The sequence below is a fragment of the Arthrobacter sp. BB-1 genome (genome assembly GCF_006151685.1).
GTDB lineage: Bacteria > Actinomycetota > Actinomycetes > Actinomycetales > Micrococcaceae > Arthrobacter.
Genome location: NZ_VDEV01000033.1, coordinates 1 through 57,671, shown reverse-complemented (window position 1 = coordinate 57,671; position 57,671 = coordinate 1). Strand labels below are relative to the sequence as shown.

At 63.5% G+C, this 57,671-nt stretch carries 45 protein-coding genes (1 of these 45 running past the window's edge); 27 read left to right on the top strand and 18 right to left on the bottom strand.

What is annotated here, in order from left to right:
* Together FHJ30_RS17885 and FHJ30_RS17880 are read right to left on the bottom strand one after the other, a co-directional pair.
* Positions 1 to 108, bottom strand: the beginning of a protein-coding gene (locus tag FHJ30_RS17885; protein ID WP_139030602.1) for a LacI family DNA-binding transcriptional regulator. Its footprint begins 882 nt before the window's first position; the window shows 108 of its 990 coding nt (coding positions 1-108); it begins with the start codon at positions 106 to 108; its stop codon lies off the left edge, out of view.
* A 140-nt stretch (positions 109 to 248) separates the two neighbouring features.
* Positions 249 to 1,601, bottom strand: a complete 1,353-nt coding sequence (locus tag FHJ30_RS17880) for an MFS transporter (protein WP_205677058.1) — start codon at positions 1,599 to 1,601, stop codon at positions 249 to 251.
* 205 nt (positions 1,602 to 1,806) lie between these two features.
* On the opposite strand from FHJ30_RS17880, the gene hisD reads away from it, so the two are divergent.
* From hisD to FHJ30_RS17865, 3 genes are read left to right on the top strand one after another with little or no spacing between them, the layout of a single operon-like run.
* Entirely contained in the window at positions 1,807 to 3,153 is a 1,347-nt protein-coding gene (hisD, locus tag FHJ30_RS17875) for a histidinol dehydrogenase (RefSeq protein WP_139030600.1), read from the top strand.
* Between the two features lie 9 nt (positions 3,154 to 3,162).
* Entirely contained in the window at positions 3,163 to 3,909 is a 747-nt protein-coding gene (locus FHJ30_RS17870; RefSeq protein WP_139030599.1) for an SDR family NAD(P)-dependent oxidoreductase, read from the top strand.
* A 53-nt stretch (positions 3,910 to 3,962) separates the two neighbouring features.
* A complete protein-coding gene (locus FHJ30_RS17865) occupies positions 3,963 to 4,928 on the top strand; it encodes a 3-hydroxyacyl-CoA dehydrogenase family protein (protein WP_139030598.1) in 966 nt (321 codons plus the stop codon).
* 72 nt (positions 4,929 to 5,000) lie between these two features.
* Here the strand turns inward: FHJ30_RS17865 and katG are convergent, their stop codons facing one another.
* Positions 5,001 to 7,295, bottom strand: coding sequence for a catalase/peroxidase HPI (gene katG, locus FHJ30_RS17860; RefSeq protein WP_139030597.1), 2,295 nt, complete (start codon positions 7,293 to 7,295; stop codon positions 5,001 to 5,003).
* A gap of 282 nt (positions 7,296 to 7,577) precedes the next feature.
* On the opposite strand from katG, the gene FHJ30_RS17855 reads away from it, so the two are divergent.
* The 6 genes from FHJ30_RS17855 (at position 7,578) to FHJ30_RS17830 (ending at position 14,884) form a co-directional block, all read left to right on the top strand.
* Complete coding sequence (locus FHJ30_RS17855; RefSeq protein WP_139030596.1) at positions 7,578 to 8,858, top strand: ABC transporter substrate-binding protein; 1,281 nt, start codon at positions 7,578 to 7,580, stop codon at positions 8,856 to 8,858.
* Positions 8,859 to 8,938: 80 nt separating this feature from the next.
* Positions 8,939 to 9,826, top strand: coding sequence for a carbohydrate ABC transporter permease (locus FHJ30_RS17850; RefSeq protein ID WP_139030595.1), 888 nt, complete (start codon positions 8,939 to 8,941; stop codon positions 9,824 to 9,826).
* A complete protein-coding gene (locus tag FHJ30_RS17845) occupies positions 9,826 to 10,776 on the top strand; it encodes a carbohydrate ABC transporter permease (RefSeq protein ID WP_139030594.1) in 951 nt (316 codons plus the stop codon). The genes FHJ30_RS17850 and FHJ30_RS17845 overlap by 1 nt, the downstream gene beginning before the upstream one ends.
* Before the next feature lie 70 nt (positions 10,777 to 10,846).
* Positions 10,847 to 11,899 (top strand): LacI family DNA-binding transcriptional regulator, encoded by a 1,053-nt coding sequence (locus tag FHJ30_RS17840; protein WP_139030593.1) that lies wholly within the window; start codon positions 10,847 to 10,849, stop codon positions 11,897 to 11,899.
* 36 nt (positions 11,900 to 11,935) lie between these two features.
* Positions 11,936 to 13,519 carry a glycoside hydrolase family 32 protein gene (locus tag FHJ30_RS17835; RefSeq protein ID WP_139030592.1) on the top strand — a complete coding sequence of 528 codons (1,584 nt, stop codon included), beginning with the start codon at positions 11,936 to 11,938 and terminating at the stop codon, positions 13,517 to 13,519.
* Between the two features lie 24 nt (positions 13,520 to 13,543).
* Positions 13,544 to 14,884, top strand: a complete 1,341-nt coding sequence (locus tag FHJ30_RS17830) for a NosD domain-containing protein (RefSeq protein ID WP_139030591.1) — start codon at positions 13,544 to 13,546, stop codon at positions 14,882 to 14,884.
* 172 nt (positions 14,885 to 15,056) lie between these two features.
* On the opposite strand, the gene FHJ30_RS17825 is transcribed toward FHJ30_RS17830, so the two are convergent.
* From FHJ30_RS17825 to FHJ30_RS17800, 6 genes are read right to left on the bottom strand one after another with little or no spacing between them, the layout of a single operon-like run.
* On the bottom strand, positions 15,057 to 16,178 hold the full coding sequence (locus FHJ30_RS17825; RefSeq protein WP_171059122.1) for an amidohydrolase: 1,122 nt from the start codon (positions 16,176 to 16,178) through the stop codon (positions 15,057 to 15,059).
* Complete coding sequence (locus FHJ30_RS17820; protein ID WP_205677057.1) at positions 16,175 to 17,299, bottom strand: mandelate racemase/muconate lactonizing enzyme family protein; 1,125 nt, start codon at positions 17,297 to 17,299, stop codon at positions 16,175 to 16,177. The genes FHJ30_RS17825 and FHJ30_RS17820 overlap by 4 nt, the downstream gene beginning before the upstream one ends.
* Positions 17,300 to 17,343: 44 nt before the next feature.
* Positions 17,344 to 18,153, bottom strand: coding sequence for an amino acid ABC transporter ATP-binding protein (locus FHJ30_RS17815; RefSeq protein ID WP_139030589.1), 810 nt, complete (start codon positions 18,151 to 18,153; stop codon positions 17,344 to 17,346).
* Positions 18,150 to 19,166 carry an amino acid ABC transporter permease gene (locus tag FHJ30_RS17810; RefSeq protein ID WP_139030588.1) on the bottom strand — a complete coding sequence of 339 codons (1,017 nt, stop codon included), beginning with the start codon at positions 19,164 to 19,166 and terminating at the stop codon, positions 18,150 to 18,152. The genes FHJ30_RS17815 and FHJ30_RS17810 overlap by 4 nt, the downstream gene beginning before the upstream one ends.
* Positions 19,163 to 20,101: an ABC transporter substrate-binding protein gene (locus tag FHJ30_RS17805; RefSeq protein WP_139030587.1), complete on the bottom strand. Its 939-nt coding sequence runs from the start codon at positions 20,099 to 20,101 to the stop codon at positions 19,163 to 19,165. Before FHJ30_RS17805 ends, FHJ30_RS17810 begins: the two co-directional genes overlap by 4 nt.
* A 21-nt stretch (positions 20,102 to 20,122) precedes the next feature.
* Entirely contained in the window at positions 20,123 to 20,989 is an 867-nt protein-coding gene (locus FHJ30_RS17800) for a hypothetical protein (RefSeq protein ID WP_139030586.1), read from the bottom strand.
* A gap of 103 nt (positions 20,990 to 21,092) precedes the next feature.
* On the opposite strand from FHJ30_RS17800, the gene FHJ30_RS17795 reads away from it, so the two are divergent.
* Positions 21,093 to 22,691, top strand: a complete 1,599-nt coding sequence (locus FHJ30_RS17795) for a CdaR family transcriptional regulator (RefSeq protein ID WP_139030585.1) — start codon at positions 21,093 to 21,095, stop codon at positions 22,689 to 22,691.
* A 25-nt stretch (positions 22,692 to 22,716) separates the two neighbouring features.
* On the opposite strand, the gene FHJ30_RS17790 is transcribed toward FHJ30_RS17795, so the two are convergent.
* From FHJ30_RS17790 to FHJ30_RS17780, 3 genes are all read right to left on the bottom strand, one after another.
* Complete coding sequence (locus FHJ30_RS17790) at positions 22,717 to 24,222, bottom strand: NAD-dependent succinate-semialdehyde dehydrogenase (protein WP_139030584.1); 1,506 nt, start codon at positions 24,220 to 24,222, stop codon at positions 22,717 to 22,719.
* A 99-nt stretch (positions 24,223 to 24,321) separates the two neighbouring features.
* Positions 24,322 to 26,001, bottom strand: a complete 1,680-nt coding sequence (locus FHJ30_RS17785) for a BCCT family transporter (protein WP_139030583.1) — start codon at positions 25,999 to 26,001, stop codon at positions 24,322 to 24,324.
* A 121-nt stretch (positions 26,002 to 26,122) separates the two neighbouring features.
* Positions 26,123 to 27,073, bottom strand: a complete 951-nt coding sequence (locus tag FHJ30_RS17780) for a flavin reductase (RefSeq protein WP_139030582.1) — start codon at positions 27,071 to 27,073, stop codon at positions 26,123 to 26,125.
* A gap of 118 nt (positions 27,074 to 27,191) precedes the next feature.
* On the opposite strand from FHJ30_RS17780, the gene FHJ30_RS17775 reads away from it, so the two are divergent.
* The 10 genes from FHJ30_RS17775 to FHJ30_RS17730 all read left to right on the top strand — a co-directional run bounded on the left by FHJ30_RS17775 (position 27,192) and on the right by FHJ30_RS17730 (position 39,435).
* The gene (locus tag FHJ30_RS17775) at positions 27,192 to 27,884 is read left to right on the top strand and encodes a GntR family transcriptional regulator (RefSeq protein WP_139030581.1); all 693 of its coding nucleotides are present in this window, start codon (positions 27,192 to 27,194) and stop codon (positions 27,882 to 27,884) included.
* A gap of 149 nt (positions 27,885 to 28,033) precedes the next feature.
* Positions 28,034 to 28,711 (top strand): amino acid synthesis family protein, encoded by a 678-nt coding sequence (locus FHJ30_RS17770; RefSeq protein WP_228404411.1) that lies wholly within the window; start codon positions 28,034 to 28,036, stop codon positions 28,709 to 28,711.
* Positions 28,708 to 29,259, top strand: a complete 552-nt coding sequence (locus tag FHJ30_RS17765; protein WP_139030580.1) for an amino acid synthesis family protein — start codon at positions 28,708 to 28,710, stop codon at positions 29,257 to 29,259. The genes FHJ30_RS17770 and FHJ30_RS17765 overlap by 4 nt, the downstream gene beginning before the upstream one ends.
* Positions 29,256 to 29,996, top strand: a complete 741-nt coding sequence (locus tag FHJ30_RS17760; protein WP_139030579.1) for an alpha/beta fold hydrolase — start codon at positions 29,256 to 29,258, stop codon at positions 29,994 to 29,996. The genes FHJ30_RS17765 and FHJ30_RS17760 overlap by 4 nt, the downstream gene beginning before the upstream one ends.
* Entirely contained in the window at positions 29,993 to 31,474 is a 1,482-nt protein-coding gene (locus FHJ30_RS17755) for an aldehyde dehydrogenase (protein WP_139030578.1), read from the top strand. The genes FHJ30_RS17760 and FHJ30_RS17755 overlap by 4 nt, the downstream gene beginning before the upstream one ends.
* Positions 31,475 to 31,486: 12 nt before the next feature.
* Positions 31,487 to 31,738, top strand: a complete 252-nt coding sequence (locus tag FHJ30_RS17750) for a tautomerase family protein (RefSeq protein ID WP_139030577.1) — start codon at positions 31,487 to 31,489, stop codon at positions 31,736 to 31,738.
* The gene (locus tag FHJ30_RS17745) at positions 31,738 to 32,805 is read left to right on the top strand and encodes an LLM class flavin-dependent oxidoreductase (protein ID WP_139030576.1); all 1,068 of its coding nucleotides are present in this window, start codon (positions 31,738 to 31,740) and stop codon (positions 32,803 to 32,805) included. The genes FHJ30_RS17750 and FHJ30_RS17745 overlap by 1 nt, the downstream gene beginning before the upstream one ends.
* A gap of 468 nt (positions 32,806 to 33,273) precedes the next feature.
* Entirely contained in the window at positions 33,274 to 35,022 is a 1,749-nt protein-coding gene (locus FHJ30_RS17740) for an ABC transporter ATP-binding protein (RefSeq protein ID WP_139030575.1), read from the top strand.
* Positions 35,019 to 37,037 (top strand): ABC transporter ATP-binding protein, encoded by a 2,019-nt coding sequence (locus FHJ30_RS17735; RefSeq protein ID WP_139030574.1) that lies wholly within the window; start codon positions 35,019 to 35,021, stop codon positions 37,035 to 37,037. The genes FHJ30_RS17740 and FHJ30_RS17735 overlap by 4 nt, the downstream gene beginning before the upstream one ends.
* 208 nt (positions 37,038 to 37,245) lie before the next feature.
* On the top strand, positions 37,246 to 39,435 hold the full coding sequence (locus FHJ30_RS17730) for an AAA family ATPase (RefSeq protein ID WP_228406176.1): 2,190 nt from the start codon (positions 37,246 to 37,248) through the stop codon (positions 39,433 to 39,435).
* Between the two features lie 202 nt (positions 39,436 to 39,637).
* Here the strand turns inward: FHJ30_RS17730 and FHJ30_RS17725 are convergent, their stop codons facing one another.
* Together FHJ30_RS17725 and FHJ30_RS17720 are read right to left on the bottom strand one after the other, a co-directional pair.
* Positions 39,638 to 40,561 (bottom strand): hypothetical protein, encoded by a 924-nt coding sequence (locus FHJ30_RS17725; protein ID WP_139030572.1) that lies wholly within the window; start codon positions 40,559 to 40,561, stop codon positions 39,638 to 39,640.
* A 394-nt stretch (positions 40,562 to 40,955) separates the two neighbouring features.
* Positions 40,956 to 41,585, bottom strand: a complete 630-nt coding sequence (locus FHJ30_RS17720) for a hypothetical protein (RefSeq protein WP_139030571.1) — start codon at positions 41,583 to 41,585, stop codon at positions 40,956 to 40,958.
* Between the two features lie 172 nt (positions 41,586 to 41,757).
* Here FHJ30_RS17720 and FHJ30_RS17715 point away from each other — a divergent pair, with 172 nt between their 5' ends.
* The 3 genes from FHJ30_RS17715 to FHJ30_RS17705 all read left to right on the top strand — a co-directional run bounded on the left by FHJ30_RS17715 (position 41,758) and on the right by FHJ30_RS17705 (position 47,352).
* Positions 41,758 to 42,603, top strand: coding sequence for a hypothetical protein (locus FHJ30_RS17715; protein ID WP_139030570.1), 846 nt, complete (start codon positions 41,758 to 41,760; stop codon positions 42,601 to 42,603).
* Positions 42,604 to 42,829: 226 nt separating this feature from the next.
* Entirely contained in the window at positions 42,830 to 46,468 is a 3,639-nt protein-coding gene (metH, locus tag FHJ30_RS17710) for a methionine synthase (RefSeq protein ID WP_139030569.1), read from the top strand.
* A 344-nt stretch (positions 46,469 to 46,812) separates the two neighbouring features.
* Positions 46,813 to 47,352, top strand: a complete 540-nt coding sequence (locus tag FHJ30_RS17705) for a hypothetical protein (RefSeq protein WP_139030568.1) — start codon at positions 46,813 to 46,815, stop codon at positions 47,350 to 47,352.
* A gap of 131 nt (positions 47,353 to 47,483) precedes the next feature.
* Here FHJ30_RS17705 and FHJ30_RS17700 read toward each other — a convergent pair whose 3' ends face one another.
* The 4 genes from FHJ30_RS17700 to FHJ30_RS17685 all read right to left on the bottom strand — a co-directional run bounded on the left by FHJ30_RS17700 (position 47,484) and on the right by FHJ30_RS17685 (position 53,049).
* Complete coding sequence (locus FHJ30_RS17700; RefSeq protein ID WP_139030567.1) at positions 47,484 to 49,493, bottom strand: alpha/beta hydrolase; 2,010 nt, start codon at positions 49,491 to 49,493, stop codon at positions 47,484 to 47,486.
* A gap of 366 nt (positions 49,494 to 49,859) precedes the next feature.
* Entirely contained in the window at positions 49,860 to 50,747 is an 888-nt protein-coding gene (locus tag FHJ30_RS17695; RefSeq protein ID WP_139030566.1) for a carbohydrate ABC transporter permease, read from the bottom strand.
* Entirely contained in the window at positions 50,744 to 51,721 is a 978-nt protein-coding gene (locus FHJ30_RS17690; protein WP_139030565.1) for a carbohydrate ABC transporter permease, read from the bottom strand. Before FHJ30_RS17690 ends, FHJ30_RS17695 begins: the two co-directional genes overlap by 4 nt.
* Positions 51,722 to 51,729: 8 nt before the next feature.
* Positions 51,730 to 53,049, bottom strand: coding sequence for an ABC transporter substrate-binding protein (locus tag FHJ30_RS17685; RefSeq protein ID WP_171059120.1), 1,320 nt, complete (start codon positions 53,047 to 53,049; stop codon positions 51,730 to 51,732).
* A 386-nt stretch (positions 53,050 to 53,435) separates the two neighbouring features.
* Between FHJ30_RS17685 and FHJ30_RS17680 the strand changes: the two genes are divergently transcribed.
* The 4 genes from FHJ30_RS17680 to FHJ30_RS17665 all read left to right on the top strand — a co-directional run.
* Positions 53,436 to 54,449, top strand: coding sequence for a LacI family DNA-binding transcriptional regulator (locus FHJ30_RS17680; RefSeq protein ID WP_139030563.1), 1,014 nt, complete (start codon positions 53,436 to 53,438; stop codon positions 54,447 to 54,449).
* A gap of 104 nt (positions 54,450 to 54,553) precedes the next feature.
* Positions 54,554 to 56,401, top strand: a complete 1,848-nt coding sequence (locus FHJ30_RS17675) for a glycoside hydrolase family 2 protein (RefSeq protein ID WP_139030562.1) — start codon at positions 54,554 to 54,556, stop codon at positions 56,399 to 56,401.
* The gene (locus FHJ30_RS17670) at positions 56,392 to 57,354 is read left to right on the top strand and encodes an aldose 1-epimerase family protein (protein ID WP_306669393.1); all 963 of its coding nucleotides are present in this window, start codon (positions 56,392 to 56,394) and stop codon (positions 57,352 to 57,354) included. Before FHJ30_RS17675 ends, FHJ30_RS17670 begins: the two co-directional genes overlap by 10 nt.
* A 98-nt stretch (positions 57,355 to 57,452) precedes the next feature.
* The coding region (locus tag FHJ30_RS17665) for an SDR family NAD(P)-dependent oxidoreductase (RefSeq protein WP_139030767.1) at positions 57,453 to 57,671 on the top strand (219 nt) is incomplete at its 3' end.

Sequence of the window (57,671 nt, the reverse complement as noted above, 5' to 3'; positions counted from 1 at the left end):
CACGCGGGCCTTGGTGGCAGCGGAGAGTTTCGGGGACGAGGACATGACCCGTGAGACGGTGGCCTGCGAGACCCCGGCCAGTTCTGCGACGTCGCGGCTCGTCACCATCTGATCCGTCCTCTTTCCTTCTTGGCGGCCTTAATGCGGGTTTCCGCCATTGTGCGGGCTTTCAGACTAGCCAATCACGGCTGCCGGTACCCTCCGGCATCCGGCTCGGTGCCGGGTGCCGGAGGGTGCTGGGGCAGTGGCTAGCGGGTTGTTGTGGGATCGTGCTCTGGGCTGAGCCCCTTCCGGAGCCGCACCTGGGGTGCGGTTTCAGGTGACCAGAGAGCGCCAATAATGGTGATGATCGACGTGACAATCATGTACAGGGCGACCAGCCAGTAGCGGTCGAACTCCGGACCGATCAGCGCGGTGGCGATCAGCGGAGCGAATCCGCCGGCGAAGACGGCTGCCACCTGCGGACCGACTGATGCCCCCGAGTAGCGGAGCTTGGGCTCGAAGAGTTCGGTGAAGTAGGCCGGTTCCACGGAGTAGCAGAGGTCGCGGCCCACGTTGCAGGTCAGGATCAGGACGAGCAGGACCATAAAGAAGTCACCGGTCTGGACGGCCCAGAAGAAGGGGAACGCCATGAGGAGCATCGTGACGGCGCCGGCGATGACCGTGTAGCGGCGGCCCCAGCGGTCTGACACCCAGCCCCAGAACGGGATGGAGAAGACGCCCAGGCCGGCCATGATCATGGTTGCCAGCAGGATGGTGTTCTTTTCCAGCAGAACCGCGGGACCGTAGGCGAGCAGGAAGGTTGTGTAGATGTAGTAGTTCGCGTTTTCGGCGAAGCGCATCATGATGACCTTGAGGATGGTCAGCGGCCGGGTCTTGATGACCTTGACCACCGGCATCTTCTCGATCTCGCCCTTGCGCTTGATTTCCTCAAACGCGGGGGATTCGTCCACCTTGCTGCGGATGTAGAAGGAGAGCACTACCAGCAGGATCGATACGAGGAACGGGATGCGCCATCCCCACGCCGTAAAGGCCTCCGGTGAGATCAGGTAACCCATGACGTAGAAGGCTCCGTTGGCCAGCAGGGTTCCTGCGGGCACGCCGATCTGCGGCCAGGAGCCAAAGAAGCCCCGGCGCTTCGCCGGAGCGAATTCGGTGGCCATGAGCGCCGCTCCGCCCCATTCGCCTCCGACGCCGATGCCCTGGACGATCCGCAGGAGCACCAGCAGGATCGGTGCGGCGATGCCGATGGTGGCGAAGTTGGGCAGGCAGCCAATGAGGAAGGTGCCGCCGCCCATCAGGCCCAGGGTCATCATGAGCATCTTTTTCCGGCCCAGGCGGTCACCATAGTGGGCGAAAACGAAGCCGCCGATGGGGCGGGCAGCGAAGCCGATGGCGTAGGTGCTGAAGGAGAGCAGGATGCCCACGAAGGGGCTCGCGTTGGGGAAGAACTGGCTGTTCAGGATGATGGCGGCGGCGACGCCGTAAACGTAAAAGTCGTACCACTCGATGCAGCTGCCCAGGACTGATGAAACCAGGGCCTTGCGGCGCATCTTCGGATCAATAACGGGTGGCGCTGCGGTTGTCGTGGGGGTGCTCACTATGAGACTCCTTTGTCTTCGACCGGACAGTGACGGCAGCCACATCAGCTACCTCGTGACAAGGAGTGTATACGTAAACATTCGCCAGATACAACGTCTTGCGGTGAAAAATGTATACGTATACACTCTTTCAACATGCAGGCCAGCTGGCCTGGTCCGGGGCGCTCCATAAGTCGCCCATCGATGAAGATGGAAGGTATTGCTCATGACCGTTACAACAGCAACCAGCTCGGCCGTGAACTCCGTGTTGTTGAAAGAGCCGGCCCAGAACAGCGTTAACCGCGGCAGCACCCCCGAGGTTCGCGCCACAGTGGAAGGCGTTATCGCGGACATCCGGGAACGCGGCGACGCGGCAGTTCGCGAATACTCCGAGAAGTTCGACAAGTACGCCCCCGAGTCCTTCCTGCTCACCAAGGAGCAGCTGGAGGAAATCGTGGCCCGCGTTCCCGAGCAGACCATCGAGGACATCAAGTTTGTCCAGGAACAGGTCCGGGTCATGGCGCAGAAGCAGCTCGAGTCGCTCAGCGACTTCGAAATCGAAACCCTCCCGGGCGTGTTCCTCGGCCAGAAGAACGTACCCATCCAGGCTGCCGGTGCCTACATTCCCGGCGGAAAGTACCCGCTGCTGGCAAGCGCGCACATGACCATCGTCACTGCCAAGGTTGCCGGCGTCGAACGCGTGGCTGCCTGCACCCCTCTGATCCAGGGCGAAGTCCCCGACGCCACTGTCGCCGCCATGTACCTGGCCGGCGCCGACGAGATCTACCTCCTCGGCGGCATCCAGGCTGTCGCGGCCCTCGCCATCGGAACCGAGACCATCAAGCCGGTCAACATGCTGGCCGGACCGGGCAACGCCTTCGTCGCAGAAGCCAAGCGCCAGCTCTTCGGCGAAGTCGGCATCGACCTCTTCGCCGGGCCCACCGAAGTCCTGATTGTTGCCGACGAGCACGCAGACCCGTTCATCGTCGCCGTCGACCTGCTCTCCCAGGCGGAACACGGCCCCGATTCACCCGCAGTCCTGATCACCACCAGCGAAGAACTGGGCCGGAAGGTCATCGAGCACATCGACACGATCCTGGTGGACATGCCCACGCGGGACTACGCAGGTGCGGCATGGCGCGACTGGGGCGCAGTCCACGTTGTTGAAACCCTCGACGACGCCTATGTCCTGGCGGACGAGTACGCCTACGAGCACGTACAGATCCTCACCGAGAACCCCCGTGAAGCGCTGGAGAAGATGCACGACTACGGCGCACTGTTCCTGGGCGAAGGAACCTGCGTCTCCTACGGAGACAAGGTCATCGGCACCAACCATGTGCTGCCCACCCGCGGCGCTGCGCGCTACACGGGCGGCCTCTGGGTCGGCAAGTACCTGCGCACCGTCACCTACCAGGAAGTGACCAACACCGAATCCAGCGCCTTCTTCGGCGAGCTCTGCGGACGCGCTTCCCGCGTGGAACGGTTCGAAGGGCATGCGCGGTCCGGCGACGTCCGTGCGGCGAAGTACCGCGGCACCACCCTGCCCTGGTCGGACCACACCTTCGACAACTAGGAATAACCGGTGCCTGACTTCCGCCTGGACGGCAAGAAAGCACTGGTCACCGGAGCAGCCCGCGGACTCGGCAAGGCCATCGCCGATGGCCTTGCCGAGTCCGGCGCGACTGTCTACGGAACCAGCCGGGATGCCGAAAGCGCACGCCTCATCACCGAACGCTACGGGACCCCCGCCTTTCCCGTTGACATCACGGAACCCACCCAAATACTTCAATTCGCCGAGGACCTGATGCAGGAAAGCGGCGGCATCGACCTGCTCGTCAACAACGCCGGCGTCAACGTGCCCAAACCCGCGCTCGAACTGACGGTGGAAGACTGGGACACCGTCTTTGACACCAATCTCAAAGGCAGCTTTTTCCTGACCACCGCGCTCGCCCGGCAGTGGATAAAGGCCGGAACCCAGGGGGCGGTCGTCAATGTCGCATCGCAGGCAGGAATCGTCGGAATCGAGGAACGCGCCGCCTACGGCACCAGCAAGGCCGGCCTGATCCACCTCACCAAGATCCTGGCCCTGGAATGGGCCCGGTCCGGAATCCGGGTCAACGCCGTGGCACCCACCTTCGTACGCACGGAACTGACCGCTTCAACCCTCAGCCGCCCCGACTGGGCCGCCGAGCTGTTGTCCAGGATCCCCATCGGCCGCTTCGGCGAACCCGAGGACATCGCCGGGGCTGTGGCGTTCCTCCTCAGCGATGCCGCTTCACTGATCACGGGACACACTTTGGCCATCGACGGCGGCTACACCATCCGCTGACGGGCCCACCCTGCGTTCCGCCGCCCCAGAAAACATTTCCGAGGAGCACGTTCATGACCATCAAAGACACCATTTCAACCGCCGCCGTCGTCGGGTCCGGATACATGGGCGGCGGAATTGCCCAGGTGCTGGCCCTGCACGGCTACAAAGTCATGCTGGGAGACGTCGACGGCGAAACAGCAGAAAGTGCCCGCATGCGGCTTGTGCAGCAGGCCAAGGGATTTGAGGCCCAGAGGCTCCTGCCCGAGGGCGCCGCGAAAACCATCGAGGGGAACCTCGTGGCGGCCGCAAGCATCGAGGAAGCCGTCGCGGCTGCGGACTACATCGCTGAAGCAGTCCCGGAAAAGCCGGACCTGAAAGCCGCGATCCTCCGGAGGGTGTCGGCCGCCGCGCCGTCCCACGCGATTATCGGAACGAACACCTCCGCCATCCCCATCAGTGAACTGGCCGCGTCCGTGACCGGCCCGGAGCGGTTCCTGGGCGTCCACTGGATGAATCCCGCCCCGTTCATCCCCGGCGTCGAACTCATCCCCGGCGAGGACACCGACCCGTCCGTCCTCGACCGTGCCGAGGAGCTCATCCGCAGCCTGGGCAAGACACCGGCCAGGGTGGCGGACACTCCGGGGTTCGTGGCGAACAGGCTTCAGTTCGCGCTGTACAAGGAAGCTGCCCGGATTGTTGAAGAGGGCGTGGCTACGCCGGACCAGATCGACGCGGTGGTGAGCAACACGTTCGGATTCCGCCTGGCCCTGTTCGGCCCCTTCGCCATCGGCGACATGGCGGGGCTGGACGTGTATGAATCCGCATACCGCACCCTTGAGAAGGCATACGGTGAACGGTTTGCCGCCCCGGAGGCCCTTGCCGCCACCGTTAGAGAAGGCAACATCGGGCTCAAGAGCGGACACGGCTTCCTGGACATCGATCCCGCACAAAAGGATGCCCTCCTCGCGTACCGGGACAACGCCTACGCCCGGCTTTCGCAGCTGCGTGCGGAGCTTGGCCACGCGCCGGGGCTGTAGGCGACGCCCCTTGCGACGAAGGTCAGGCCCGGCTGCAACTGCAGCCGGGCCTGACACGTCAATACGCGGGGGTTACTTCAGATCGAAGCGGTCAAGCTCCATGACTTTCACCCAGGCGGCCACGAAGTCGTTGACGAACTTCTCCTTGCCGTCCTGGCTCGCGTAGACCTCGGACAGGGCGCGGAGCTGGGAGTTGGAGCCGAACACCAGGTCAACGGGTGTGGCGGTCCACTTCAGTTCGCCGGTGGCGACGTCCGTGATCTCATAGACGTTCTCCTCGTTCTCGGACGCCTTCCACTTGGTGCCGGGGGAGAGCAGGTTGACGAAGAAGTCGTTTGTCAGGACACCCGGCTTGTCAGTGAGGACGCCGTGGGCGGCACCCCCCGTGTTCGTGCCGAGGGCGCGCATGCCGCCCACCAGCGCTGTCATCTCCGGCGCGGAAAGGTCCAGCAGGTAGGCCTTGTCCAGCAGGAGCGTCTCGGGCTGGAGCTTCTCCCCGGGGCGCACGTAGTTGCGGAACCCGTCCGCCCGCGGCTGCAGGTACCGGAAGGAGTCGACGTCGGTCTGCTCCTGGGTGGCGTCGGTGCGTCCCGGACGGAACGGCACAGTGACGGCGAAGCCGGCATCCTGCGCGGCCTTCTCGACGGCCGCGGAGCCGCCGAGGACGATCAGGTCCGCGAGCGAGACCTTCTTGCCGTTGGCCTGGGCCGCGTTGAACTGCTGCTGCACGCGCTCAATCGCCTGCACCGCCGTCGTCAGCTGCTCAGGTTCGTTGACCTCCCAGCTCCGCTGCGGCTCCAGCCGGATCCGCGCACCGTTGGCGCCGCCACGCCTGTCGGTCTTGCGGAAGGTGGACGCCGCGGCCCACGCCGTGCCCGCAAGCTGCGGGACGGTCAGGCCGGAGTCCAGGAGCTGGGCCTTCAGTGCGGCGATGTCCTCCTCGCCGATCAGCTCGTGGTCGACTTCCGGAACCGGATCCTGCCAGAGCTGGGCCTCCGGGACCCACGGCCCCAGCATGTGAGGGCCCACGGGTCCCATGTCGCGGTGCAGCAGCTTGTACCAGGCCTTGGCGAAGGCGAGCTGGAACTCGTCCGGGTTCTCCAGGAAGCGCCGCCCGATCGCCTCATAGGCCGGGTCGAAGCGCAGCGACAGGTCCGTGGTCAGCATGGTGGGGCGGTGCTTCTTGTTGGGATCGTGCGCGTCCGGGATGATTTCCGGGGCATCCTTGGCGACCCACTGGTGCGCGCCGCCGGGGCTCTTGACCAGTTCCCACTCGTATTCGAACAGGATCTCCAGGAAGCGCTTGCTCCACTGGGTGGGCCGGTCCGTCCAGGTGACTTCGAGGCCGGAGGTGATGGTGTCGCCGCCCTTGCCGCTGCCGTAGGTGCTGAGCCAGCCAAGGCCCTGCGCCTCAAGGTCCGCGCCCTCCGGCTCGGGGCCCACGTGCGCATCCGCGGGGCCCGCGCCATGGGTCTTGCCGAACGTGTGGCCGCCAGCGATCAGCGCGAAAGTCTCTTCGTCATTCATCGCCATCCGCTTGAACGTCTCGCGGATGAACGCCGCGGCGAGCTTGGGATCGGGGTTGCCCATCGGCCCCTCGGGGTTGACGTAGATCAGGCCCATTTCCGTGGAACCGACCTCCTCCGACATCTGGCCTTCGCCGATGTAGCGTTCGTCGCCGAGCCAGGTGTCTTCCGGGCCCCAGAAGATCTCCTCGGGCTCCCACACGTCCTCGCGGCCGAAGGCGAAGCCGAACGTCTTGAAGCCCATGGACTCGAGGGCCACATTGCCGGCCAGGACCAGCAGGTCTGCCCAGGAAAGCTTCTGGCCGTACTTCTGCTTGACCGGCCACAGCAGCCGCCGGGCCTTGTCCAGGTTGGCGTTGTCCGGCCAGCTGTTCAGCGGCGCGAACCGCTGGCTGCCGTCGCCTGCACCGCCGCGGCCGTCGTGGACGCGGTAGGTGCCGGCTGCGTGCCAGCTCAGGCGGATCATCAGGCCGCCATAGTGGCCGAAGTCCGCGGGCCACCAGTCCTGGGAGGTGGTGAGGACCTCGGTGATGTCCTGCTTGAGGGCCTCGACGTCGAGCTTCTGGAACTCTTCCCGGTAGCTGAAGCCGGGGCCAAGCGGGTTGCCCTTCGGGTGGTTGGCGTGGAGCACGGAGAGGTCCAGCTGGTTGGGCCACCAGTCAGCAACGGTCCGGGGCCGGTGCCCCTTGGGCTGCGGCGAATCGATGGCCGGGTTTTCGCTCTCGCTGCCGTGCGACGTCACGCTGCCGTGGTCCACCGGGCATCCGCCTGCAACCTTGAAGTCCAGGCCTTGGGCGCTTCCGGGCGTGGGGACCGGGGGGTGTTCCTGGGGATCGGTCATCTGCTTCCTTCCATGTGGCCGAGGCCGTGGAGCGGACTCGGGCGGCCGGTTCAACCCTCCTATGTAACCACGTGCGGAGTGCCCGTAGAGGCTCGCCCTAGGGCTGCCCGTGATGGCCCTTGCCCTTGGTGCCGGGGCACAGGAGGGGGCGTCGCGCCTCGGAATGTGATGCTTGACACCTTGCAGCGGCCATCATATCTTTGGGCCAAGTCGTTTTAGCAAAACGATTTTTCACCCCGACCGTCTCGCCATTTCCGTTCGAGAGAAAGTGAGTCGACAGCGATGTCCACTCGAAAGACCATCACAAGGTTCGCCACCATCGGCGGCATCTGCACCGCCGTCGCACTGGCCGCAACAGCGTGCGGCGCAGGGGGCCCGTCCACCACGGGTAGCGCCGGCACCAGCACCGTCAACGTCCTGGTCGAGGCCGGCGGCCACGCGGAACTGACCGGCGTCGCCGAGCAATGCAAAAAGGACGCCGGAGTCGACGTGAACTTCGTCGAACTGCCTTACGACGGCATGTTCAACCGCCTCTCCAGCGAATTCTCGTCCGGCAACGTCTCGTTCGACGTCGCCGCACTGGACTCCGTGTGGCTGCCAAGCTTCAAGGACGCCCTGCAGCCGATCGACGAAATCTTCACGGCCGAGGCCAAGAAGGACATCTTCCCCTCCCTCGTCAAGGAAGCGAACGTGGACGGGCACTTCATAGGCCTGCCCGCCTGGACCAACGCAGAGATCATCCTCTACCGCAAGGACCTGTTCGAGGACGCCAAGAACAAGGCGGACTTCCAGGCCAAGTACGGCTACGAACTCGCCGCGCCCACCACGTGGAAGCAGTACCAGGACATTTCCGAGTTCTTTACGAGGAACGGTATGTACGGCACGGACGTCAAGGGCGGCGTGGAAACCGAGTGGCTGGCCCACGTCCTTCAGGCAGGCTCACCCATGATCCTGGACGACAACAACAACGTGGTCGTCGACAACGCCGCGCACAAGGAAGCCCTGGACTTCTACGTCAGCCTCACCAAGTCAGCTCCACCAGGCGCCGCACAGGTTGACTGGGCCGCCGCCCAGAACCTGTTCAACCAGGGCAAGACCGCCATGACCCGCTTCTGGGCCCACGCGTACCGGCAGATCCCCAAGGACTCCCCGGTGGCCGGCAAGGTGGGCACCGCTCCCATGGTCGCCGGATCCGCCGGCATCGGTGGCGTCCCCGGCCCGTGGTACCTCACGGTCCCGAAGGCCACCAAGAACACGGAGGCGGCTAAGAAATTCGTCCAGTGCGCCTATGACCACAACGGCCTGGGCATTGAATCCAGCCTGGGCCTGGCGTCCCGGATTTCGGCATTCGAGAAGTACCAGGACAAGGAAGGCTATGAGAGCTTCGGGCCACTGATCGAGACCCTCAACGGCAAGGCCACCGCCACCCGGCCGGCTACCGAAAAGTGGCAGCAGATCGTGGATACCGTCCTGGTCCCCATGCTGCAAAAAGCCGTGGCCGGCGGTGACTCCGCCACCCTCCTCACTGAGGCCAAGAAGCAGATCGAGGACCTCATCAAGTAGCACCTCCGTGGCCGGCACCAGCCGGTGAGGCATTGCACCTCCGGTGCCGGCCGCGGCCCCTACCAGCGGAAGAGAAAACCGTGCGTATCTCCGATCGCCGCTTCGCATTGTTCCTGATGGCACCAGCGGCGCTGTTCCTGGCAGTATTTGTCGCCTTCCCGCTGTTCCGCCTGGTGGCGGACAGCTTCTTCAAGATCTCACCGATCGCAGGCGGTCCCCGCGACTTCGTGGGCTTGGATAACTATTTCCGGGCCTTCGCCTCGGAAGCCTTCACAGGTGCCGGCTGGCGGACCCTGGCCTACACCCTGATCGTGGTCACGCTCGAATTCGCCCTTGGCCTGGGCATGGCGCTGCTCTTCACCACCCTGGGAAAAAGCTCCCAGATCTGGCGTACGGTGTTTATGTATCCCCTGATGATCGCGCCGATCGTGGCGGGCCTCCTCTGGAAGTTCCTGATGATCGACAACTTCGGCCTCATCGGGACCCTCCTGCACCAGGCCGGCATCCTGTCCAACCCCAACCAGGTCGGCTGGCTCTCGGACCCGGGAATTGTCCTCTATTCCGTGGCCATTCCGGACATCTGGCTGACCACCTCGTTTATGTGCCTGGTGCTCTTCGCCGGGCTGCAGAACATCCCGGGGGACCTGATCGAGGCCGCACGCCTGGACGGTGCCCGTGCGCCGGCCCTGCTGTTCCGCATCATCCTGCCCCTCCTGCGCCCGGTCATCGCCGTCGCGCTGGTGGTCCGCGGCATTGATGCCGCCCGGGCCTTTGACACCATCCTTATCCAGACCAATGGCGGCCCGCAGTCCGCCTCGGAAACCATGAGCCTGCTGATCTACCGCACCATGATCCGCTTCGGCGATCCCGGCCTGGCAAGCGCCATGGGCACCCTCTACCTGCTGGCCATGCTCGCCGTCGCGTTTGTTGCGGTGTCCACCATCTGGCGGCCAGGAAAGGACAGCTGATGCGCGTCGCAGAAAAGACAACGTACGACGGCGGGACGCGGCCTGGCGCGGCCGCGGCACCTTCCGTGCCGCCCGCCGTCGTCCCTCCCCGCAAGCGCCGAGGCGTCAACCGCGAAGGCCTGGAAGCGGGCCGGCGGAGCACCAGGACGCTGCTGTGGATCCTCTTGGCAGTTGCCATGGTGCTCTACGGTTTCCCGTTCCTGTACCTGCTCTTCACTTCCTTCAAGACGCCGATCGATACCATCGCGGTGCCGCCCACCATCCTGCCCCGGGAATGGACGCTGGAGAACTACACCAACGCGCTGGGCCGCAACGGAGTCGCGGCCTCCTTCATCAACAGCATCCAGACGGCCATCATCAGCACCGTGCTTTCGCTGGTGCTGGCAGTGCCGGCGGCCTACGGCATCACCAGGTACAAGACCCTCAGCGGCCGGATCTTCATCATGGCCGCCCTGGTTACCCGCATGGTGCCGCCCGTGGCGATCGGGATTCCGCTGGCCTCGATGATGGCATCCATGGGACTGTCCGATACGCCGATTGCACTGTCCATCGCCCACACCACCATCTCGCTGCCGCTCTCGATCTGGCTGATGTCCAGCTTCTTCGAAGCGGTGCCGAAGGACCTGGAGGAAGCTGCGACCGTGGATGGCTGCAGCAGGCTCGGAGCCCTGTGGCGAGTGGTGATCCCGGTGGTTTCAGGCGGCATAGCCGTCACCGCGATCTTCGCCTTCCTGGCGTCCTGGAACGAGTTCCTCTTCGCCCTCCTGATGACCGCCATCCGGTCCCAGACGACGCCCGTGGTGATTGCGAACTTCCAGACCCAGTTCGGCCTGGACTGGGGATCCATGACGGCACTGGCCGCCGTCTACTCGATCCCGGTCATCATCCTGACCCTCCTCTTGCAGCGCAAGATCGTGGCAGGGATGACGCTCGGCGCCGTCAAGGGCTAGGCGCCAGCAACGAGAGTAGCCTACTGGTAACCCCCAGGGGCATCACCAACCATAAGGACGTGGGAGACAGATGAGCAACAAGAACATCGGCATCAAGGATGTGGCCGTCGCCGCTGGGGTCTCAGTGACAACCGTCTCCCACGTGCTCAACGATGTTTCATACGCCCGGATCAGTTCCGAGACCCGGAACAAGGTCCGGTCCGTGGCGGAGCAACTGGGTTATGGTCCCAACCGCCTCGCCCAGGCCCTCCGCACCCAACGGACCGGCATGCTGGGCTTGGTGAGCGAGGATATCGCCACCACGCCGCACGCCGGCCGGATCATCCTCGGCGCTGACGAGGCCGCCAAAGCCCGCGGATACGGACTCATGATCATCAACACCTCCGGCTCGGCGAGCCTCGAATCCCGGCAGGCTGACGTCGAGGCCCTCCTGGAGCGCCGGGTGGACGGCATCCTCTACGCCACCATGTACCACCGCAACGTGGAGCTGCCGGCCAACCTCGGCAGCGTGCCCTCTGTCCTGGTGGACTCGGTGGCCATCGGCGGAAACATCACTGCCGTGATTCCGGACGAGGAAGGTGGTGCGCGCGCCGCCGTGGGGGCGCTCCTCGAAGCGGGCCACACCCGGGTGGGGTTCCTCAACAACACCGACGACGTGCCCGCAACCACCCAGCGGCTGCGGGCCTTCCGGGCAACGCTGAACGAAGCAGGGCTCGACGGCGACGCGGCGCCTGTGGAGTCTGAGCCGTCCGAGGTGCAGGGCGGCTACGAGGCTGCCCGGCGGATGCTGTCCCGCAGCGACCGCGCCGATATGCCTACGGCCTTGTTCTGCTACAACGACCGGATGGCGATGGGAGCCTACCGCGCCGCTGCCGAACTAGGGCTCAGCATCCCCGCTGACCTTTCGGTCGTCGGTTTCGATGACCAGGAACTGATCGCCGCCAACCTTCACCCGGGCCTCACCACTGTTGCCCTGCCCCACTACGAGATGGGTGCCTGGGCCACTGAGCACCTGATTGACGCCGTTGAGGGGAAAACCGACCTTTCCCTCATGGCACTCCACCCGACCATTCTGGGCTGTCCGCTGGTCCGCCGCGATTCCATCGCGGCTCCCCGGCATTAGCAGCCAGCCCCCTCCACTCCCTAAGGAACGCCAGACATGTCCAGTTGCCTTGATGCCGCACGCCCGGAAACACCTCCGGCGGAAACCTCCAGGTTCCGGCCGGCCATCCACTTCACGGCAAGGGACACCTGGCTGAACGACCCCAACGGCCTGGTGTTCCATAACGGGATGTACCACCTCTTCTTCCAGAACAACCCGTACGGCAACGTCTGGGGCAACATGTCCTGGGGCCACGCCACCTCGGCCGATCTGCTGCATTGGTCGGAACACCCTGTTGCCATTGCCTGTGACGAGGCAGAGGACATCTTCTCGGGAAGCGTCGTTGTGGACCACGGCAACACGGCCGGATTCGGCACTGCGGACGAACCGGCCCTCGTAGCCATCTATACCAGTGCCTACAAGGCGGCGTCCGAACACCACGGCACGCAGGCCCAGTCCCTGGCGTACAGCACAGATGCGGGAATGACCTGGCGCAAATACGGCGGAAACCCCGTCCTCACCCGGAACTCCGCGCATTTCCGCGATCCCAAAGTCTTCAAGTACCAGGGGGACCAGGGCGCCTGCTGGATCATGGTCGCCGTCGAGGCGCAGCACCAGAAGGTGGTGTTCTACCGCTCGGACGACCTGAAATCCTGGGACTTCCTGAGCGACTTCGGCCCGGCCAACGCGGACCAGGGCGAATGGGAGTGCCCGGACCTGTTTCCCCTGGCGGTGGACGGGGACCCGGAGAACGTCAGATGGGTACTGATCGTGAACGTCAACCCCGGTGCCGTCGCCGGAGGTTCCGGCGGCCAGTACTTTGTAGGGACGTTCGACGGCGTCCGCTTCGCTCCGGACGCCGGTTCAGTTGTGGCGCCTGCAGGGGTCAGTGCCGGCGGTGAGCCCGCCGCAGTCGCTGGAGCCCTGCAGCACTGCCTGTGGCTGGACTGGGGCCGTGATTGCTACGCCTCCGTGTCCTTCAGCAATGCCCCCGACGGCCGGCGCATCATCATCGGCTGGATGAACAACTGGGACTACGCCAATGAACTGCCCACCGCGCCTTGGCGGTCCTCGATGACCCTCGCCCGCGAACTGCGGCTCACGGCAGTGGACTGCTCCGCGCGTCTGGTCCAGAAGCCGGTGCTTGCCCAGCCCTCCGGAGGAGAGAACGTGCCTGCTGCTGCGGAGCAGATGAACGCAGGCACCCTTGAGCTGCGGAATTCAGCTTTCCGGTTGCCGGATGCGGTACCCGGCAGCGCCCAGGTCATCGAGGCGGAGATCCTGGCCGGGAGCGCCGACCACGTGGCCTTCCGGCTCCTTGGTAACGATGAAGGAACCGCGGGGACTGTCCTGAGCTACAACACCGCCACTGCCCAACTCGTCCTGGACCGCACGCGGTCAGGCGACACCGGATTCCACAAGAAGTTTTCCTCGGTGGAGTCAGCCCCGCTGGCACTGGAAGACGGCGTGCTCAAGCTGCAGATCGTCGTCGACCACTGCTCGGTGGAGGTCTTCGCGCAGGGCGGCAAGGTGGTCCTCACGGACCTCGTCTTCCCCGGGGCCGGAAACCAGGAGAACTGGCTGTCGGCCGCGGGAGGCCCAGCAACAATCCTGAAACTCGCCGTCTCAACACTCAAATAACCGCAACTCGACCGGGAAGAACCCATGCCAAGCAACAACTACTACGACGTGACGACGTGGCCCGTGGGCAATCCGTCCAAGGACGTCGGCGAAGTGATCAACAGCATCATTGCCGACATCAAGGAACGGCAGAACGCCAATGATGTGAACAATGGCGGAAAGCCGGGCGCGGTGATCTACCTTCCGCCGGGGGACTACCACCTCCGCACGCAGGTGGTGATCGACGTCAGCTTCCTTCGCATCGAGGGCTCAGGACACGGGTTTACGTCGTCGAGCATCCGGTTCAACGTTCCCGAGGACGAATGGCCGGACCTGCATGAGCTGTGGCCCGGCGGGAGCCGGATTATCGTTGACCTTCCGGCCTCCGGCGACGGGGAGGAATCCAAGGGCGCCGCCTTCTACATTGAACGAAGCGGGAGCCCGCGGATCAGCTCGGTGGAGTTCTCCAACTTCTGCATCGACGGGCTGCACTTCACCCCGGACGGCTCGGGGCTGCCTGCCGAGAACACCTACGTCAACGGCAAGACCGGCATCTATGTCGCCAGCGCCAACGACTCCTTCCGCGTCAATGGCATGGGCTTTGTTTACCTCGAAAATGCCCTCACCATCCACAACGCGGACGCGCTTTCGATTCACGACAACTTCATCGCCGAATGCGGAAGCTGCATCGAGTTGCGGGGGTGGGGACAGGCATCCAAGATCACCGACAACCTGATCGGAGCAGGGCCCAAAGGCCACTCGATCTACGCCGAGAACCATGGCGGGCTCCTGGTCACGGCCAACAACGTCTTTCCCCGTGGTGCAAGCAGCGTCCATTTCAACGGCGTCACGCGTTCAAGCGTCACCAGTAACCGTTTGCATTCCTTCTACCCCGGGATGCTGGTTCTCGAGGGCAACAGTTCGGAAAACCTTGTGGCAACGAACCACTTCCTGCGGGACCACGAGCCCTGGACGCCCTTCGTGGGAGTGGACAACGGACTGGACGACCTCCACGGATTGCTCTCCGTGAGCGGCAGCAACAACTCCGTCATCGGCAACCACTTCTCTGATGTCATCGACTCGCAGGGCATCCGGCCGGCCGGCGCGACGCCCGTCATCATTCGGCTAAGGGCGGGAGCGGGCAACTTCGTCTCCAACAACCATGTGGTGGCGATGGACGTCCACGCCAAATCGAGCGAATCGTGCTTCTCCGCCCAGGTGGACGCCCTGTTGACCACTGAAGCCTCGGATGTCCTCCGCGTTACGGCCGTGATGGTCGATGCCGGGTCAGTACGGAACACGATCCTGGATTCAGGAAGCGACGCACAGGTTGCCGCAGACAGGGCTGTTAATGCTGTCAGGGCCACACCCACGGTGGGTTCCTAGGCTGCACATGCACTTGCCGTAGAAGGGCGGCCGGTGTATCCGATCGCCCTTCTGCGCGCTGACTGCTATTTCTTGTTCAGCATGTTCCAGAGAATCAAGTCATGTGCGTGCTTGGCTTTAGCCGCCCTTCCCGGCAGGCCCAATCACCTCCCCGCATGACTCGACCTGCCTTCTATCCGCTCCGGGCCAGCAACTGCCGGCAGGACGCCAGAAGGACATCCACGGCGCGTTCCATCGCGCCGCCGTCGAACGTCATGGCCGGGTGGTGGAGTCCGGGTTGGACGTTGGCCCCGACGGCCAGCATGGCCGCCTGAAGCGCAGGGTTCCGCCGGGTGTAGAAGTGGAAGTCGTCCGAGCCGGACGTGACGATCCTGGGACGCAGGTGCTCCCTGCCTAATGTCGCCGTGACCGACGAAGCCAGGACGTCCTCGGCCTTTTGCCCTATCACTGCAGCAGGCACCTCATCCCGGAAGTCGAGGCGGATCTCCGCCCCGCTGTTCGCCGCCACCGATCGGCACACCTCCACCAGCCCCGTCCGCAGCGTGGCCATGGCTTCGTTGGTTTGGGCGCGCAGGTCTACCCCGAAGCATCCGCTGCCGGGGATGACGTTGAGGTTGCTTCCGCCGGCGTGCAGCATCGTCATTTTCCCGGAACTCGGGATTTGCGGATCGACCTTGATGCGCTGCAGCCCTGCCGAGATTTCAAGCGCAAGTTCGACGGCGTTCGCCCCGAGGTGGGGCCGTGCCCCGTGGTGGTCCTCACCTGTGATGGTGCCGCTGGCGAAGAGGCAGGCCCCGTGGGAGATAGCGGGTGCCATGCAGGGAGCGGGGAGTTCCTGCTGCGGGCGCAGGTGCACGCCAAAGAGATACTCAAGCCCGTCCGCGACACCAAGTGACGCCACCAGTTCCGCCCCGTTGCCCGCCTCCTCCGCGGGTTGGAAGATGGCACGGACGGCTCCGTTGACCGGCTCCGGCTGCTCCGCAAGTTCGAGCATGACGGAAGCGACTATCGCCATGTTGGCATCATGGCCGCACGAATGCACGGCAATCCGTTTCCCGTCCACCTCCTGCACCAGGGCATCCATGTCAGCCCTGAGCCCTATCCTGGGAATTCCCTTCCCGGCATCCACGGTGAAACCGGGAAAGTCAGAAAATTTCCGTGGTTCGAGGCCCGCTTCCGCGAGCAGGCCGGCAAGGTACGCGGAGGTGGCAAACTCCTCCATGCTCGGTTCCGGGTGATCGTGCAGGTGGTTCCAAATGTCATGAAGACGTTGGCGCGCTGCCTCATTGATCACGCAGTGACCCCGCACTCACTGACAGTTAGATCGGCCAGGACATCGAGGTCCACGTCTACCCCCAGCCCCGGGCCCTCGCCGATCTGCACTTCAGGCAGGACGTAGGGAAGGTTTCCGGGTTCCCGGGCGAACTTCACCGGTCCGGAGAGCTCGGTGGACACAATGTTTGGATGGGACAGGGCCAAGTGGAATCCGGCGGCCGAGGCGATGCTGGTTTCCAGCATGGAACCGATCTGGACCTTGAGGCCGCCGAGTTCGGCTTGGGTGGCCAGGCGGTTGCAGGGTGTGATTCCGCCGCTCTTCATGAGCTTGAGGTTGACCATGTCCACCGAACGGTCCCGGACAAACCGGACCAGGTCGGCGGCGTCCACCACTGATTCGTCGGCCATGAGGCGGGCGCCGGTGGCCTGGCGCAGCAGCTTGAAACCGTCGATATCGTCCGCGTGGAGCGGCTGTTCCACCCAGTCGATTCTGTAGGGTTCCAAGGCTGCAATCATCTCTCTTGCCGTTGCGGGATCGGCCCACCCCTGGTTTGCGTCCACCCGGATGGCGAGGTCCGTACCGATTGCTGCGCGGACAGCCCGGACGCGTTCAATATCCAGGCCGTCGCCGCCGCCGAGCTTCATCTTGAGGTGGCGGTAACCCTGGCTCCGCGCCTGGACTGCCTGTTCAGCCAGGATCTCCGGGGCAAGAATGCTCATGACGCGGGCGATGGTGGGCTGCTCGGGCCGGCGCCCGCCGAGCAGGCCGTAGATGGGGCGGTTGGCCGCCTTTCCGGCCAGGTCCCAGCAGGCAATGTCGACGGCGGCCTTCGCGGCTCCGCAGCCTTTCAGCGCCTTGTTGAGGTGCTGGTGGACGGCTGTGGTGTCGCGGGGGTCAAGCCCCAGCACTGCGGGAATCAGTTCCGTCCGCAGTGCCTCAACCGTCCCGGTGGGCGTCTCTCCGGTGATGTGCCCGTCCGGGACGCTTTCGCCGTACCCGGTCAGGCCGTCGTCGGTCTCCAGGGTGAGGATGACGCTCGGCATGGAGGCGTAGCTGTCGTAGGAAACCACGAACGGTTCCAGCAGCGGGAGGTCGATAAGGGTGATGGTGGCGCGGGAGATCTTCAATGCTTGGCTCACAGTTCAAGGAGGGGGACGGTTCGGCGGTGACAGGTGAAGCTGGACTACATCACGCTTTCCAGGAAGGAGATGGTCCGGGGATTTTGCGGATTGTCCAGCACCTCTTCCGGCGTGCCGGACTCCACCACCACGCCGCCGTCCATGAACACCACGCTGTCACCGGCCCCGCGGGCGAATCCGATCTCGTGGGTCACAACGATCATGGTCATCCCCTCCGCAGCCAGGGTGCGCATGACATCCAGGACATCTCCCACCAGTTCCGGGTCAAGGGCGCTGGTTGGCTCGTCGAACAGGAGCAGCTGCGGATCCATGGCAAGTGCGCGGGCGATGGCGACGCGCTGCTGCTGCCCGCCCGAGAGCTGTGCCGGGTAGGCCTTGGCCAGGTGGGCCAGGCCCACCCGGTCCAGCAGTTCCATCCCGCGCTTGACTGCCGCTGCCTTGGGGATCCTTTTTACGCCGACCGGCGCGGCCCAGATGTTCTCCAGTGCGGTCATGTGCGGAAAGAGGTTGAAGCGCTGGAACACCATTCCGATGCCGCGGCGCTGTTTTGCCACCTCGCGGGGGCTCATCTCGAAGATCCTGTCCTGGCGTTGCGCGTAACCGATCAGGTCGCCCGCAACGGAGATCCGCCCGCCGTCGATCCTTTCCAGGTGGTTGATGCACCGGAGGAAGGTGGACTTGCCGGAACCGGAGGGGCCCAGCAGGCACATGACCTCGCCGCTGTTGACTCTCAGGGAGATGCCTTTGAGGACCTCGACGCCGCCGTAGTGCTTCCGTACGTTGCTGGCCACCAGGAGCGGCTGCGCTGTCGGGCCGTGGCCAGAAGGCCTTGGGGAGGCCAATGCCTGGGTCATGACTGGTGTCCTTTCGATGCTTTCGGGGCCGAACCGGGGGACGTTGCGGTACCGGGGGCCCGCTGTTTGCCGAGTATTGCCCTGATCCTGGCCAGGGGAGTGGGAGCCTGCTGCCGGGCGTTGCCCCTGCCGTAGTGGCGCTCCAGGTAGTACTGGGGCACGGACAGGACGGAAGTGAGGAAGAGGTACCAGCAGCTGACAACGATGAGGAGTTCCACTTGGCGCAGGTTCTGGGAAGAGATCTGCGTGGCCACGGTGTAGAGCTCAAGCACCGCGATGACGGAGAGCAGGGACGTGTTCTTCAGCATCGAGATCGTCTCATTGCCCATTGGCGGGATGATGACCCGCATGGCCTGGGGCAGGACAACCCTGAAGAGGGTGAAAGCGGGGGACATTCCCAGGGAAGAGGCGGCTTCGTGCTGACCGGCGTCGACGGACAGCATCCCGCCGCGGATGATTTCCGCTGAATAGGCGGCCTGGTTCAGGGTCAGGGCCAACAGCCCGGCGGTGAAGGCCGGGACCAGGGTGTTCGTATCCACGGAGAAGACGGTGAAGTCCGTGAAGGGAATGCCCAGCGATATCTGTGAATAGAGCAGGCCCAGGTAGCCCCAAAAGACCACCTGGATCAGCAGTGGGGTGCCCCGGAAGATCCAGACGTAGAACCAGGCGAAGGCGTTCATGACGGGGTTCCGGGAAAGCCGCATCACTGCGAGGAAAACGCCCAGGACCGTGGACACCACCATGGAGACGACGGTGAGGACGATCGTCAGGCCGATGCCCCCGAGGACCCGGGGGTGGAACAGATACGCCGCGATGGTGGCATGGTCGATGTTCGGGTTGGTCCACAGCGACGACGCCAGCGCGGCGGCGCCCAGGGCAAGGAGGGCGGCTCCCACCCAGCGCCAGGGGTGCCGGAGGGGGACGGCTACGACGTCGTCCTGGCCGCCTCCACGGGCAGGCCCGGTTCCGGGGGCAGCAGGCTGCTGGCGGGGGGTTGCGACGGCGGGGGTCATGGCTTACCGCCCAGGTTCAGTCCTGCCTCCTTGACGGTGTAGTCCGAGAGGTTGTATTTGGCCAGGATCTCCCCGTAGGTGCCGTCGGCGACGAGCGACTGGAGCGCGGCCAGCAATGCCTTCGAAAGCTCCGCGTCCTGCTTGAGCACACCAATGCCGGTATACACGGGGTTGTATCCGGCCGGGTTGGCAGGGTCTTTGACCAGATCGAAGATCTTCCCGCCACCGGCGGTGCTGGCGGCATAGGCCGCTACCGCCGAGTCGACGACGTCGGCTGCGGCTTTGCCGGAACGGACGGCTGTCTGGACGTCCGTCTCCAGCGGGAGCTCGGAGATCCTGACAGGTTTCGATCCCTTGTCCAGGCACTGCTGGTCGTACGTGCGCAGGATTTCGGCCTGGACGGTGGCCTTCTGCACGGCGACATCTTTGTCGCACAGGTCAAGGACGGTGGTGATGTTTCCCGGGTTTCCTTCCGGGACCAGGATGGAGAATCCTGCGTGCAGGTAGTCCACGAAATCCAGGGTTTCCTGGCGCTCGGGCGTATCGTTCATCCCCGACATGATGATGTCGTTCTTGCCCGACTGCAGTGAGGGAATGATGCTGTCGAACGCCTGGGTCTGGAGTTCCAACCGCACACCGAGCTTGGCTCCGAGGGCCTGGGCGAGGTCGTAGTCCAGGCCTGTGAGCTGCTGGTTCTCGTCGAACATCTCCATCGGCGGGTAGGGGATGTCGGAGGCGACGTTGATGACGCCCGCGCTCTTGAAGCGTTCGGGCAGGGCAGCGGCGGCGGCTGGGTCCGCGGCGCCTGCCGAAAAAGTGCTGGAATTGCTGGCAGGTGTTGAGCCTGCCGAGCAAGCGGCCAGGCCTGTCGCCAGTGCGAGGCCGGCGGCCAGGGCGGCCGCCCGGACCGTTACTTCACGGGATGTGATGCTCATGTGTACTCCTCTTGGGTGGGGTTAGGCCTGGTCAGGGGCGGTCAGCTTGTACCAGCCGCCGCGGGTGACGCCTGATGCTTGGCGTCCCGAGGCGAAGGCAGGCTCGAGGATCTCCCGCACGAGCACACGCCACCGGGCAGCGGCGTCGGGGTTCGAGCCGCGGAGTGCCACGATGTCCCGCGGTGCGCGGCACCACAGCGTTCCGCCCGATTCCAGGAGGACAGGCAGCGAATCGGGGCCGTATTCGAGGACGCCAGCCAAGTGGTCAGGTGGAAGTTCGATCTCCGCGTGGATTCCGCGGCCGGCATCCATGCTCCGCTGGGAGGCCAGCGGCCAGACCGCCACGAGCCGGTCGCTTTCGTCGTTGGCGTTGATCTCGTCCTGCATCTGGCCATAGAAGTTGCGGGCATACTCTGATGCGTACGCTCCCAGCTTGGTGAGGTTAAAACGGGCATTGCGGCTGACCAGCGGGTCAAAGGTCCAGGTCATGGTGTCGATGCCCCGGGCCAGTGACCATGCCCGCTGGTGTTGCTTGAGGGCGAAACCGACGCCCTTGTCGCCGGTGCCGGGAAGCACGCCGGCAATCAATGAGTAGGTGGATCGCCCTCCAGGGGAGACGATGCCCACCGCTGCTCCGCACAGTTGCCCGGCCTGGTTGTAGGCGGCGGACACGTTGCAGCCCGAATGGGAAATGCTGCGCAGAAGGTCGAAGGGGATGGGTGCTCCGTGCGGCGACATGCCCCAGATGGCAATAAGCAGTGCTTCCACGTCCCGGAGCCGGTCGCGGTCGTGTTCGTCCACCACCAGCACACCGGCCCTGGACGCTGCTGCGGTTGCTGATTCTGCGGCCTGGAGAGCGGCCGGGCCGGCATCAAGAGTAAGTGACATGCGTCAACTATCTGCTGTGCCAGCATGCGACGGCTTCAGTGCAGGCAACGAAGGTTATCCAACTTTCTTGTGCTCCGGCACTAGAGATGGGAAGCTCAGCGTTATGACCGAGGCCGCCCGTCCCAATGACAGCATCCACCTGCCCCGACTGCTGAAGATGCTCGAAGACACCGGACTGGTCCTGGGTTCAACGGCGGTGCCGCCCAAAGTGTCCTTGATGAGTCCGTCGCTCTATGACCCCTTCGTGCCGCTTGAAGGGCTGCGCGGGGGCATTTTGCTCGGGATCGGGTTGCACCCCGCAGATCCGGGCACTGCAAGCGTGATCCGGAACGCGGCGGAAGCCGGATTTGCCGCGGTGGTGGTCAAGAAGCTCCACCAGGACATCGAACACCTCGCAGCGGTGGCGGACGAGGCCGGCACCGCCCTCCTGGTGGTGGACGACGACGTGAGGTGGCGCCATCTCAACGCACTCCTGGATTCAGCCCTCAACGCCTCGGCAGATGCCGGCAGCACAATCTCACCCCTGGGAGTGGGTGATCTCTTTGCGTTGGCAAACGCCATTGCAGCGATGGTCGGCGGGGCCACGACCATCGAGAACCTGCAGGAGCAGGTGCTGGCGTACTCCACGCTGGAGGACCAGCCGATTGATGAGGACCGGCGAAGGGGAATCCTGGGCCGGCAGGTTCCATACCTGCCTGAGAACGCCAGCCAGTACGCAGCGGTGTTTCGGGCCTCGGGGGCAGTCCGGATCGAGGGTGTCCGGCCTGCCATGGACAGGTTGGCGATTGCGGTCCGGGCAGGGAAGGAGCCCCTGGGATCGATCTGGGTTGTCGATGTGCACGGCGACTTGGACAGTGACGCCGAACAGGCACTGGAACGTGCCGCGGACATCGCGGCGCTCCATATGCTTCGCGCCCGCAATAGCCATGATCTTGCGCGCCAGCAGCGGGCGGAGCTGCTGCGCAGGCTCCTCGACGGAGGGGACGACGCCGTCCTGGCTGCAGAACAGCTGGGGCTGCGGCACTCCGGTCCTTTCGCCGTCGTCGCCTTGCAGCCGGAGGCCGGGCAGGCAGCCGAGACAACGCTGGTCCGGATTGTGGATTTGGTGACCACGCAATGTGAAGCCCATGGCCGGGGCGCGCAGTGCGTTCAGGTGGGGCCCACGATCTACGCAATATTCCCGGCCGCGGCTCCGTCTTCCCTTGGCCCAATCGCTGCCCTTGCCCGCAGGCTCATCGATCGTGCCCGGGCATCGCTGGGAGTTGAGCTGCGGGCGGCGGCGGGTCCCGCCGTCGGCGCCGTCTCGGAGATCAGCCGTTCACGGCATGACGCTGACCTTGTCCTGCTGATGCTTGCCTCGGACGGCTCCTCCGGCACGTACGCCAGCGCAGCGGAGGTCCGCAGCCGCCTCACGCTCCTGGAACTGGCCGCGGCGTTCCGTGCGTCACCGCACCTTCTCTCCGCTGCCGCACGGAGGATCCAAGAGTACGACGCTGATTTCGGCACCGGATATGCGCTGACGCTGCGAACCTACCTTGACTGCTCCCGGGATTCGGCAAGGACGGCGGCGGCGTTGTCCCTGCACCAGAACACGCTCCGGTACCGGCTCAAGCGCCTGGGCGAGCTCTTCGACGTGGATCTGGACCAGCCCGAGGACACGCTGGTGCTATGGCTTAGCCTGCACGTGCTCGAGCTGAACTAACTGGGCAAGCCAGCCCTGCGTTGGTTCAGCCGGCGTAGGGGTCCGCGATGCCGATGTATTGAGTGGTGGTGTACTCGGCTATGCCCTCTGACCCGCCTTCGCGGCCAAGCCCTGATTGCTTCACTCCGCCGAATGGGGCCGCCGCGTTGGAGATGACACCGGCGTTGAACCCGACCATGCCGAACTCGATCTGCTCCGCCACCCGCAGCAGCCGATTGAAGTCGCGGCTGTAGAGGTAGGACGCGAGGCCGTATTCGCTGGCGTTGGCGAGTCGGATGGCGTCCTCCTCTGTGCTGAAAGTGGTGACGGGGGCGACGGGCCCGAAAATTTCCTGGCCGAGAATCGCGGCGTCGTTTGGCACCCCGGCGAGGACGGTGGGCTGGTAAAAGTAGCCGGGTCCGTCCGCGGGTGCGCCGCCGGTGACGGCTACTGCCCCGGCGTCGACGGCGGCGGCCACCAGGGCGTGGACGTTCTCGCGGGCCCCGGCGTCGATGAGCGGGCCGACTTGGGTGGTGGGGTCTGTGCCGCGGCCGGTGGCCAGCGCGCCCATGGCGGCTGCGAACTTGGCCGTGAATTCCTGGGCGACGGATTCGTGGACGAGGAAGCGGTTGGCGGCGGTGCAGGCTTCGCCCATGTTCCGCATTTTGGCGGCCATGGCCCCTTCAACGGCGGCATCGAGGTCGGCGTCCTCGAACACGATGAAGGGGGCGTTGCCGCCGAGTTCCATGGAGGTGCGGAGAACGTTGTGGGCGGCGTCGGCCATGAGGCGTTTGCCTACCTGCGTGGAGCCGGTGAAGGAGACCTTCCGCAGGCGTGAGTCCTTCAGCAGCGGCCCCGAAATACCAGAGGCGGATGAGGAAGAGACGACATTGAGGACGCCGGCCGGCAGGCCGGCGTCGAGCATGGTCTGTGCGAAGTACTGGGCAGTGAGCGGGGTGAGTTTGGCTGGTTTGAGGACCATGGTGCACCCTGCCGCGACGGCGGGGGCGACCTTGCGGGTGGCCATGGCGAGCGGGAAGTTCCAGGGGGTGATGAGCAGGCAGGGACCGACGGGTTTGTGCTGGACCAGGATCTTGTTCTTGCCCTCGGGGGTGGTGAGGTAGCGGCCGTAGTCGCGGACGGTTTCCTCGGAGAACCAGCGCAGGAACTCGGCGCCGTAAGTGACTTCGCCGCGGGCTTCGGCCAGCGGCTTGCCCATTTCCAGGGTCATCAGCAGGGCGAAGTCCTCGGCCCGTTCGGTCACCAGGTCGAAGGCGCGGCGGAGGATCTCCGCGCGTTCCCGGGGTGCGGTCCGTGCCCAGGACGACTGAGCGGCGTCGGCGGCGTCCAGCGCGGCCACCGCGTCGTCGCTGGTGGCCGAGGCGAGGGTGGCGAGCACCTCCCCGGTGGCGGGATCGTGCACGTCAAATGTGCCGCCGTCGGACGCGTCCCGCCATTGCCCCCCGATCAGCAGGCCGGTGGGGACGGCAGCGAGGAGGGAGGCCTCACGCTCGGAGAAAATAGCAGAAGGCACTACGGGGGAAATGGTCATTCGAAGGTCTCCTTTGAAGAAACAATTTCAAGGGCAGGAAGTTGACGCGGTGACGGCGGCGGGGTGCTCCCGCCGCCGTCACTTGTCTGTCAGTGGTGCTTAGGCCTCACGCTTGAGGATGCGGCTGAGATCGCGCTGCGTCAGCGCTCGGGTGCCCTCAAACTGGGGGTCTTTCCTCAGCTCCACCACCAGGCCGTAACCGAGGAGCGCCACGATCACGGTGAACGGCAGGGCCGACAGCATGGCCGCCTGCTGGAGCGCGCCCAGGCCTCCTACGATCAGGAGAACGACGGCGCACAGGCCGGTGAGGAGACCCCAAGTGGTCAGTACTGGCTTGGTGGGCTTGAGGGTTCCGCGGGAGGACATCATGCTGAGGACGAAGGTGTTTGCGTCAGCGCCGGAGACGAAGTACATCACCACCAGGAAGATGGCCACCACCGATGTGATGCCGGACAGCGGGAGCTCGGCGAGGGTGGCGAAGAACGCTGAGTTGACGTCCTCCAGCGCCGCGGCACCGATGAGGCCGCCGTTATCCATGTCGAACTTGATTGCCGAGCCGCCGAAGATGGTGAACCAGGCGAAGAACACGACGCTCGGAACAATCATGACGCCTGCGATGAACTGGCGCACCGTGCGTCCCCGGGAGATCTTGGCTAGGAACACCCCAACGAAGGCGCCCCAGCTCAGCCACCAGGCCATCATGAAGTAGGTCCACCACTGCATCCACTGGACGTCTTCAGGGGTGCTCGGCGTCAGAAGGCTCACGGCGAAGAAGCCGCTGAGGTATTCGCCGAGGGAGCGGAAGAACAGGTTGGAGATGAAGTTGGTGGGGCCGGTGAACAGCACGAAGAGGGCCAGGCCGGCAGAGAGGACCATTGTGCCCTGGCTGAGGTACTTGATACCGCGATGCACGCCGGAGAGCGCGGAAAGCGTAAATATCACCGTGATGACGGCGATGATCAGGATCTGGCCCACAAGGCTGGAGGGGATACCGAACACCCGGTCCACTCCCTCGCCGATCTGCGAGGCACCGAGCCCCAGGGACGTTGTGGTTCCGAAGAGGGTGGCGATGATGGCGAAGATGTCGATCATCTTGCCGAACCAGCCGTCCACCAGTTTGCCGAAGACTGGCCGCAGCATCGGCGAGACAAGGCCCGCGTTGTTCCGGCGGTGGGTGGAGTAGGCGATGGCGAGGCCGAAGACGCCAAACACGGCCCAGGCGTGTGGGCCCCAGTCGAAGTAGGAGAACTGCATGGCCCGGACCGCGGCTTCCATGGTGCCGGCCTCGGCCAGACCGTGCGGAGGTGAGGCAAAGTGCGAGATGGGCTCCGCGACGCCATAGCTGATCAGGCCGATACCCATGACTGCAGAGAGGATCATCGCAAGCCAGGACCAGGTGCTGAAGTCGGGTTTTGCGTCGTCGGCACCGAGGCGGATGGTTCCGAACCTGCTGATGCCTATGTAGATGAGGAGACCGATGCAGCCGAGGGTCACAAGCAGGTAGCTCCAACCGACGCTCTCGGCGACCCAGTTCATGGCCGCGGTCATTACGGCGCTCAGGTTCTCCGGGGCCAGTGATGCCCACGCAGTGAACGCACCGATCAGGCCAACGGATGTCCAGAAGACTGCCCCGGGCCTGTGCCGGAGGCGGTCGGCTTTGGCCATCGCGGTTTCGGTTGCCTGCTCAATGGCAGCGGGAGAGTGCGATGCCTTGCTGTTCTCGCCCATGCCGGGAGATGTTTCATCCATCAGGTCCTCGGCAATTTTGATGTGGGTCATGAGTGCTCCAGGTTGCAGTGGACTGCATAGGTTTGGGTTGGGGAGGCCTCCAAGTGGAGGAAGTTGGCGCCCGGACCAGTCCGTGGGGCCGGCAGATCCGGGCAGCCGCTCGATGCTGCGTTCAGAGTTCCTCGAGGCGTGCGCCGTCAAAGAAATGTCCTGCCTTGTAGATCATGGGGTCCACGTCGGCGACCTCGGCGTGCCGTACCCGGCCCACGAAGATTGTGTGGGTCTTCGCCTGGAAGCGTTCCTTGATCTCGGCCTCGAGGGATGCGGCCGAGCCGTCGATCAGCGGCACACCGTGAGGGCCTGCGTGCCAGTCCAGGTTGGCAAATTTGTCCGGAGTCTTTGACGCAAACGTGCGTACAGTGTCGTGCTGTTCGTTGCTGAGGATATTGATCCCGAAGTGTTCCGACTGGAACAGGGCCGGGTAGGTGGACGATGTCTTCTGGACACAGACGAGAACAAGCGGCGGGTCCAGCGAAATCGAAGCATAGGAGTTGGCCGCAAGGCCGCGGGGTTTGCCGTCTACGTCGACGGTGGTCACCACGGTGACACCAGTAATGAACTGCCGGTTGAAACCCTTCATGACTTCCAGCGGAAGGTTGCCGGTCAATTCATCCACCACCACATTCGCCGTTTCGTCCTCGAATGCCGAGTGGAGGGACGGAACGCCCAGATCGGCCAGGAGTTCGGCCGCGTCCCAGGTGACCCGTTCGTAAGCGATGCGGCCATCGCGCAGCGTGAGGGCGTTTGATCCGCGGGTCTCCACCACGCGTCCTGTGGGCGGAACTCCACCAAGCGGGTGCGTGAATGTGCCGGTGGTTGTCCAAAAGATTGCTACATCGTCGCCGTCTGCGATGACCTTGTCGATGCGTGTGGTGAGGTCCGGGAATGCCGCCCGGATTTCAAGGATTTCCTGCTGGAGCTCCTTCAGGCCTGTGATCTTTTTCGTGCCGGCGCTCTCACGCTGGTAGTCGGCGGTGACGATCGCGTCGAAAGCACCGACGTCACCCTCGTCCCAGGCTGCGGTCCAAGCTGCGGTCAAGGTGTGGTTGATTGTCTGTTGCATGCCACAACCGTAAATCCAAGTGTGATCTACGTCAACACCTCTTTATAGAATTGGCTTGCTAGCGCGGAATTAGGAAAACTTGTTGACGTTCACCTTGTATGCAACGTAGGTTTGATGCATGCAAGAGACTCTTCAGGCAAAAACCCAAGAACAGGCGAACGGGAATCAAGGAAGCCTTCTGGATAAGCTGCGCAAGCTCGTCCTCAGTGGCGAATACCCTCCCGGCGCTCCTCTTCCCGAGCTGTTCCTGGCTGAAGAGTTCGACGTGAGCAGGACGCCCGTCAGGGAGGCGCTCAAGCAGTTGGAAAATGAGGGCCTGGTTGAGATACGGCCGAAGGTTGGCACGTTTGTCCGGATACCCACCCGCCGCGAAATTGTCGAGCTGTTTCAGCTGAAGGAAAGCCTTGAGGGCCTGGCAGCGAGCCTGCTGGCCCGGCGTGGTCCGGTGCCGGAACTGGAACGGCTAAAACGCAACATCGAGGCGTCAGAGGGCGCCGAACGCCGCGGCGACAGCGCCAAGTATGCCGAACTGGTCCACGAGTTCCACTGGACCATCGTGAACGGATCCGATAATTCAAAGCTTCGTGAACACTACGGGCGCCTCATGAACCAGCTTGCCTACCACCGGATCGTCCTGGAAACCGTTGAGCGTCCTGCCCGGATGCGGGCCTCCATCCGTGAGCATCAGTCGGTCCTCGAAGCGATCCTGGACAAGGATCCCACCGGCGCCGAACTTGCGATGCGCGGCCACGTTAATGCCTCAAGCCTTGCCGCGGCACGTATCGAAGCTCCCGAAGTGGCCGGAAACTGAAATTTTTGCTGGTTCCATCCGTCGTGAACGGGTGGCCAGCCCGGCATCGCCGCCATACCAGCGAACCGCCCTTAGCGGCGGAGAAACCGAAAGGATGTGCACAGTGTGCTCCCTGACTGCAATTGGCTTCCGACGGAAGGGCCTGAACTGTGTCTGATACAGCCCTGACTTCCCTTACCGCCGGCGGAACGGATCTTGACCAGGCGCACCTCATGGAAGAGCTCGCCCGGCAAGTCGGTGTCCGGAAGATTACCGTTCTCACGGAGGAACTGCTCCGCGACGGCCAGGGGTCCCTGCCCACCAGCGTGACCCGGGCCGCCGCAGCAGCCATTGTACGGAACCCCTGGGCAGGTTCCCCGGTCTCGAATGATCTCGCACCCGAGACAGAACGGATTGCTCCGGTGCTCGCGAAGGTCCTCACCGACCGCCTCACCTCAGCACTGGGCGGTGCCGTCGAAATTGAGGCGTTCGGAAAGTCGGCCGTTGTTGGGCTGAACGGTGAGGTTGAGCATGCCGCGGCCCTGATCCACACACCGTTCTTCGGCAATCTTGTCCGCGAGTTCCTCGAAGGCACGTCCATCCTGTCCTTCTCGGACGACCGCGCGGAACCAGGAACTTCCATCGCCGTGCCCATGTGGCACAAAGAGGCCGCGTCCACCCGCAGCCACTACCAAACCCTGACGCTGAGCCTGAGCGATGCGCCCCACCCGGATGAAATCGTCGTGATCGCCGCTGCGTCCACGGGGTCGCGTCCGCATCCCCGCATTGGCGACCGAACAACCGACCGCCCCGTAACCGCTGAAATACTGGAGGGAATCCTGCCGTGAATATCCGCAAGATCGTTACTTTGTCCGAAGAAATCCTGACCGAGGGCGGGCGTCCAGTTACGCCAGGTGCCCGCGTCGCCGTCGCCATCGCCGTCGTGGAAAACCCGTGGGCTGGCCAAGGCTTTGTCGAGGACCTCAGCCAAGGGATCGATGCAACAGCTTCAGACCTCGGCGCCCTCCTCACTCCAAAGGTCATCGAGGCGCTCGGCGCCCCCGTCGAGGCCTACGGCAAGGCAGCCATTGTGGGCATCGAAGGGGAAGTGGAGCACGGCTCGGCCCTGATCCACACGCTGAAATTCGGCGACCACTACCGCAAGGCCGCTTCCGCAACCACCCTGCTGCCCGCCGTCGAGAAACGCGCGCCCGCCGGTACGGTGTTCGACATCCCGATGAAGCACATCACGGACGCGACCATCCGCTCCCACCACCAGACCGTCGAGGTAAGGATCGCCGACGCTCCCCACCCCGGTGAAATCCTCATTGCCCTCGCGGCCTCCGCCCAGGGCCGGCCCCAGCAGCGCCTGGCGCCCCTCTCCACAGAGCAATGACCGGAACCCAGGAAACGCCTGTTGCCCTCCTGCACGGGGTGGGCCTCGATGCCACCATGTGGGCACCCGTCCAGGATGCCCTCGGGCGTGAGTCCATAGCCATCGACCTCCCCGGGCACGGGCAGCAGCCCCCGCTGTCGGAACCGGTCACGCTTCAGGAAATGGCCGACGACGTGCTGACGCGCCTCCCCGAACGATCCCACCTCGTGGGCTTCTCACTGGGTGCGCTGGTTGCGCAGTACATCGCGAGGTTCCATCCCGGCCGGGTCAAGACCCTCACCTGTGTGAGCTCGGTGTGCCAACGCACCGAAGCCGAGCGCAGTGCGGTCAGCGCCCGGCTGGCCTCTGCCGAAGCGGACTTCCCGGCAACGGTTGAGGCTTCGATCAACCGCTGGTACTCAGGTACGGCTGTCCCGCAAAGCGTGGTGGACGCGACCCGCCGGACGCTCGAGGCAAATGACGTGCAGTCCTTTGTCCACGCCTACCGCGTCTTCGCCTTAGGAGACGGGATGATCGGCAACGAGCTCAGCCGCATCGAGATACCGGTGCTGGCCATCACCGGCGAGCACGACCCGGGGTCGACGCCGGAGATGACCAGGCGGCTTGCCGCAGCAATCCCCGGTGCGAGGGCCGTCGTCGTCCCGGGTGCCCGGCACATGCTCCCCGTCCAGGACGCTGATGTCCTGGCCCGGGCCATCAACGAGTTCATAAAAGATTCCGAAGGAGAACGCGCATGACTGTTCGACTCGACCACTTCATCGGGGGTGCCTGGTCTGCTCCCGTCGGCGGGGAATACTTCCCCAGCACCAACCCCGCAACCCTGGATGTGCTCTACGAAGCGGCCCGGGGAAGCGAAGAGGACGTGCGACGGGCCGTGGCGGCGGCGAAGACCGCGTTCCAGTCGCCGCTGTGGCACGACCTCTCGGCAACGAAGCGCGGCCACCTTCTGCGCCGCCTCGGGGACCTCATTGGCGAGCACGCCGAGGAGCTCGCCGAGCTTGAAACCCTGGACAACGGCAAGCTGCTGCGCGAGATGCGCGGCCAGCTCGCCAGCCTGCCCGAGTACCTGTATTACTACGCCGGGCTCGCAGACAAGGTCCAGGGCAGCCAGATCCCCACCAATTCGCTTACGATGCTCAACTACACCCAGCGCGAACCGCTTGGCGTGGTCGGGGCCATCACTCCATGGAACTCTCCGCTGACGCTGACCACCTCCAAGCTCGCCCCTGCCCTTGCGGCCGGCAACACGGTGGTCATCAAGCCCAGCGAGTACACCTCGCGGACCATCCTCCGCGTCGCTGAACTGGCCTCACAGGCAGGATTCCCCGACGGCGTGGTGAACGTCGTCACCGGCTTCGGCCAGGAGGCCGGTGCTGCCCTGGTAAGCCACCCGGACCTGGCTAAGATTTCCTTCACGGGATCCACGCAGACCGGAGCCCGCATCGCCGCGGAGACCGCGTCACGCTTCATCGGCTCCACCCTTGAACTGGGCGGCAAGAGTCCCAACATCGTGTTCGAAGACGCCGACGTTTCGAATGCCGCCATGGGGGTCATCGCAGGGATATTCGCCGCAGCAGGGCAGACCTGCATCGCGGGAAGCCGCGTTTTCGCCCACCGCAGCGTTTATGACGAACTCGTTGAGCGGGTTGCAGAGAGGGCAGCATCGATCATCATCGGTGACCCGCTCCTGGCCACGACTGAGCTCGGACCCCTTGCCTTCGGTGCACAGCTGGACAAGGTCAGCTCCTACGTCGACCTTGGCATCAGCGAGGGCGCAACGGTCCGGACAGGGGGCCGCAGGCCGGAGATCGACCTTCCGGGATTCTTCTTCGCGCCGACTGTCCTCACCGACGTCGATAACTCCATGCGGGTTGTCCGGGAGGAGATCTTCGGCCCCGTCGCCGCGATCATGCCCTTCGACTCGGAGGACGAGGTGGTAGGCCTGGCCAACGATACCGAGTACGGCCTCGCCGCCGGTGTCTGGACCCAAAACCTCGCCCGCGCCCACCGGATGGCACGACGCCTGGAGGCCGGCACGGTGTGGGTCAACACCTACCGCGCCATGTCCCCGATGTCACCACGGCAGGGTTTCAAGAACTCCGGTGTGGGCATCGAGCACGGGCTGGAGTCCATGCACGAGTACACCCGGCTCAAGAGCGTCTGGATCAACACCGACGAAGGACCCGTATCCGACCCCTTCGTCCTCCGCAGCTAAAGGAGCCACTAAATGCCTCTCATCGAAGTATCCATCGCCCGGGGCCGGACCCCGGAACAGCTCCGCTCGCTCATCGCGGAGCTGCACCGCGCCGCTGAAACCTCTGTGGGTGCCGTGCCCGAGAACACCACCGTCATAATCCGCGAGATCGAGCACGAACACTGGTCCCGCGGCAACCAGACCATAGCCGAACGCAATGCCGCCACCCAGGAAGCTGCACTCAACGAGGCACCGCTGAACGCCGCAGAACAAAGGAGTTACTAATGCGCTTTTCCCTCTTCGTCCACATGGAACGCTGGGACGAAACCGTCTCGCACCAGGAATTGTTCGAGAACCTGACGGAACTCACGCTCATCGCCGAAGCCGGCGGCTTCAGCACGGTGTGGATCGGTGAGCACCATTCCATGGAGTACACCATTTCCCCCAGCCCCATGCCGCAGCTCGCCTATCTGGCAGCACGCACGTCCAAAATACGGCTCGGCGCAGGCACCATCATCGCCCCGTTCTGGAACCCGCTCCGGGTGGCGGGCGAGTGCGCGCTGCTGGACGTCATCAGCAACGGCCGGATGGAAGTGGGACTCGCCCGCGGCGCGTACCAGTTCGAGTTTGACCGGCTCATGGGTGGCATGTCCGCAGTGGACGGGGGCAAGCACCTGCGCGAGCTCGTCCCGGCAGTGCGCAAGCTCTGGGAAGGCGACTACGCCCATGACGGCGAGGTATGGCAGTTCCCGACCTCCACCAGTGTCCCCAAGCCAGTCCAGAAACCCACACCACCCATGTGGATCGCCGCCCGCGACATCTCCTCGCACGAGTTCGCCGTGGCCAACGGCTGCAACGTCATGGTCACTCCGCTGATGAAGGGCGACGAGGAGGTCGAGGACCTGGCACGCAAGTTCGACACCGCCGTCGAGAACAATCCCGGCGTAACCCGACCGGACCTCATGGTTCTCCGCCATACGCACGTCCACCCGGAAGACGAGCCCGAGGGATGGCGCCGCCCGGCGGAGGGCATCCAGAAGTTCTATCGAACCTTCGATGCCTGGTTCGGCAACAAGACCACTCCCAAGAACGGTTTCCTTGAGCCGAGCCCTGAGGAGAAGTTCGCTGAGCGCCCGGAGTTCACGCCGGAATCCCTCCACCAGACGGCCATGATCGGGACGCCGCGTGAGGTCATTGAGCGTCTCCGCCGGTACGAGGCACTCGGCGTCACCGAGTTCAGCGTCTGGTCCGACAACAGCCTCACCCATGAGGAGAAGAAGCGGTCACTCGAGCTCTTCATCGAGCATGTTGTACCCGCATTCCAGGAACAGCCCGCTACAGCCGCCCGCTAGTGCCACACAGAGGGCAAAGATCCCCATGTGGGAAGAGAACGACGGCGGGATGTCCCGCCGTCGTTTTCGTCGAGGTGCCATCCCCAGCGGAACAACCAGCACAAAGTGAGTTAAGCAGTTGTCCAACCAAGCAATGCCGACATGGGCGATCCAGCGGATTAATGCGGTTCTTGCCGCGGAGTACGATTTAGGCCGGCGGCCAACGGAGGCGGTTCTTGCCCAGCGGACGGGGTTGAGTAAACGCCTTGTCCGGAGATGCCTGCTCCATGCAGCGACCGCTTTGAACGGCAGCAAAGTCCTGACGCCCGCCAACAGCACCGTTCCCACCTAGTAGCACTGGAGTACCGAAGGCATCTTTCTGTCCGAGAACCAGCCCAGTTTCTCCTCCGCAGCCAGCCCTCTTCCCAGACTCCGGACGTAAACTGACCTTCGCACCACCTCTTGCGGACACTGTGTCAGGAGCCGCCCATGCTCTGGAAGCTGCTTGTTGAATACCTGCGGCCGCACCGCACGCTGCTGCTCGCCGTCGTGATTTTCCAGCTGGCGCAGTCCATCGCGTCCCTGTACCTGCCCACGCTCAACGCGGACATCATCGACGAGGGCGTGGCCAAGGCGGACATCGGCTACATCCTGAGCCTGGGCGGCGTGATGCTGGGAATCACCCTGCTGCAGATCGTCTGCGCCGTGATCGCGGTGTACTTCGCGGCGAAGGCGGCCATGGGCGTGGGCCGGGACCTGCGCGGCGCGATCTTCAAACGCGTGGGGGAGTTCTCCGAGCAGGAAGTCACCAGGTTCGGCGCACCAAGCCTCATCACCAGGTCCACCAACGACGTCCAGCAGGTCCAGCAGCTGGTGCTCATGTCCGCCACCATGCTGGTCACCGCGCCCATGCTGAGCATCGGCGGCGTGATCATGGCCGTCCGGCAGGACGTGCAGCTGTCCTGGCTGATCGCCGTCGCCGTCCCGGTGCTGCTCATCGCCGTCGGCCTCATCACCGCCCGGATGGTGCCCCTGTTCCGGAAGATGCAGAAGCGGATCGACACCGTGAACCGCGTCCTCCGCGAGCAGCTCACCGGCATCCGCGTGGTCCGCGCGTTCGTCCGCGAGGAGATCGAGACGGACCGCTTCGCCCGCGCCAACGAGGACGTCACGGACACCGCCCTGCGCGCCGGCCGGCTGATGGCGCTCGCGTTCCCGGTGGTGATGCTGGTGCTGAACGTCTCCAGCGTGGCCGTGATCTGGTTCGGCTCGTTCCGGATCCAGGACGGCTCCATGCAGGTGGGCACGCTTATCGCCTTCCTGAGCTACCTGCTGCAGATCCTGATGTCCGTCATGATGGCCACATTCATGGCCGTGATGATCCCGCGGGCGTCGGTTTCGGCGGACCGGATCGGCGAGGTGCTGCGGACCGAGTCCAGCGTGCGTCCCCCTGCCAGGCCGGTGCGGACGACGGCGGGACAGGACGGCCGCCGCCGCGGCGAGTTGGAGATGCGCGACGTCGGGTTCGCCTACCCGGGTGCCGACCAGCCCGTCCTCACCGGGATCAGTTTCACCGCCAAAGCGGGGCAGACGACGGCGATCATCGGCAGCACAGGATCCGGCAAAACCACCTTGGTGAACCTCATGCCCCGGCTGTTCGACGCCACCAGCGGCTCTGTGCGGTTGAACGGCGTGGACGTGCGCGAGCTGCACCCGGACCTGCTCTGGGGGCACATCGGCCTGGTACCGCAGCGGCCCTACCTGTTCAGCGGCACCGTCCGCAGCAACCTGCTCTACGGCAAGCCGGACGCCTCCGAGGACGAGCTCTGGTCCGCCCTGGAGATCGCCCAGGCGCGGGACTTCGTGGAGCGGATGGAGGGCGGCCTGGACGCATCCATCAGCCAGGGCGGCACCAACGTCTCCGGCGGGCAGCGGCAGCGGCTGGCCATCGCCCGGGCCCTGGTGAAGCGGCCCGAGCTGTACATCTTCGATGACTCGTTCTCCTCGCTGGACACCGGTACCGACGCCCGGCTCCGGCAGGCCCTCAGGCGCAGCACCGCCGGTGCCACGCTGGTGGTCATCGCCCAGCGCGTGTCCAGCATCGTGGACGCGGACCAGATTTTAGTGCTCGACGACGGCAGGATCGTGGGGCGTGGAACGCACAGTGAGCTGCTGGAGACGTCCGAGACGTACCGCGAGATCGTGAACTCCCAGCTGGCGGCGGAGGAGACGGTATGAGCCGGCAACCCTCTCCCGCACCCGGCACCAAGGCCGCGCCCGCCTCCGCACCTGGAGGCGCCGCCGTCGTACGCATTCCGCGTCCCATGGGCGGGCCGGGGCGCGGCGGACCGTTCGCGGGGATGAACGTCCCGGCGGAGAAGGCGATGAACTTCTGGCCGTCCGCCAAACGCCTGCTGGGCACGCTGCGGCCGGAGCGGGCCTGGCTGCTGCTGGTGTTTGCGACGGCGGTGGCCGGGGTGGCGCTGTCCGTGATCGGGCCGCGGCTGCTGGGGGAGGGCACCAACCTGATCTTCGCCGGCGTTGTGTCGCGCGAGATGCCTGCGGGGGTGAGCAAGGAGCAGGTGATCGCGCAGCTGCGGGCCGCCGGGGAGGGGCAGCGCGCGGACATGCTCAGCGCGATGGACCTGGTGCCGGGGCAGGGGATCGACTTTGCCGCGCTGGGCAGCGTGCTGACGTGGGCGCTGGTGCTGTATGTGCTGTCGTCCGCGTTCATGTGGGTGCAGGCGTATGTGCTGAACGGGGTGGTGCAGCGGACAGTGTTCGGGCTGCGCGGGGAGATCGAGGCGAAGATCCACCGGCTGCCGCTGCGGTATTTCGACTCAATCCAGCGCGGCGAGCTGCTGAGCCGGGTGACCAACGACGTGGACAACATTTCGCAGAGCCTGCAGCAGACCATCAGCCAGGCGGTCACGTCGGTGCTGACGGTGCTGGGCGTGCTGGTGATGATGGTGATCCTCTCGCCCACGCTGGCGCTGATCGCGCTGGTGACCATTCCTCTGACGCTGGTGATCACGGCGCTGATCGCCAACCGCTCGCAGAAGCTGTTCGTGGCGCAGTGGAAGAACACAGGCGAGTTAAATGGGCAGATCGAGGAGACCTACACCGGGCATGCGCTGGTGAAGGTGTTCGGCCGGCAGCGCGAGGTGGAGGAGCGGTTCCGGCAGAAGAACGCGGAGCTGTATGAGGCGAGCTTCGGGGCGCAGTTCATTTCCGGGCTGATCATGCCGGCCATGACGTTCATCGGGAACCTGGTGTACGTGGGCATCGCGGTGGTGGGCGGGCTGCAGGTGGCGTCCGGGGCCATGCAGCTGGGCGACGTGCAGGCGTTCATCCAGTATTCGCGGCAGTTCACCATGCCGCTGGCGCAGCTGGGGTCCATGGCGAACGTGCTGCAGTCCGGGGTGGCGTCCGCGGAGCGGGTGTTCGAGCTGCTGGATGAGGACGAGGAGTCTGTGGAGCCTGCGCCTTCTGCCGGGCCGGTGTTCGGGCGGGGGCGGTTGGTGTTCGAGGATGTGTCGTTCTCGTATTCGCCGGACAAGCCGCTGATTTCCGGTTTGTCTTTGGTGGCGGAGCCGGGGCAGACGGTGGCGATTGTCGGGCCCACCGGGGCGGGGAAGACCACGCTGGTGAACCTGATGATGCGGTTCTACGAGCTGGATGCGGGGCGGATAACGCTCGACGGCGTGGACGTCACCTCGGTGCCCCGGCGCGAGCTGCGCTCGCGGCTGGGGATGGTGCTGCAGGATACGTGGCTGTTCGGCGGGACCATCCGGGACAACATTGCGTACGGGCGGCCTTCTGCTACCTCGGAGGAGGTCCTTGAGGCGGCGAGGGCGACGTACGTGGACCGGTTCGTGCGGTCGCTGCCGGACGGGTACGACACGCTTCTGGAGGATGAGGGCTCCAACGTGTCCGCTGGGGAGAAGCAGCTGCTGACCATTGCCCGGGCGTTCCTCGCCCGGCCGTCGGTGCTGATCTTGGACGAGGCGACGTCCTCGGTGGACACCCGGACCGAGGTGCTGATGCAGAAGGCGATGAGCGCACTGCGGTCCGACCGGACTTCTTTCGTGATCGCGCACCGGCTGTCCACGATCCGCGACGCCGACCTCATCCTGGTGATGGAGGCCGGCCAGATAGTGGAGCAGGGGACCCACGCTTCACTGCTGGCTGCCGGCGGTGCATACGCGCGGCTGTATGAGGCGCAGTTCGCGGCGCCGGCGGCGGAGGTTTGAGCGGAGGTTGCCGATCCGTGGGCAGCTAGGGGCAGTGCGAGGACGCCGACAAAATTGCTAGTAGGACACGCACAAAGAGGTCCATAAATTGTGAGAGTCGGCAGGACAATAAGAAGATGCAGCGTCACCGGCAGCCTGGAGTTGCTGCATGCTTTGCGCGTTCTAGATTGCTTTAACTGGGGGAATTTTGCTCGACTCTGTTCACATCATGGGGGCTCCTTGCTTCGCCGCTGAAGGCGTAATGGTAGGACCACTCGGCAAGTGCAATTTTTTCTACGGGGCCAATGGTGCCGGTAAAACTACGATAAGTCGTGCCCTTGCCGACGAACGCTCCTTCCCTGGAACAACCCGCACTTGGTCGGATGACGCCAAGAGCCTACGGGTCTACAACAGGGAGTATGTCCGTTCAACCTTTGGGGCTGTGTCCCCAAATCTTCCAGCTGTATTCCTCTTGGGAAGTGACAGCCGGGATGTTCATGCTTCCCTGGAGAGCCTAACCGGGAAAATATCGGCCCTGAGCATCAAGAACCGCCAATGGAAAGCAACTCGGCAAGGCAAAGCTGACGCCATCGAAGCCGCACGTGACGAGCTAAAGTCAACGGCTTGGGCCAAACGTGATGAAGTGCCAGCCGAATTGCATGACATGTTCAAAGGCTACAAGGGGAGCAAGGAGAACTTCCTCGTCAAAGTACTCGAAGTGCAACGCCAGGCGGTGTCCACCGCTGAGACTTTTGACGTGCTAGTGGGTCAAGCCTCGAGTGTTCTTGATGTAACAGCAACAAAGATTACTCCCCTTGAGGGTGTTGAATTACCATCCATACCGTCCTCGGATGGTTTGCAACTTCTTGCTCAACCGGTCATTGGCAGCAAGGATGTCGAGCTGGCTAGTTTGATTGAGTTCCTTGATAACGGTGACTGGGTTCATCACGGCCAGAAATATCTCGACAAATCCGGAGGGCAGTGCCCCTTCTGCCAGCAGGGAGTCCCCGCGAGCCTAGAGCATGAGCTTAATGCCTATTTTGATGCTCGATACACCGATAGACTTCAATATCTACTCAATCTGGACGAGCAATACCAGAAGCTTGCGGATGACGTCCAGAAGCATCTGGAGCAGTTGAAAGGACCTATGCTGCAATGGGTTGACGCTGCTCAGTTTGAGCTTGCTTCCGATCATTTGCTTGCGGCTCTGGAGCGCAATCTGAACATTATCAAAGCAAAAGTTCAACGACCCTCGGACGTTGCGATCCTTGAAAACATTGGTCCATATATTGATACTTTAAATGCACTAATTAGCAATGCAAATAGGCTTATTGCCGACCATAATAATCTCATCGATAACAGGGCGGTAGCAAAGCGCGATTTGATTACCCGATGCTGGTCGTTTTTTGTCCATGATAGGCTCGCGGTTCCCCTTGCGAAATATTCTGAGGCCACGCGACCTCTCATTGCTGCGCATGACGGTGTGCAGAAAAAAATCGCTGAGGCTGAAACCAATCTCAGTATGATGCACGACAGCTTCTCCGCACTGCAGAAGGAAGTGAGTTCAAGTGAACCTGTCATCACCCACGTCAATGATGTTCTGCGTTCCGTAGGTTTCCATAGTTTCAAGTTGAGGAAGTCCTCGGAAGTCGAGGACGGGTACATCCTGGAGCGCGCTGATGGGACTCCGGCCGATGTTGGATCATTGAGTGAGGGTGAACGGACCTTTATCACTTTCCTTTACTACTACCATCAATTACGTGATATGCGGACCGGGGATGCAGGCTCAAAGGTGGTCGCTGTGATTGATGATCCGATTTCAAGTCTTGATAGCGACGTACTTTTCGTTGTGAGTTCCCTCATTAAAAAATTGATGGCAGAAGTTGATGCTGGAACCGGCCCTGTGGCTCAGCTCCTCTTGCTAACCCATAATGCGCATTTCCACAATGAAATCACGTACCGAAAAGAAGGTGCGACGAATCGCTATTTTTCTGTCAAGAAGCGGCGCGGTGGCCCAAGTGAGGTTCTCGCGCACGGTAGCACCAACCCAGTACGAACTGTCTACCGAAGCCTCTGGGACGAAGTGGCGGCAGCAAAATCTAGACCTGAGAGTGCATCTATTGGCCTGCAGAACATCATGCGGCGCATACTTGAAAACTATTTTAGGATTCTGGGTGGCATTGACGACTCTGAGATTGTTGGTCATTTTCAAGACGAGCAACAGGCCATCTGTCGATCCTTGCTTTCCTGGGCTAATGATGGTTCTCATTCTTCAACTTTTGACACAATCGACTTTTCTCCTACGGAGGTTAGTGTCGAAATCTACCTTCAGGTGTTCGAAGAAATATTCACCCGTTCGGGAAATCCTGGTCATTACAAGATGATGATGCCTGCACAAGACCTTGAACTGGTCGCGTAGCTGGGTCCTTTGAAGTATTCGACGGAGGGATGGACCAACGGAAACGAGATTGGTGTATCCGGTCGACGCGGCGCTCGTCGCGCTCAAGCGGCTCTCCGTCGACGCCATGGGCATGAACGTGCCACCGGCCCGGACGGAATGACTGAAGAAGCGTCCCGCCTGGCGGTATCTAGCTTCGAGTCGTAGTTCAACACAGTGCCGGTCATTCTGCATCTGCAGAGAATGGAAGAGGCCTTGTCAGCGCCTGCTCCGGCTGCCCGCTAGAGAACAGCGGGTGAACCCGAAGGCTTGGGCTGGCAACTATGGTTAGTTGGTCGCCTGCTTCGTTTGGCATCAAGCCAATGTTCAGGGATCCTGTAAACTCCTCGATCGAGTGCCTCCCCCACCGAAGCAATACCAAAGCTCTCTCTTCGCTAAGAACTCGTCCTGTCAGTACCCCTCCCCCTTCCATCACGTGCCTGTATGCCAGGTCGTTAAAGAATTGGGGTGCCCAAGCGAAGCCGTGGGCGAAGCCTGAGCAAAGCTGCCATCGTGAGAAGAAATCTGTGCCGCGTTCCTTGTCTACTTGGCGTAATGCATCGGATCTGTTCAAAGGTGCCTTAATGGCGGCGTTCCTCAAGCCGAGGAACGCCGCACTCCCTAAGAGACTGTCGACTTGCGCTTTCGAGTCTTCAGATGATTTGCGCGCATCGGCTTGGACGTTGCCGGGGACGCCAGGGTCGGCAGCCATATGTGTAAAGAACTTTGAGGCATTAAACAGTGAATCATGGGCTACTCTTAGCGCCCGTTCCTGCCTTCCGGCGCGTCCTTTTCCGGTAAGGACCCACATGCCCACGCCCGAAAGTTCCACCGCGCCCCTAACTAACGTCGGGATGCCTGCGGGATGCAGTCTTCCTAGTCCGGCAGCGAGACCAAAGGCGGACGCGAGGTCATCCACTGCTGTATCGAGGAGTGATCGGACGATGGCAGCAACAGACGAGCCTTCCGGCATGCCTGTTTCATCCCGGGCCAGTAGGCTCGTCGCGTCCGGCGGATAGGACGTTCTGTTAGATGTGCGTTTGTGGGTTTTCTCCAGCCACAGGCCTAGGTCGTTCCACTCACGTGAGTACTCATTTTCGTTTGGCATTTTTAGAGTCTGGCAGAATCGAGTTTGCGCAGTGCGGAGGCAGTGTAGGGACAGGAAGTTCGGCGGAAACCTGTGGACCTGCTAGTCAACGGTCTCCGCCCTCTCCACCAGGGCGGAAGGGTGTTCATGGCCCGGAGAAGCGCTAACCGCCGTTTCAGCGGGTGGCTCGAAGACCAGTGCCTGGAAACCGAAAGCACATCGGGCGCGGACTACGGTTCGCTGAACACAACGAGACATTTTGCCGATAACCTCGAACACCAGTATCAGCCAAATCCAGATCCGTGGCCGCCTCGCCGCAGTCGGCAGTGTGGCCACACACCAGCACTGCGGTAACCCTGGGCAAGGGGACAGACAAAGTCCGGAATTCTCGTACCAGGTCGCTGCTGAACTTCACCTAGAGCATTCCCTTGTCCCACAAGCTGACCCGATGCTTGAGGCTGTCGATGGTGTTGAGGAACTGGGAGTAGGTCTCGAACGTCGCGTTGTTGGCGTTGTCCACTAGATGTTTCTTGAAGTTTTGAGCCTCTCGGAACGTCGACAACGTCTCGCTGTCGATCATCTTGTTGCGATGTAAATCGGCCAATGCGTGCACGACGCTATTGGGCCGCTTATAGGGATTCGAAGATCCGCCTGAGCCCATGAACAAGCGTTGGTGCAAGTTTAGGGAAGTGTCTTCAAGGTCAGCCCAGCTGAACTCTATCTGTGCCTTTGCGTTGTTCAGGACGTCGGCTTCATCCGAATCGATCTCGTCAGGTTCAGATTCCTGAGAGGAGGCTGTGGAACCCTCGTCTCCCTTTTTCAGCTTTTCGGGAAGCTTGCCCACCTTCTCAGACAACTCGCCGGCTTCTTCCCTCAGAGAGACCGATACTCCGGCGAAAGCCGCCTCTTTCACGCGGAAGAAGATGCCGTTAATCTGCTGTCGGAACATACGCAAGGCAACCAGGATTACACCCGGCCACGCGAGAACCTTCAGAAATTCCACCACGACCAGAGCGACGTCCCGCGAAACTATTCCGTAATCCATGCCCCATCTTTTACGAGATGCTCCCGGGAAAAGCGGAAGCCGAACTGAGCGTACTAGGACAACCGGGACACTGGAAATCTGGCAATCTACCTTCGGAACCGTTTGGCTCTCGTCTAGCTGCTTTTGCGGCCCTTCGAGATCGTCTGTTGTCGCCGAAGCTTAGAGTTAGGATATGCAGCAGCTCTTCGACTTCGCTTTTGCGAGATTGCATCACGCCACAGTGAAGCGTAAAGAATTTGGTGAGTCTTGGAAAGACTACATTTCGACCCATCCTTGGGAAATCGACGTCCGCAACATCAGCCCGAGGTCGTTCGAAATCCTAGCGGTCACACGGGCGCAAGCACCGGTACAGATGTCACTGGCGTTCAGTGATTGGCTGGCAACAATTCGTGCAGCCCTCGACAACGGCCTATACGCTTGGGTCGCAACCGCCACCGACCAGAACCCACCTCCCCTGGCCGAGCGTATCCAGTATCCAATTTGTTCAACACCCAAGGAATTTGCCAGCCAGCGGAAGCGCTTGTCCGGCGTTCCCCTTGACATTCTCGACAAACTTGAAATGGCTCAGCCCTATCAGGTGGACTCGGGTCCCGAAAGCACCTTGGTCTATTGGGTCCATGAGCTAGCCCGCGTCGACCGACACCGGAGCCTGCACATAGGACTTGGTAGGGTCAGTGCGCATCGCATCCGCCTGCTACTACCTGAAGATGTGACGGCAACTTTTGACGAGTCGGTAAAGCCGTTTCAGCACATTGACGGTGAGCTTTTGATCGGCCGTTTCACCACGAGCAAGGCAATTTCCCGCTTTGACATGAAGGTGGACCTGAGGGGTGTAGGGATCGACCCGGAAATCCAAGCATGGGCTGGTTTCAGGTTGGATGGACAACGGACATCCCTTGTTGACAGGATGAGGTACACAGAGCTTTTCACTCTGAACACAGTCGAAAATATGGCTTACTTCAGTGGTGTCGAGCCACCAGACGGCTTTCTTACCTTCGATCCGCCTGAAGAAGGCTGAATCCCTTCGATGCGTGTGAAAGGCAGCCGCCCAACTCGCGGCGTTCGAAGGTCGCGAGAGCAGCCCTCCGGCGCTTTTCGGCTCCAGTTGCAGTTATCGGTCTTCCTCCAGCACCGGCCCCGGGAGACAGGCTCTGATCGATGGGGCCCTTGGCGGAACGTCCGCACCCGCCGTAGTACACGGACACACAGCGCAACGTTTCAGCCTCCGCACGTAACCTGTTTAGATGCCTCGTTTTGCGCTTGATATTGAGTCCGTGCCCCGCCCTGCCCGTTCGCAGGAGCTCCTGGACGCCGTGAACCACCGGGTCGTCATTGCCGACGGCGCCATGGGCACCATGCTGCAGGGCCGCGACCTGTCGCTCGAAACGGACTTCCAGAACCTCGAAGGCTGTAACGAGATCCTCAATGACACCCGCCCGGACGTCATCGGGGACATTCACGACGCCTACTTCGCCACGGGCATCGACGCCGTCGAGACCAACACTTTCGGCGCCAACTGGTCCAACCTCTCCGACTACGGCATCGATGACCGCATCGCCGAGCTCGCCCTGAAGGGCGCGAAGATCGCTCGCGAACGCGCTGAAGCGGCAGAAGAAACAGACGGCCGGATGCGCTGGGTCCTCGGCTCCATGGGGCCCGGCACCAAGCTCCCCAGCCTTGGCCACACCAGCTACGACTACCTCAAGCAGACCTTCGCGCTGCAGGCCGAAGGCCTCATCGACGGGGGAGCGGACGCCTTCCTCATCGAAACCAGCCAGGACCTCCTGCAGACCAAAGCCGCGGTCAACGGCTGCAAGCAGGCCATCGTCTCCCGCGGCATCCGCCTCCCCATCTTCGTGGAGGTGACGGTCGAAACCACCGGAACCATGCTCATGGGCTCCGAAATCGGCGCTGCGCTCACCGCACTCGAACCCCTCGGCGTCGACGCCATCGGCCTGAACTGCGCCACCGGCCCGGACGAGATGAGCGAGCACCTGCGCCACCTCTCCAAACAGTCCTCCGTGGCCATCGCCTGCATGCCCAACGCCGGCCTGCCCATCCTCGGCGCCAACGGCGCGCACTACCCGCTCACCCCCACCGAACTCGCCACTGCCCACGAGCAGTTCGTGCGCGAATTCGGCCTGGGCCTGGTGGGCGGCTGCTGCGGTACGACGCCGGAACACATGGCCGCCGTCGTCGAACGCCTTGCGCCCTTCCGCACCCAGGAGACGAAAGCCAGCAGCGGCCCCGCCCGCGTCCCCACCGAACGCGAAGCCGGCGTCGCCTCCCTCTACCAGCACGTGAACTTCGACCAGGACGCCTCCTACCTCGCCATCGGTGAGCGCACCAACGCCAACGGTTCCAAGGCGTTCCGCCAGGCCATGCTCGAAGAGCGCTGGGACGACTGCGTGGACATCGCCCGCGAGCAGATCCGCGTCGGCGCCCACCTCCTCGACGTCTGCATCGACTACGTAGGGCGCGACGGCGTCGCCGACATCAAGGAGGTCGTCTCGCGTTTCGCGTCGGCCTCCACCCTCCCGCTCGTCATCGACTCCACCGAACCGCCCGTCCTGAAGGCCGGCCTGGAACTCATCGGCGGCCGCCCGGTGGTCAACTCCGTCAACTACGAGGACGGCGACGGCCCGGACAGCCGCTTCGCGCGCATCATGCCCCTCGTGAAGGAACACGGCACCGCCGTGATCGCCCTGACCATCGACGAACAGGGCCAGGCCCGCACCACCGAAGGCAAGGTGGCCATCGCCTCCCGCCTCGTCGACGCCCTGGTGGGCGAATGGGGGATGCGCGTCGAGGACATCATCGTCGACGCCCTGACCTTCCCCGTCGCCACCGGCCAGGAGGAAACCCGCCGGGACGGCATCGAAACCATCGAGGCCATCCGCCAGATCACCGCGAAGTACCCCGGCATCAACACCACGCTCGGTGTCTCCAACGTGTCCTTCGGCCTGAACCCGGCCGCGCGCATCGTCCTGAACTCCGTGTTCCTGCACGAGGCCGTGCAGGCGGGCCTCACCAGCGGCATCATCGACGCCGCCAAGATCGTCCCGCTCGCCTCCCTGCCGGAAGAGCAGCGCAAGGTGGCCCTGGACCTCGTCTATGACCGCCGCGAATACGACGCCGACGGCAACACCACCTACGATCCGCTCGCCATCATGCTGGACATGTTCGCCGGCGTCGACACCGCAGCGCTGAAGGACCAGCGCGCCGCCGAACTCGCCGCGCTGCCCACCGGCGCGCGCCTGGAACGCCGCATCATCGACGGCGAAGGCAAGGGCCTCGAAGAGGACCTGGACCTGGCCCGCAGCGAGGGCATGACACCGCTCGGCATCATCAACGACCACCTGCTCGAGGGCATGAAGGTGGTGGGCGAGCGCTTCGGCGCCGGCGAGATGCAGCTGCCGTTCGTGCTGCAGTCCGCCGAGGTAATGAAGAATGCGGTGGCCCTGCTCGAGCCGCACATGGAGAAGTCGGATTCGTCCGGCAAGGGCACCATGGTGATCGCCACCGTCCGCGGCGACGTGCACGACATCGGCAAGAACCTCGTGGACATCATCCTCACCAACAACGGCTACAAAGTGGTCAACATCGGCATCAAGCAGGGCATCGCCGAGATCATGGCCGCCGCGGAGGAGCACAACGCGGACGTCATCGGCATGTCAGGCCTGCTGGTGAAGTCCACCGTGGTGATGAAGGAAAACCTCGCCGAGCTGCAGTCCCGCGGCCTGGCCAAGAAGTGGCCGGTGATCCTCGGCGGCGCAGCCCTGACCCGCGCCTACGTGGAGCAGGACCTGGCCGAGCAGTTCGACGGCGTGGTCCGTTACGCCAAGGACGCGTTCGAGGGCCTCGCCCTCATGGAGCCGCTGGTGCGCGTTGCCCGCGGCGAGTCACCGGACGACGTCGGCCTGCCGCCTTTGAAGAAGCGCATCCACAAGGGCGGCGCGAAGTTCACGGTGACCGAGCCGGAGGCGATGCCCGGCCGGTCCGACGTCGCCACCGACAATCCTGTGCCCGCGCCGCCGTTCTGGGGCACGCGCATCGTGCGCGGCGTCTCGCTCCACGAGTACGCCGCCTTCCTCGACGAGCGCGCCACCTTCATGGGGCAGTGGGGGCTCAAGCCCGGCCGCGGTGAGGACGGCGCATCTTACGAGGAACTGGTGGAACGCGAGGGCCGGCCGCGCCTGCGCTACTGGCTGGACCGTATCCTGGGCGAGGGCATGCTGGACGCGTCCGTCGCCTACGGCTACTTCCCGGTGGTTTCCGAGGGGGAGCAGGTGGTGGTGCTGCACCACGGCGAGGATCACGACGGCGTCCTCGGCGTCCCCGGTCTGCTCGCCCCGGACGGTGGTTCAGGGGGTCCGATCGGCACCGACCGCCTGCGCTTCGACTTCCCGCGCCAGCGCCGCGACCGGCACCTGTGCCTGGCCGACTTTGTGAAGTCGCGCGAATCCGGCCAGATCGACGTGCTGCCGGTGCAGCTGGTCACCGCCGGCTCGAAGATCGAGGAGTTCACCTCCAAGATGTTCGCGGCCAACCAGTACCGCGACTACTACGAGCTCAACGGCCTGGTCATGCAGCTCACCGAGGCGCTGGCCGAGTTCTGGCATGCCCGGATCCGCAAGGAGCTGGGTTTCGCGGCGGAGGAGCCGAAGGACACTGCGGGGTATTTCAAGCTCGACTACCGCGGTGCCCGGTTCTCGCTCGGCTACCCCGCGTGCCCGGACATGGAGGACCGCCGCAAGGTGACGGAGCTGCTGAAGCCCGAGCGCATGGGCGTGATCCTGAGCGACGAGCTGATGCTGCACCCCGAACAGTCCACCGACGCGTTCGTGTTCCACCACCCGGAGGCGAAGTACTTCAAGGTGTGAGCTGGAATCGGGCCAGCTGGGTCTGCCGACGTACCAGGCCGGTTTGAGCCAGAAGGGTGAACTCAGTAGCTAAGGGAGCCGACAGCGGCAATTCACCCGCCGAATCTCTTCGAGCCTCCCCGAGCGTCCCCCTAATACCGGTCCGTAGCGTAGCGGTTCTTTTTGTTGCAGGAGCATACTGGATGCGCCGCTCAAATCGCTGGACGATTGGACCGTCCGAGCGGCCTATTCACCGGGCAGATCCTGGGAAAATCTGCTGGCATCCTGGCGGAGGCGGGATCTCTTCCCACGCTTCGCCTCCCTGAAACAGAACATATTGGTCTCAGAGGGGTAGAAGATCAACGATGAATCGCACCAAGATGGGGCTCCTGTCCATGGCGGCTTCCGCAGCGCTTGCCATGGGACTTGCTCCCGGAACTGCAGCGGCCCACGACGGATCCGGGCACGGGGCATCGGACCACAGCGACGACTGGCGGGACAACGACGATCAGCGCCGGCTGGTCAGGATCCTGAGAGATGCTACCGACCACTACCGTTGGCTGGAAAACGCGGAGAAAGACGGCTACGAGCGGATCACCGACTGCATCGAGAAGCCCGGAGTCGGTGCTATGGGCTTCCACTATGCGAAGCAGAAACTGCTCGATGACAAGACCCAGGCCCGAAAACCTGAGGTTCTCGTATACATGCCAAATAAGTACGGGCGGTACAAGCTGGTAGCCGTTGAGTTTATCTCGACGGCCGTCGACCGGCCTTCGATTGCCGGGGTCGACTTCGAGACCGGGCCGTTCGAACAGTCGTGGGCGCTGCACGCATGGGTTTGGAGGGACAACCCGGACGGCATGTTCGCAGCCTACAACCCGGACCTGAGCTGCCCGAAGAAGTAACGTCCCAGTGATGGTCGGACTGTAGGGACCTCAACACTAATTTGCACCTCGCGACAAGGAGGCGGACGCTCCTGCACCTCGCCTGCAGGAGCGTGTGCTCCCGAATCACCCATAGCCTTCAGGCCAAGAAACTAACCGACTGTCTCATATCCTTGACGGTCCTCAGACCGGAAGACGGCGATGTCGAGTGCAATCAACGCGAAGTTGGCAGCTGCGATTGCACCGACGATTGCGAACAGTATCCCGACGAACGGGGCCGTCACGGCGTTGAAGCCGAGCCAAGCGCCGACGAGGGCACCTGCCCAGGCCACGGCTAACCCGGCCTGCGTGATCTTGGCGGTCCGGGTTCGGCTGGTCCAGCCCAAGAAGATCCCCAGGCCGATCGGGGAGCCCACCGCGAGTACAACGAGCGGCTCGCTGTCGAGTGGCACGCTGAGCCGAGCTACCTGAAGAGACAGTACGGCGAGGAACCACCCGCCGAGGCCAAGCACGATCGGGTGCACCGATCGCATTGCGGCGCTGGCCGTGGGTCCGAAACCACCCTTCTTACGGGTCCTGCGAACTGCCCAGACCAGCGACCCAATAGTGAGCACCGCAATGGCCAGCATCACGCCCAGCACGCTCTTCGCGGTCTGGCCAAGCGTCGTCGAGGGGGTGAAATCTACCTGCTGTGGCTGGTAGAGAGAGTCATCGACCCGGCCGCTGTCGAGGAACGTCGTGATCAATCGGCTGCCGGCCCCCGGCTGGTCGGCCCAGAACGTGGGGGAGTGGCCGAACCCTAGTAGCACAACCTCCTGGCCGTTGGGTAGGGACGGCAGCAGCTCGGTCGTTGCTGCCTGCGGTGGCGTGGCCATGTCGAGTTCGCCGTTGATGATCAGGGTCGGCACCGCGGAAGTGCGCACCTGACGGTACTGGTCCTCCTCGGCTGTGGTGGGCCAAAGGTCGAGCCACCGAGCCTCACCCCAGCTACTCGCACTGGCGGCGTAACCCAGGTTCGAATAGTCCCGGTCTGTGGAGGCGAAGTACTTCCGCGCTGCCACAGTGTCGAGGGTAGCTGCCGCGGCGTACTGGCCCCAGACGAAGAACTTCGGGTACATCGTTTTGCCGAGCAGCGAGATTAACCAGAATCCGCTCGGATCACCTTCGGCAGCCGCTAACCAGCCTTCGAGCGTCGCGTCACGTCCCGGCGGTAACGCCGAATCCGGCTGCGTCATGCCGATGAACGACAGGGCGCGCACGGCGCCGCCCTGGAGCGGCAGCAACCCCCATCGGTCCGGAATGTCAGCCGCGGTCTGCCGGATTGTTTCAGCGAGGTCGGCGGTACGCGCCCGGCAAGGAGCATCCTTGGCGCAGTAGGCCGCGAGCCGGTCGACCAGCTCGTCCGTCATCTGGACGTCGTAGAGCAGGTGACCGGGTGGGTTGACCGCGATCATGACAGAACGGTGAATGCTGGCGGGATAGCGCCAGGCGTAGATCATCGCGGTCCGCGTGCCTGCACTTTGGCTCAACAGATCGATCCGGTCGTAGCCGAGTGCTGCGCGGGCGACTTCCATGTCATCGACTTGCTGCACCAGCCCGTACTGGGTGAGATCGACACCCTCGTCGGTCAGCCGGTCCGCACACCTCCCGAACGCATCCGCGTATGCCCGGAAGAACTCTTCACCAAGGAGGTCTTCGGCGCCGCGGAGCGCTGCCTCCACCTCGGGGCAGTCCAGGCGGACTGAGCCGTCGATACCGCGGTAGCCAACCAGGACGACATCGTGTTCCTCGAGGAGCCGGTTCGCCTGGTCGAACTCCATGTTTGTACTGCCGGGACCGCCTTCGAACCAGAAGATTGGTTCGCCGGGCTGCTCCGAGCGCGCGTGGATGCGGGTCACGGGTAGTGCGATCAGCCGTGAGTGCGGATCGGCATGGTTTTCGGGGACGACCAGGGTGCCGCAGTCGGCGGCCATGGGGCCGCTCTCGGTGTCATAGCTGCAGGGTTCCAGTGTCAGCTCACCAGCTGCTGCCCCGGGTGGGGCAGAAACCGGCACGTTGCGGAAGGCGAGACCGACGTAAGCGAGGGCGGCGGTCACAGCCGCGAGGAGCGTAAGAGCGACGATGCGCGCCAGGGGCATCATCTTCCTCGTCGGAGCACTCATGACGGCTCCTTCGGCTCATCCAGGTACGCGGGGGAGCACCACAGCGTCGAACAACAGGCTCTGGGACCGTCTCCGCGGTTCCCGCGCGCATCGGACTCCAGCGGCCGTTGATGAGAGCGCCTCATCAACACACCTTCACCTGTTCCTGTGGTGCCGTGCATGTTTCCATGCTGCGCATCACAGGCTCCTGGAGCCAAGGACCGAAGGTCATGTAAGTGGCAGCAATACCAAGTGGAGGTCGCGGTCATTTGTGAAGGCGGAGGGGACTGCCTCCGGGTGCGGGAGCGAATCCCCGCACCCGGACAGCGTTACGGCGACGAGCGTGCCGGTGACCGGTGACCGCCGTCAGGAGTCGGTGTTTGGTTGTTAGCCCTTCACTCCGGAGCGTGATACGCCTTCGATAATGAACCGCTGGAGGACGACAAACAGGGCGAGCACGGGCACGCTCGCGACGACGGCGCCGGCCATGAGCAGGTCATACCGCACGGCGTTGGCAGCCTGGAGGGTAGACAGGCCGGCCGGGAGTGTTTGCACCTCGGGGTTGAACAGGACGTATACGGGCCACAGGAAGTCGTTCCAGTTTCCGAGGAAGGCAAGCAGCGCCAGGGTTGCCATGGCGGGCTTGGCCAGCGGAAGAATGATCTTGGTGAACATCTGCCAGCGGTTGGCGCCGTCCAGCCGGGCGGCTTCTTCGAGTTCGTCCGGGAGGGCAGCGAAGAACTGCCGCATGAAGAACACGCCGAAGGCGGATGCCGCTGTTGGCACGATGATCGCGATCAGTGAGTTCAGCCAGCCGAGTTCGCTGACGATGAGGTAGTTCGGAATCACCAGGATCACCGGTGGGACCAGCAACGTGGCGACGATGACCGCAAAAACTATGCCCTTGCCGCGGAAATTCATGCGCGCCAAGGGGTAGGCCGCCAGCGATGCTGTCAGGACTACCAAGAAGGAGTGGGCCAGGGCGGCGACCATACTGTTGATGAACCAGCGAAGCACCGGGGTGTTGGTGCCGGGAGCCAGGATGGCCTCGTAGGCCTGTAGGGAGAAAGGGTTGGGAATCCAGGACGGGGGAATCGCTGTGGCGTCTGCCCGGGTTTTGAACGAGGTCATGATCATGAAGATGATCGGGCTGATGAAGACCAGTGCCACGATGCCGAGGACTACCAGCCGCAGGATGCTGCGGCTGGTGTTGGTGGGGCGTTTGGCGGGAAGGGATTCGTTCTGCAGGGCCTGCGGCTGGGTGAGCTGGGTCATTTGGACACCTTCTTGTCGCGTTTCTCGCGGAACAGCCAGAAAACAATGAGGCTAAGCGCCATCAGGAACAGGGTCAGCACGTAACTCATCGCCGCAGCGCTGCCCATGGAGAAGTTGCGCAGGCCAGTTTCAGCGATCTGATAGATCGCGGTGCGCGTTTCCCGTCCCGGGCCGCCCTGTGTCATGAGGTAGGACTGGCCGAACATGTTCACCGAAGCGATGAGGGTGACGATGGTGACGAAGGACAGCACAGGTCGCAGACCGGGCAAAGTGACGTTGAGAAACTGCTGCCAGCCGTTTGCGCCGTCCACGCGGGCCGCCTCGTACAGCTCTGCGGGAATGTCCTGGAGTGCGGCCAAGTAGATTACGGCGTTGAAGCCGAGCGTCCACCACACCGTCACCCCGACAAGAGCTACCCAGGCAGCGGGGGTGGAGGTGGTCCAGGCGGTATCGTCCGGCAGCCCGAGAAGGCCAAGGTAGTAGTTGACCAACCCAATGTTGTTATCCAGAAGGTACCGCCACAGGACGGCCACCACGGCGACACCGAGCACATAGGGGGCGAAGTAGACGGCGCGGAAGAAATTTCGGCCGGGGAATTTCTTTGCCATCAGCAGCGCCACCGCCAGGGGTATGGTGAGCAGCAGCGGCACGCTGAACAGAGTGAATATTCCTGTTGCCTGCATTGAACCCCAGAAATTCTTTGACTGCGCAGACTCAGGGTCAAACAGTCTGGTGTAGTTCTCGGCCCCGACGAAAGGTTTCAGGGGGAGGGTGTAGTCCCAGTTGTGGAGGCTGATCCACGCGCCGAAAACAATTGGAACCAGCACGAACCCGATAAACAGAAGCAGATACGGGGCCAGGAACAGCCACGGGGTGGCCGCGGCCTGCTTTTTGATGGTCCTGCTGGTGTCGGGGCCCTGCGGCCGGGGTGCCCTCTTCTCTAAGAGGGCACCCGTCGTCTTTGTCGAAGTCATGATTTCCGTCAGTTCCCGAACGAGGCTTGGTTTTCTTCCATCAGCGTGCTCGCCTGCTTGGCCGCGTCCGTAAGGGCCTGCTTGGGCTCCTGCGTGCCAAGGATCGCGTTGCTTACGGCGAGCTCGAGTGTTTCGCTCTGGACGGTGCCGATACCCGGCACCGGGGGAAGGAAACGCATCGACTCGATCTTCTGGGCAATCGCTTCCTGCGGCATTCCCTTCAGTGCACCGGCTGCCCGCACGGATTCGCGTGCCGGGATCATTCCTGACCCTGCCCATTCTGCTGAGTGCTCACTCATCCAGGCGATGAACACCTGTGCCGCAGCCTGTTTGTTCGCATCGGGTGAGGCCTGGCGGGGCAGGAAGAAGTTGTGGGAATTCGCCCACACTGCGTCTTTTTCTCCGATGACCGGGACCGGAACGGCCTTGTAGGGAAGACCGGACGCATCGAGGTCGTTGAGCTGCCAGATGCCGTCCCAGGTGATTGACGTTTCGCCGTTCTTGAACGCGACGTACTGGGAATCAACGGCGACATCCTTTGGGCTGTAGCCGTCCTTGATGACGGAGGTCTGCCATGCGAGGGCCTGCACGCCTTCCTCGGAATCGAAGGTGGCCTTGGCTTCCTCGGCGTTATAGGGGTCCCCGCCGTTTTGCCAGAGCAGCGAAAGGTGCATCAGGTGCGCGGGCCACTTGGCCGGCATCCAGAACGGGTTTTCGAACCCTGCGTTCTTGAGTTTGGCGAGGGCATCCTTGAAGGAAGCTGCGTCCGTGGGCGCCTCTGTGATGCCTGCCTTCGCGAAGTGCTCTGTGTTGTAGTACATGGCGAGCGAGTGCACGTCCAGCGGCACGCCGTAGCGTTTGTCCTTGTAGACGCCCGCTTCCCATACCTCTTTGGTGAAGTCGTCTGCAGTAAGGTCCAGCCCGGATGTCAGCTTGTCCAGCGGAACAATCACGTTGCGGGCGGCGTTGGTGGCGAGCTGATCCAGATGCATGACCCCCACGTCGGGTCCTTCCCCGGCAGTGACGGCCGCTGGAAGGCGCTGGTAGAAGTCAGCCCACTGCATTGTGTTGGAGACGACCTTGATGTTCTCGTGCTCCGCATTGAAGTCTTTAACCATTTGCTCCATGAAGGGGCCGTCTCCGCCGGTAAACCCGTTCCAGTATGAGAGCTCAACGGCTGGACCGGTGTATTCACCGGTGAACTCCTGCTCGGTGGTCTGCTGGCCACCCGAACCGCTGCACGCGGTCAGGGCCATAAGAGCTGCGGCGCCAAGGGCCGTAGCGGTGGAAATGCGACTGCGGAATGACCGCTTTGCATAGGTCATCATTGTCCTCCTAGTGAAACGTGCACCATCTGGCGTGGGCATCGTTGATCGGCATGCCGCATTCCTGTGACGCACGGAACACTGGCCTCCGTAAAACATACAGCGCTGTAAACGGGGTGTCCAGTGTTTTCTATTTCACGCGCCAGCCTCCAGCCTTGGTCGGTCCGGGCAGGACCAGCGGTGCCGTTAGGATGAGGTCGATAGAAGATCAAGGACTGGGTTGGGCACGCCGGCGCTGCGGGACAAATCGCTTGCCGCGGTTGGAGCACCACGATTTGGCTGTTGCTCCGCCAGGGCCTTTGGGGGCCGCGGTTGCTGTCCTACCCGGCGGGCGTCTCTTCGGTGTCGCGGGTAGTCACGAGGAAAATCGCCAGAGACAGGATGACATTATGGGTAGGGTTCGCCTGCAGGACGTCGCCGAGGTGGCCGGCGTCTCAATGAAGACGGTGTCAAACGTCGTTCACAACTATGCCCATGTCAGCCAGCCCATGCGGGAACGGGTGCAGCAGGCGATAGACGAACTGGGTTACCGTCCCAACGCCCTTGGCAGGAGCCTGGCCACGGGAAAAACCGGCATGCTTGCCCTGGCTTTCAGCGACGTCAGCCTCCCCTACTTCTCCGAGCTCGCGCGCATTGTCTCCATGGAAGCGTCACGCCGAGGCTACCGTCTGCTGCTCGAACAGACAGACGGCACCCTTGAGGGGGAGCGGGCGGTCATCGCCATGACTGAGGCCGGACTTGTGGACGGCATTATTTTCCAGCCTTCAACCATGTCGGCGCTGGAAATCGCGCGCCACCGCGCGGATACGCCCTTGGTCCTGCTCGGGGAAGGCTCGGCGCCGTTGAGTGTTGACCGGGTGATGATCGACAATGTCGAGGCTGCAATGGCAGCAACCCGCCACCTCCTGGCGATGGGCCGGCGGCGGATAGGTTTCCTTGGCCACGAACAGGACAAGCTTTCGGCAACCTCCCAACAGCGACTGATGGGGTACCAGGAAGCACTGGAAGTGGCTGGCATGCGCGTGGATACGGCCTTGCTGATTCCCAGCCGCAGCATCAGCTCCCGCGACGCTGCACGCGCCACGGGGGAGGCCCTCGACCGCGGACTGCAACTGGACGCGCTGTTCTGCCGCGACGACCTCGCTGCCATTGGCGCCCTGCGGGCACTGCAGGAACGCGGGCTTGCCGTTCCTGGCGATGTCGCTGTCATCGGTTGGGACAACATCTCCATGTCGGCTTTCACCTACCCAAGCCTCACTACGGTCGCGGCTGACACAAGCGCGCTGGCAAGCGCCGCCCTTGACCTGCTGGAGGAGCGGATAGCCGGCTACGCGGGGGCAGGCCGGCACAAGCTGGTGGATTACTCCCTGGAGCTCAGGGAAAGCGCGCCGCAGCTGCCCTGAGGTTGGCAGCCCGGACTCGCGGGTCTCAATGACAAAGATACATATAACGCAAGCAAAAATAGCTTTCTGTTTACAGCGCTGGAAAAATCGTACACACTTGAGGCATGCATACTGACGCTGCGCCTCGAGCCACAGACCATATCCGCGCGAGCAGGAGCGGAGGAACGTACCCGCGGCCGCAACTGGTCCGGGGGGCCCATCACACCCTTGACGTAGTTAGCGGCTTCGCCTACGACGACGACGACCGTGGACGGTTTGAGCACTGGGAACTGCGCCCGGACGTGTTCACCCAGAGGATCCAGCTGCCCTTCGCGCCGGAATCCGCAGCCTCCGGCATCGGCGACACCGGCTACCACCCGATCGTCTGGTACCGGATCGCTTTGGATGAGTCGGCACTGGATGAGGCCGGCAGGATCTCGCAGGGCGACACTATCCTGCTGCATTTCGGCGCCGTGGATTACGCCGCCGACGTGTGGGTGGACGGCCAGCACGTTGGGTCCCATGAGGGTGGCCAGACAGCTTTCAGCATTGACATCACCACCGCTCTTGGGCGGGACACGGAGGATCACAGCATCGTGGTCCGCGCCCAGGACGACCCCTTGGATGTCACCGTTCCCCGCGGCAAGCAGGACTGGCAGGTGGAGCCCCACTCCATCTGGTACCACCGCACCACCGGCATCTGGCGGACCGTGTGGGTGGAAGCGGTGCCCGCGCTCCACGTCCGCCACCTCTCATGGACGCCCAACGTCCCCGAGGCCTCGGTAAGAGCCGAACTGGAACTAAGCCACAGGCCGCTCGATGGTGCTTCCGTCGACGTCACCCTGTCCTTGGACGGGCATGAGCTGGCCCGGCAGCAAATCTCTGTCCATAGCGACCAGATAGTTCTGGACATCCCTTTGCAGGCCCAGCGGAACGGCCAAAACTATGAGCAAATGCTCTGGTCCCCGGAACACCCGCGCCTCATCGACGCCACCGTCACCGTCACTGATGCCATGGGCACCAGTGACGTCGTGGCATCGTACCTAGGTCTGCGTTCCGTCGCGGCGGCGCACGGAACGTTCCTGCTCAATGACCGGCCCACCTACGTCCGCTCGGTGCTGGAGCAGGGCTACTGGCCGCAGTCCCACTACACCGCACCCACCCTCGAGGCCCTTCGCGAAGAGGTTGAGCTCATCAAGTCCCTGGGATTCAATGCCGCCCGGATCCACCAAAAAGTGGAGGACCCGCGGTTCCTCTACTGGTGCGATCGGCTGGGCCTGATGATCTGGGGTGAAACCGCCGGCGCGTATGAATTCAACCCACTTGCCGTCAGCCGGCTCACCAAGGAGTGGGTGGACATCGTCCGGTCTTCCGCCTCGCACCCAAGCATCATCACCTGGGTGCCGCTGAACGAATCCTGGGGCGTGCAGCACGGAGCGCACTCCGAAGCGCAACGCTCCTATGGCCTGGCACTGGCCAACCTTACCCGCGCACTGGACCCGTCCCGGCCTGTCATCTCCAACGACGGTTGGGAGCACACGGATTCGGAAATCTGGACCTTCCACGACTACGAACACTCCGGCGAAATCCTGCGACAGCGGTACGGCAGCAAGGCAAACATCGATGCCATGATCCGGGGCATCGGTCCAGCCGGACGGCGCATGTCCGTCATCCCGGAGCCTGACACTGACAGGCCCGTCATGTTGACCGAATTCGGAGGCATCTCATATGCGCCCGGTACAGCTTTTGATGACAGTTGGGGCTACTCTGCCGCCGCCAATGCGGTCGATTTCCAGGACCGGCTATCGGCAATTCTCGACGCAGTGAACGCCTCCGCACACCTCTCGGGCTTTTGCTACACCCAGATCACGGACACACGGCAGGAGACAAACGGGCTGTGTGACGAAAACCGGAAGCCGAAACTCCCGGTTGCAGCCCTGGCCCAGATCATCACAGGAAGACCATGCCCGTAATGTCCCGGCTGCCCCTGTCCGGCCGCCAGATCGACCTCGAACACGGCCCGTACATGGCCTCCCTCGCCACCGTAGGCGCATCATTGCGCACCTTGCGCTTCAAGGGCAGGGACCTGGTTCTTCCCTACGCGGCCGATGACGTTCGTCCTGCCTATCGCGGGGCAATTCTCGCCCCCTGGCCGAACCGGGTGACCGACGGCCGGTACTCCTTCAATGGCGTCCGGCACCAGCTCAACATCACCGAACCCCAGCGTGGGCACGCGCTGCACGGCTTGCTCGTCTGGCAGGACTGGTCCATTGATGGCGCCACCGGTTCCTCGGTCACGTTGTCCTGCACCCTTGTGGCGCAGCAGGGATACCCGTTTCCCCTCCACGTGCAGGCCCGCTACACCCTCGATGAAACCGGCCTCACCACCACCGTCAGCGCACTGAACATCGGACCCGGCGCAGCCCCCTACGGGGTGGCTGCACACCCCTACCTCGTCGCAGGCGAAGGGACGGTCAATGACTGGACGCTAGAACTGCCGGCTGAAAAGATGCTGCAGGTAACCGAAGACCGGCTGGTCCCTACAGGACTTGCCGACGTCGGCGGTCCTGGCGCACAGGAGTATGACTTCCGCCAGGCCCGGCCCATCGGTTCCCTGCCAATCGATCACGCCTTCACCGGGCTCACCCGAAATCCAGCCGGTCAGGCGGCCCTGCGGCTCACCCGGGCCGACGGCACCGGAACAGCCATGATCTGGGGCGAGGAATGTCCCTGGGTGCAGATCCACACCGCGGACGCACCCGAGGCCGGGGCACGGCACGGCCTCGCCGTCGAACCCATGACCTGCCCTCCCAACGCCTTCAACTCGACAACAGACCTGCATATCCTCCAGCCTGGCAACACGCATACGGCCCGCTGGACGATACAGGCCATTGACCAAACCGCCCTACCTTCCGGTGGAACGTAACCCAGAGACCAGGACGGCAAACAAACACACTGCACACCTTGCCCGAGTGAAGGCAGGGTGGCGCAATGATCGGTCCCGAAGAGGAGGAAGAGCAGTACATGAAGATTCTGGTCACCGGAGGCACCGGCTACATCGGTTCCCACACTGTTTTGTCCCTGCAGGAAGCCGGCCATGACGTGGTGGTGATCGACAACCTGGTCAACTCCAGTGAAGAGTCCCTCCTGCGGGTTGCCGAACTCAGCGGCAAGACCGCAAAGTTCCATAATGTCGACCTCGTGGACGAGGCCGCCGTCGAGCGTGTCTTCGCCGACAGCCCC

Bases quoted from the DNA above. Each gene is read 5' to 3' on its own strand.
- hisD (WP_139030600.1), top strand. From the start codon at position 1,807: ATGACCGTTACAACAGCAACCAGCTCGGCCGTGAACTCCGTGTTGTTG.
- FHJ30_RS17865 (WP_139030598.1), top strand. From the start codon at position 3,963: ATGACCATCAAAGACACCATTTCAACCGCCGCCGTCGTCGGGTCCGGA.
- katG (WP_139030597.1), bottom strand. From the start codon at position 7,295: ATGACCGATCCCCAGGAACACCCCCCGGTCCCCACGCCCGGAAGCGCC.
- FHJ30_RS17855 (WP_139030596.1), top strand. From the start codon at position 7,578: ATGTCCACTCGAAAGACCATCACAAGGTTCGCCACCATCGGCGGCATC.
- FHJ30_RS17845 (WP_139030594.1), top strand. From the start codon at position 9,826: ATGCGCGTCGCAGAAAAGACAACGTACGACGGCGGGACGCGGCCTGGC.
- FHJ30_RS17840 (WP_139030593.1), top strand. From the start codon at position 10,847: ATGAGCAACAAGAACATCGGCATCAAGGATGTGGCCGTCGCCGCTGGG.
- FHJ30_RS17835 (WP_139030592.1), top strand. From the start codon at position 11,936: ATGTCCAGTTGCCTTGATGCCGCACGCCCGGAAACACCTCCGGCGGAA.
- FHJ30_RS17830 (WP_139030591.1), top strand. From the start codon at position 13,544: ATGCCAAGCAACAACTACTACGACGTGACGACGTGGCCCGTGGGCAAT.
- FHJ30_RS17815 (WP_139030589.1), bottom strand. From the start codon at position 18,153: ATGACCCAGGCATTGGCCTCCCCAAGGCCTTCTGGCCACGGCCCGACA.
- FHJ30_RS17810 (WP_139030588.1), bottom strand. From the start codon at position 19,166: ATGACCCCCGCCGTCGCAACCCCCCGCCAGCAGCCTGCTGCCCCCGGA.
- FHJ30_RS17805 (WP_139030587.1), bottom strand. From the start codon at position 20,101: ATGAGCATCACATCCCGTGAAGTAACGGTCCGGGCGGCCGCCCTGGCC.
- FHJ30_RS17800 (WP_139030586.1), bottom strand. From the start codon at position 20,989: ATGTCACTTACTCTTGATGCCGGCCCGGCCGCTCTCCAGGCCGCAGAA.
- FHJ30_RS17795 (WP_139030585.1), top strand. From the start codon at position 21,093: ATGACCGAGGCCGCCCGTCCCAATGACAGCATCCACCTGCCCCGACTG.
- FHJ30_RS17790 (WP_139030584.1), bottom strand. From the start codon at position 24,222: ATGACCATTTCCCCCGTAGTGCCTTCTGCTATTTTCTCCGAGCGTGAG.
- FHJ30_RS17785 (WP_139030583.1), bottom strand. From the start codon at position 26,001: ATGACCCACATCAAAATTGCCGAGGACCTGATGGATGAAACATCTCCC.
- FHJ30_RS17780 (WP_139030582.1), bottom strand. From the start codon at position 27,073: ATGCAACAGACAATCAACCACACCTTGACCGCAGCTTGGACCGCAGCC.
- FHJ30_RS17775 (WP_139030581.1), top strand. From the start codon at position 27,192: ATGCAAGAGACTCTTCAGGCAAAAACCCAAGAACAGGCGAACGGGAAT.
- FHJ30_RS17760 (WP_139030579.1), top strand. From the start codon at position 29,256: ATGACCGGAACCCAGGAAACGCCTGTTGCCCTCCTGCACGGGGTGGGC.
- FHJ30_RS17755 (WP_139030578.1), top strand. From the start codon at position 29,993: ATGACTGTTCGACTCGACCACTTCATCGGGGGTGCCTGGTCTGCTCCC.
- FHJ30_RS17750 (WP_139030577.1), top strand. From the start codon at position 31,487: ATGCCTCTCATCGAAGTATCCATCGCCCGGGGCCGGACCCCGGAACAG.
- FHJ30_RS17745 (WP_139030576.1), top strand. From the start codon at position 31,738: ATGCGCTTTTCCCTCTTCGTCCACATGGAACGCTGGGACGAAACCGTC.
- FHJ30_RS17740 (WP_139030575.1), top strand. From the start codon at position 33,274: ATGCTCTGGAAGCTGCTTGTTGAATACCTGCGGCCGCACCGCACGCTG.
- FHJ30_RS17735 (WP_139030574.1), top strand. From the start codon at position 35,019: ATGAGCCGGCAACCCTCTCCCGCACCCGGCACCAAGGCCGCGCCCGCC.
- FHJ30_RS17730 (WP_228406176.1), top strand. From the start codon at position 37,246: ATGGGGGCTCCTTGCTTCGCCGCTGAAGGCGTAATGGTAGGACCACTC.
- FHJ30_RS17725 (WP_139030572.1), bottom strand. From the start codon at position 40,561: ATGCCAAACGAAAATGAGTACTCACGTGAGTGGAACGACCTAGGCCTG.
- FHJ30_RS17720 (WP_139030571.1), bottom strand. From the start codon at position 41,585: ATGGATTACGGAATAGTTTCGCGGGACGTCGCTCTGGTCGTGGTGGAA.
- FHJ30_RS17715 (WP_139030570.1), top strand. From the start codon at position 41,758: ATGCAGCAGCTCTTCGACTTCGCTTTTGCGAGATTGCATCACGCCACA.
- metH (WP_139030569.1), top strand. From the start codon at position 42,830: ATGCCTCGTTTTGCGCTTGATATTGAGTCCGTGCCCCGCCCTGCCCGT.
- FHJ30_RS17705 (WP_139030568.1), top strand. From the start codon at position 46,813: ATGAATCGCACCAAGATGGGGCTCCTGTCCATGGCGGCTTCCGCAGCG.
- FHJ30_RS17700 (WP_139030567.1), bottom strand. From the start codon at position 49,493: ATGAGTGCTCCGACGAGGAAGATGATGCCCCTGGCGCGCATCGTCGCT.
- FHJ30_RS17695 (WP_139030566.1), bottom strand. From the start codon at position 50,747: ATGACCCAGCTCACCCAGCCGCAGGCCCTGCAGAACGAATCCCTTCCC.
- FHJ30_RS17690 (WP_139030565.1), bottom strand. From the start codon at position 51,721: ATGACTTCGACAAAGACGACGGGTGCCCTCTTAGAGAAGAGGGCACCC.
- FHJ30_RS17685 (WP_171059120.1), bottom strand. From the start codon at position 53,049: ATGATGACCTATGCAAAGCGGTCATTCCGCAGTCGCATTTCCACCGCT.
- FHJ30_RS17680 (WP_139030563.1), top strand. From the start codon at position 53,436: ATGGGTAGGGTTCGCCTGCAGGACGTCGCCGAGGTGGCCGGCGTCTCA.
- FHJ30_RS17675 (WP_139030562.1), top strand. From the start codon at position 54,554: ATGCATACTGACGCTGCGCCTCGAGCCACAGACCATATCCGCGCGAGC.
- FHJ30_RS17670 (WP_306669393.1), top strand. From the start codon at position 56,392: ATGCCCGTAATGTCCCGGCTGCCCCTGTCCGGCCGCCAGATCGACCTC.